The organism is Hydrogenophaga sp. GW101-3F08, from assembly GCF_059424585.1.
Genome location: NZ_JBWKZP010000010.1, coordinates 1 through 57,671, shown reverse-complemented (window position 1 = coordinate 57,671; position 57,671 = coordinate 1). Strand labels below are relative to the sequence as shown.

General features: G+C 61.5%; 28 protein-coding genes and 1 pseudogene (1 of these 29 running past the window's edge). 7 read left to right on the top strand and 22 right to left on the bottom strand.

Annotated features, from left to right (window positions below; genetic code table 11):
- The 5 genes from AC07YZ_RS21030 to AC07YZ_RS21010 all read right to left on the bottom strand — a co-directional run.
- Positions 1-283 carry the start of a TolC family protein gene (locus AC07YZ_RS21030; RefSeq protein ID WP_494796206.1) on the bottom strand. The gene continues 1,244 nt to the left of window position 1, outside the view, so 283 of the gene's 1,527 nt are visible here — the first part of the coding sequence; the start codon lies at positions 281-283; the stop codon falls past the left edge of the window.
- Complete coding sequence (locus AC07YZ_RS21025; protein WP_494796205.1) at positions 280-1,473, bottom strand: hypothetical protein; 1,194 nt, start codon at positions 1,471-1,473, stop codon at positions 280-282. Before AC07YZ_RS21025 ends, AC07YZ_RS21030 begins: the two co-directional genes overlap by 4 nt.
- A gap of 3 nt (positions 1,474-1,476) precedes the next feature.
- On the bottom strand, positions 1,477-1,806 hold the full coding sequence (locus AC07YZ_RS21020) for a hypothetical protein (RefSeq protein ID WP_494796204.1): 330 nt from the start codon (positions 1,804-1,806) through the stop codon (positions 1,477-1,479).
- A gap of 59 nt (positions 1,807-1,865) precedes the next feature.
- Entirely contained in the window at positions 1,866-3,497 is a 1,632-nt protein-coding gene (locus AC07YZ_RS21015) for a hypothetical protein (RefSeq protein ID WP_494796203.1), read from the bottom strand.
- Between the two features lie 64 nt (positions 3,498-3,561).
- Positions 3,562-41,769: a tandem-95 repeat protein gene (locus AC07YZ_RS21010; RefSeq protein ID WP_494796202.1), complete on the bottom strand. Its 38,208-nt coding sequence runs from the start codon at positions 41,767-41,769 to the stop codon at positions 3,562-3,564.
- A gap of 416 nt (positions 41,770-42,185) precedes the next feature.
- Here AC07YZ_RS21010 and AC07YZ_RS21005 point away from each other — a divergent pair.
- From AC07YZ_RS21005 to AC07YZ_RS20995, 3 genes and pseudogenes are all read left to right on the top strand, one after another.
- Positions 42,186-42,324 (top strand): annotated as a pseudogene (locus tag AC07YZ_RS21005) (IS21 family transposase); the annotation flags it as partial.
- A gap of 91 nt (positions 42,325-42,415) precedes the next feature.
- Positions 42,416-42,565 carry a transposase gene (locus tag AC07YZ_RS21000; protein ID WP_494796201.1) on the top strand — a complete coding sequence of 50 codons (150 nt, stop codon included), beginning with the start codon at positions 42,416-42,418 and terminating at the stop codon, positions 42,563-42,565.
- A gap of 9 nt (positions 42,566-42,574) precedes the next feature.
- Entirely contained in the window at positions 42,575-42,727 is a 153-nt protein-coding gene (locus tag AC07YZ_RS20995; RefSeq protein ID WP_494796200.1) for a hypothetical protein, read from the top strand.
- 493 nt (positions 42,728-43,220) lie between these two features.
- Here the strand turns inward: AC07YZ_RS20995 and AC07YZ_RS20990 are convergent, their stop codons facing one another.
- The 7 genes from AC07YZ_RS20990 to AC07YZ_RS20960 all read right to left on the bottom strand — a co-directional run bounded on the left by AC07YZ_RS20990 (position 43,221) and on the right by AC07YZ_RS20960 (position 47,811).
- A complete protein-coding gene (locus AC07YZ_RS20990) occupies positions 43,221-43,508 on the bottom strand; it encodes a hypothetical protein (RefSeq protein ID WP_494796199.1) in 288 nt (95 codons plus the stop codon).
- 172 nt (positions 43,509-43,680) lie between these two features.
- On the bottom strand, positions 43,681-43,953 hold the full coding sequence (locus AC07YZ_RS20985) for a helix-turn-helix domain-containing protein (protein ID WP_494796198.1): 273 nt from the start codon (positions 43,951-43,953) through the stop codon (positions 43,681-43,683).
- 161 nt (positions 43,954-44,114) lie between these two features.
- Positions 44,115-44,912, bottom strand: a complete 798-nt coding sequence (locus AC07YZ_RS20980) for a metallophosphoesterase (protein ID WP_494796197.1) — start codon at positions 44,910-44,912, stop codon at positions 44,115-44,117.
- Positions 44,909-45,172 (bottom strand): BPSL0761 family protein, encoded by a 264-nt coding sequence (locus tag AC07YZ_RS20975; RefSeq protein ID WP_494796196.1) that lies wholly within the window; start codon positions 45,170-45,172, stop codon positions 44,909-44,911. Before AC07YZ_RS20975 ends, AC07YZ_RS20980 begins: the two co-directional genes overlap by 4 nt.
- Positions 45,169-45,966 carry a metallophosphoesterase family protein gene (locus tag AC07YZ_RS20970; RefSeq protein WP_494796195.1) on the bottom strand — a complete coding sequence of 266 codons (798 nt, stop codon included), beginning with the start codon at positions 45,964-45,966 and terminating at the stop codon, positions 45,169-45,171. The genes AC07YZ_RS20975 and AC07YZ_RS20970 overlap by 4 nt, the downstream gene beginning before the upstream one ends.
- Positions 45,963-46,439 carry an HAD domain-containing protein gene (locus tag AC07YZ_RS20965; protein WP_494796194.1) on the bottom strand — a complete coding sequence of 159 codons (477 nt, stop codon included), beginning with the start codon at positions 46,437-46,439 and terminating at the stop codon, positions 45,963-45,965. The genes AC07YZ_RS20970 and AC07YZ_RS20965 overlap by 4 nt, the downstream gene beginning before the upstream one ends.
- A 13-nt stretch (positions 46,440-46,452) precedes the next feature.
- Positions 46,453-47,811, bottom strand: a complete 1,359-nt coding sequence (locus AC07YZ_RS20960) for an AAA family ATPase (protein ID WP_494796193.1) — start codon at positions 47,809-47,811, stop codon at positions 46,453-46,455.
- Between the two features lie 321 nt (positions 47,812-48,132).
- On the opposite strand from AC07YZ_RS20960, the gene AC07YZ_RS20955 reads away from it, so the two are divergent.
- Positions 48,133-48,366, top strand: coding sequence for a hypothetical protein (locus AC07YZ_RS20955; RefSeq protein WP_494796192.1), 234 nt, complete (start codon positions 48,133-48,135; stop codon positions 48,364-48,366).
- A gap of 59 nt (positions 48,367-48,425) precedes the next feature.
- Here AC07YZ_RS20955 and AC07YZ_RS20950 read toward each other — a convergent pair whose 3' ends face one another.
- The gene (locus AC07YZ_RS20950) at positions 48,426-48,887 is read right to left on the bottom strand and encodes a hypothetical protein (protein WP_494796191.1); all 462 of its coding nucleotides are present in this window, start codon (positions 48,885-48,887) and stop codon (positions 48,426-48,428) included.
- 6 nt (positions 48,888-48,893) lie between these two features.
- Positions 48,894-49,187 (bottom strand): hypothetical protein, encoded by a 294-nt coding sequence (locus AC07YZ_RS20945; RefSeq protein WP_494796190.1) that lies wholly within the window; start codon positions 49,185-49,187, stop codon positions 48,894-48,896.
- Positions 49,188-49,394: 207 nt separating this feature from the next.
- Here AC07YZ_RS20945 and AC07YZ_RS20940 point away from each other — a divergent pair, with 207 nt between their 5' ends.
- Complete coding sequence (locus AC07YZ_RS20940; protein WP_494796189.1) at positions 49,395-49,715, top strand: helix-turn-helix domain-containing protein; 321 nt, start codon at positions 49,395-49,397, stop codon at positions 49,713-49,715.
- Positions 49,716-49,821: 106 nt separating this feature from the next.
- Here AC07YZ_RS20940 and AC07YZ_RS20935 read toward each other — a convergent pair whose 3' ends face one another.
- On the bottom strand, positions 49,822-50,190 hold the full coding sequence (locus AC07YZ_RS20935; protein ID WP_494796188.1) for a hypothetical protein: 369 nt from the start codon (positions 50,188-50,190) through the stop codon (positions 49,822-49,824).
- A gap of 449 nt (positions 50,191-50,639) precedes the next feature.
- A complete protein-coding gene (locus AC07YZ_RS20930; protein ID WP_494796187.1) occupies positions 50,640-51,227 on the bottom strand; it encodes a thermonuclease family protein in 588 nt (195 codons plus the stop codon).
- A 270-nt stretch (positions 51,228-51,497) separates the two neighbouring features.
- On the opposite strand from AC07YZ_RS20930, the gene AC07YZ_RS20925 reads away from it, so the two are divergent.
- Positions 51,498-52,175, top strand: a complete 678-nt coding sequence (locus tag AC07YZ_RS20925; RefSeq protein WP_494796186.1) for an SOS response-associated peptidase — start codon at positions 51,498-51,500, stop codon at positions 52,173-52,175.
- A gap of 561 nt (positions 52,176-52,736) precedes the next feature.
- Positions 52,737-52,997: an AbrB/MazE/SpoVT family DNA-binding domain-containing protein gene (locus AC07YZ_RS20920; RefSeq protein WP_494796185.1), complete on the top strand. Its 261-nt coding sequence runs from the start codon at positions 52,737-52,739 to the stop codon at positions 52,995-52,997.
- Between the two features lie 373 nt (positions 52,998-53,370).
- On the opposite strand, the gene AC07YZ_RS20915 is transcribed toward AC07YZ_RS20920, so the two are convergent.
- The 6 genes from AC07YZ_RS20915 to AC07YZ_RS20890 form a co-directional block, all read right to left on the bottom strand.
- On the bottom strand, positions 53,371-53,721 hold the full coding sequence (locus AC07YZ_RS20915) for a hypothetical protein (protein WP_494796184.1): 351 nt from the start codon (positions 53,719-53,721) through the stop codon (positions 53,371-53,373).
- A gap of 47 nt (positions 53,722-53,768) precedes the next feature.
- Positions 53,769-55,163, bottom strand: a complete 1,395-nt coding sequence (locus AC07YZ_RS20910; protein ID WP_494796183.1) for a ubiquitin-activating E1 family protein — start codon at positions 55,161-55,163, stop codon at positions 53,769-53,771.
- Positions 55,160-55,675, bottom strand: coding sequence for a hypothetical protein (locus AC07YZ_RS20905; protein WP_494796182.1), 516 nt, complete (start codon positions 55,673-55,675; stop codon positions 55,160-55,162). Before AC07YZ_RS20905 ends, AC07YZ_RS20910 begins: the two co-directional genes overlap by 4 nt.
- On the bottom strand, positions 55,632-56,090 hold the full coding sequence (locus AC07YZ_RS20900; RefSeq protein WP_494796181.1) for a DUF7665 family protein: 459 nt from the start codon (positions 56,088-56,090) through the stop codon (positions 55,632-55,634). Before AC07YZ_RS20900 ends, AC07YZ_RS20905 begins: the two co-directional genes overlap by 44 nt.
- Before the next feature lie 11 nt (positions 56,091-56,101).
- A complete protein-coding gene (locus AC07YZ_RS20895) occupies positions 56,102-56,599 on the bottom strand; it encodes a hypothetical protein (protein ID WP_494796180.1) in 498 nt (165 codons plus the stop codon).
- Between the two features lie 102 nt (positions 56,600-56,701).
- The coding region (locus AC07YZ_RS20890) for a hypothetical protein (RefSeq protein ID WP_494796179.1) at positions 56,702-57,671 on the bottom strand (970 nt) is incomplete at its 5' end.

The window sequence follows — 57,671 nt, the reverse complement described above, 5'->3', positions numbered from 1 at the left end:
GCGTGGTGTAGTTGCGTCCGTTGTAGGCAGTATTCGCAGAAGCGCGAATCTGCGGCAGCAAACCGCCTGCGCTCTGGTCATACCGGGCCTCAGCGGCTTGCAGCTCCGCCCTGGCAGACATCAAAGAAGGCTCAGACGCCAGAGCTTGCTCGACCAGATGGACGAGACCGCTTTGACCCTGCCCCAGAACGTGTGCACTGGCCAGGCACAGGCAAAAAAATACCAAAGGTTCACGGACACCGCGTCGCTGCCAGATGCCCAACCGCCCCACTGCACCATTCATGCGGACGTTCCAGTCTCGGATGTGGTCGATGAGTTAAGGGCGGCAACCAGCCGGGTGATTTGATCAAGTTGCCCGTCCAGCTGGCCGGGTTTCGCGCTTTGCTCCAATTGCCTCAAACACCGCAGTGTGAGCAGATCAAATTGTGGGCTGCCTGCGAAATAAGCAGCGGCAATCGCCGGCAACATGGCAAACCGACTCACGTCCCCATGCTCCTTCACCGCGCGCGGGAAACGACCCACGCTCTGCGGGTCGGTGTACAGCTTGCACAAACCCTCTGCGGTTCGCGCCTGCTCCAGCACAGGGAGGACCAGCGCGCCCAGATCGTCAAGCATCCAGTCGAGCCACCCCTGCGTCCAGACCAGATGCACCACATGCCCAGGCAAACGGTCCCAGCCAGGGTGGTTCAGCATGCGAAACGAGACCAGCTGCTCGTTCACGATCAACCTCGTTCCATCCGGGTCGCCCATCGGGTATCCCGCCCTTTGCATGGCCTGGGTAAATCGCCGGCTGCCTTGCTCTATATCGAACTTGCAGGTCAGCGCCGGGTGTTCACCTCCGATGCGAGCCGCAATGCGTTGAAAACCATCGTCGGTCTCACGTTCAAAAACCGCGTCGTACCCTGGCTCCACCCGAAAACCGTAGCCGTGATCCATGAGCAAATGGGTCAGGCGATCAATCAGGACTTGTCTCAACTCCAGTGCGTTGTTCCAGACCTTGAGTGGTGTGGCCCAGCCGCTTTGACGTGCAAACGCCAGCCCTGTTTCCTTGGGCACGGGCAAGGATCGCCACGGCAGAAAGATGCGTTGCAAGTCGTCGTAGACATCCAGGCCCAACTCGCGCGACCAGAACAGCAGATCTGGCATCACTGCGCCCAGGTCGCACACATCCAGGTCCACCACCAGGTGCAGAACAGCCTGATCGGCACCAGGGCCAAAACGCTGCACTGAACCTGCAGCGGCCCGCATCGGCATGCCGTCCACCCGGCCACTGAATGCCACCCCATGGCCCGGGTGAACACGATCCAGCAGGGTCAGCAACCGCTCAAAACGCGGATTGGCGCCCGGTCTGGCGCGCTCCAACAACTTCAACAAAGACTCGGCTTGTTCAACATGTTGGAACTGGCGGGTATCCACACCCTTGCAGGGTGTATCCACCGGATCGAACAGGCTCAGCGTGTAAGCGGTTCCCATGCATCAACCCGACTGCACCATCAACAGCCCCAAGCCGCCGATCACCACCAGCCACACCACCCAGGGCTTGACCGACAGTCCCAGAAACCCCCGTGGCTCATCCTCGTCCCGGTCTTTCTTGCGGTTGAACCATTTGAGCGCCAGGTAGGCGAACAGCATCATGCCGAGCACGCGCCCCACGCCCGACAAGTCCGGCCCGGTGGCAGCAGTGTTGGCCGCCGGCTCTGTGCTCGCCAAGACCGTCCAGGGGGAAATCACTGCTCCAACTGCGACTAAATACCGCAACGCCGCCGCCATGGCGCATGCGCACCGACCCGTGACTTGTTTGTTCATATCTATGTCCTCCCCGTGCTCAATCCGTTCGATTACACCAGCACATCGTCAACTGCCGCTCACAAGGGTCCATCCAAGGGAGTCTGTTGCAATGCCCGGAAGGCGGCTGCGCACCGCAAACTTTGCGCGAAACCATTTTCTCCTTCCGCGCGCGGTTGAAGCAACCTCTCCCAAGCGAGCAACAGCGGCTCATAGGAACTGTCGGGGAGACATCGCGCCGCGTACATCTCTTCCTTCAATCCAATTGCCCAGGTAGGTTTGGCTTCCAACAAGGCGAATGCCCGCTGTATGTCGGCAAATCCCGGGAATGACGTTTCCATCCGCGCAGGCCGGCACCGCCAGCTCCACAGTTCCTGTGCCGTGTGCAGAGCATCAAGTTGGGGCAAGATCAAACGCAGGATGTCTTCAATGGCCCACCTTACATGCTCCGGCGAGGCCACCCCCCCCCCCTGTCCTGGGTAGCTGCCCCAATCGGAGTTGTCGCGCTGGCGCTCCTCGGACAGGGACATGACGGCAACACCCGAATTGCGCATCGCACTGGGAAAATTCAGCGATCGCTTAATGGCCTGATAGCGTTCACTTTGAACCTCGGCTTTCAGCTCACTGCCATTACCATAGCTGATCACCTGCCGCCCCCCGCCCAGACGCAAGGGGCGCCAGAAGGCAAACGCATAAGCACCCTTCTCATCCAAGAGCGTAAAGCCATGCGGCTGCAGCACAGCGGACAACTCTTTTTGGAACAGTGCGGTCACTGTATCGTCTGGCATGCGGTGATCGCTCCAGTCGGGGTCCAGCGCTTTGAGCACCTCCATGGGCTGTGCCTTGAAGTTGTCGGGGTCGCCTGTGCGGTCCACATACAGGTTCAGGCGTGGTGCGGCCACCGCGAGGAACAGCTCCCGAGCCAGCGGCAACAGCCGCCGAAGCACGGCCTCCAACTGGTCTGGGGATACGCGGATCAGGCGCACCCCGTCGCTGCGAAACACCGGCTCACGCAGTGGATGACGGCCACACCAGATGGTTGATCCATGGGCTTCAAAGGGAAACGCCTGGAGCAACCGCGTCACCAGCCGCGTCAGGCTCCAGGCATACCTCTGCTCGCGATCCACGTCTTTCAGGAACATCCGCACCGCCTCGTGCATGCCCACGCCAGCTTGGCGCTGCATGACTTCACCCACAGAGCTGAAGTTATCGCCCCGGAACGCTTGAGGCTCCAGGATCAGGATGTCTCCCGGACCCGGTAGGCCATCTGCGAAATCGGTGCTCGCTTCGGCTACCCCGACCAAGGCGGCAGCGCTCTCGTGACTTTGCTGCGCAAACGCCTCCTGAGCTGCGTCGTGCACCCGCAAGCCAAGGGCTCGGGCCCAGGCCACCAGCTTGGGCACCGAGTTCTGCAACGCCTCGAAATCCTCGTCCACCGGCAGGATCAGCGTCCACAGCACGCAGGTGGCGCCTTCGCCTTGCACGCGCGGCGGATCGCCCGCCACCCACTCCACCGGCTGCTGATCCTTCCCGTCCACCACGTTGACCGTGATCCCCGCGGGCTGCTGGCGAATGCGCGTCAGCAGCGCCAGCAGGCGTGGGCTGGGCTCGGCCAGCCGCAGGCCCCGCGCCTGCTCGGCCGCGTCGCGGTCCGACAGACCGCCGGGCAGGCCCGCCGGGTCGAACACATCCAGAAAATGCACATAGCTCATGCGGTCTTCTTCCTCAATAGGCGATTTTGATCTTCAGTCCAGGGGCTGATTGTCCCATCAAGCCTCATTGCGACAACTTGAACACCAGCCCCGTCACCTCTGCCAAGCTCGGCTCCTCACTGGCACTGCCCAGGCTGTGTTGCACCAACCAACCATTGGGCACCGGGGTCCCCAAATCGGGCACGGTTTGCACCCAGTCGATCTTGACCGGTGGAGTGGTCACGCGCGGTTTGCCCTGGTTGATGACCTCCCAGGCATTGCCGTCCCAAACCCGCAGCGGGCCGCCCAAGTTCTGCGGCGAAGACGCCGTCATCACCGTGGCCGCACCACCATTGCACACCACCCACAGGCTCACCTGCGCGCAGACCGTCTGCTGCCCGTCGCTCACGCTGTAGGTGAACCTGTCCATGCCGACAAAGCCCGCGCGCGGGGTGTAGGTGTAGCTGCCATTGGCAGCGCGGACCAGGCTGCCGTAACGCGGCTGACCCAGGCTCAGGTTCAAGGCGTCGCCATCCACGTCCGAGACCAGCTTCGCAAAGTCGATCACGGCCGAGCCATTGCGGGCCAGTTGCACGCACAGGTTCGACGCAACGGGTGCGTCGTTCACCGGCAGCACCGCCACACTCAAGTCCATGACCGAAGCCACCGATGCACCGTTGGCCTTCTCAGTAACGATGGACTGCACCTGCAGGTTCAGCGTGCCGTTGAAGTCCTTGGGCGGTGTCAGGCTCAGCTGTGCCAGGTTCCAGCCGGTGATGGTGGCTACCGACTGCGCATCGGTCGCCACGAAGCTGCGCCAACCATCGCTCAGACGCGCCCCGGCTGGCAGACCGGCCAGGCGCAGCTGCAGCGTTTCCGACCCATCGGCATCCTTGAGCGCGACGCTGATGGCCGACAGGCGGATCGCCGTGTCTTCCTGACCGGTGTTGGCTGGCAGGCCCTCGGAGAGCACGATGTCGTCGATCATCATGCCGCGGCCGGCTTCGTGAAACTGTGTTGCCTCGGTCACGATGCGCACCGTCTGCGCCTGTCCGTTGCCGGTGAAGCTGAAGCTGCGTGTGGCCCAGTTCAAGCTTGTCGCGCCGCTGGTGCTTTCGTCGCCACCGATGCGCATACCGTCCACATACACGCCAAAGCGGGTGTACCCACTGGCAAAGCCCATGCGCCCGGCCACATCCATGCTCAGCGTGTAGCTGGCGCCCGCGACAGTTTGCACGCTGCGCTCGATGCCCAGGGTCTGCGCAATGGGCACGCTGGCGTTGTTGAGTTCCAGCCAGTTGTTGCCGTTGCCCGCCATGGCCCGCACCGTCACGTTCGCTCCCGCGGCGTTCTGCATCCGGTCATAGCTGCTCCAGACTTCAAAGCCGTTGATGCCTCCAGGGTGGTCGTCGCCTGCGGTAACGAGCGTCCAGCCTTCGAGCTGTTGCTGCTGCGCCAGCGTGGACTGGTAGTCCACGTCGCGCACCGTCTCCCAACCCGTGCGGAACAGTTCGCGGCCGGGCACATGCTGGTCGGTGACCAGCAGCGTGGGCGCGTCGGCCACCGGGTTGATGCTCAGGCGCACGGTGGCGACCCGGGAGTCGACCTGGCCGTCATGGAGCACATAGCTGAAGCTGTCTTCGCCGCTCCAGTTGGCCTTGGGTGTGTAGACCCAGCGACCGTCTTCGGTAGCGCGCAGCACGCCGTTGGCGGGTCGCTTGACCACACGCAGGCTGAGCACATCACCGTCCGCATCCACCCGCGCAGGCGCCAGCACCACGCTCTGGTCTTCGTCCAGCGTGAACTGCTGGTCTTGCAGGTTGATCACGTCATTGACCGACAAGACCTTGACGGTGATGCTTGCTGTGGAGCTGGACTGGTTTCCGTTGCCCGACTCGGTGGCGGTCGCCCGCACTTCCAGCGCCAGCGTGCCGTGGAAGTCCTGCGGCGGCGTCAACACCAGTTGGCCCATCGTCCAGCCCGAGATGTCCGCTGGCGTTGCAGCGTCGGTCACCGTGTGGGTTCTGGTTCCGTCGCTCAGCACCGCACCCTGCGGCAAGCCCAGCAGATGAACGCTCAGCGTCTCGGACCCGTCGGTGTCCTTGAGCGCAGCGCTGATGGCCGACAAGCGGATCGCCGTGTCCTCCAGCCCGGTGTTGGCCGGCAGGCGCTCGCTCAGCGCGACGTCGTCGAGCATCATGCCGCGGCCGTTGGCGTCGAACCGGGTCGCTTCGGTGGCGATGCGGATGGTCTGCAACTGGCCATTGCCCACAAACTCAAAGCTCCGGGTGTTCCAGTTGAGTGCTGTTGCACCACTGGTGCCGGCATCACCGCCAATGCGCGCGCCGTCCACATAGATGCCGATGCGGGTGTGGTCCGCTGCGAAACCCAAGCGACCCGCCAAGTCCATGCTCAGGGTATAGGTCGCGCCTGCGGTGGTCTGCACCTGGCGCTCGATACCCAAGGTCTGCGCGATCGGGTTGCCGGAGTTGTTGAGTTCCAGCCAGTTGCGACCGTTGCCGGTCATCGCCTGCACGGTCACCTGCGCATGCTGGGCATTCTGCATGCGGTCACCGGCGCTCCAGATCTCGAAGCCGTTGCTGCCGCCGGAGCGGGTATCGGGTGTCGTGATCAGCGTCCAGCCTTCCAGCTCCTTGCACTGCACCAGGGTCGAGGTGGTGTTGCGGTTGGCCACGCTTTCCCAGTCTGTGCGGAACAGCTCGCGGGTGCCCGCGCTGAGGTCGGTGACCACCAGCGTGGGTGCATCGGCCACCGGGTTGACCACGATGCGCACCGTCGCGGTGGCTGAGTCCAACCAACCATCGTTCAGGACGTAGCTGAAGCTGTCTTCACCACTCCAGTGGGCCGCGGGGGTGTAGCTGAAGCTGTTGTCTTCATGGCGCACCAGCGTGCCATGCGCCGGTTGCGACAGCAGGCGCAGTTGCAGCACATCGCCGTCCACATCACGGTCGTTGGCCATCGGGTAAAGGCGGATGGTGTTGTCCTCATCCGTGACCAGCCGGTCATCCACGGCTACCGGCACGTCGTTGACCGACTCGACTACCAGGGCCAGCGTGGCGGGCACGTTCACCGTGCCGTCGCTAACGGTGAAGCTGATCGCATCATTGCCGTGATAGTTCGCACTCGGGCGGTAGACGTAACCGCCGTCGGCCAGTTGCTCCAGCGTGCCGTGCTGCGGGCCGTTGACGATGGTCACCGTCAAGACGTCGCCGTCCACATCGCTCACACCGGCCAGGAAGTCGATAACTTGCTCACCATCTTCCAGCAGCGTCAGCGTGCGGGCTGGCACCACTGGCGCGTCGTTGACCGACTGCACCACCAAGGCCAGCGTGGCGAGTACGTCCACCGTGCCATCACTGACTGTGAAGCTGATCGCGTCATTGCCGTGGTAGTTGGCTGAGGGGCGATACACATAGGTGCCGTCGGCTTGCTGGGTCAGCATGCCGTGCTGCGGGCCACTGACGATACTCACCGTCAGGGCGTCACCGTCCACGTCGTTGACACCGGCCAGGAAGTCGATGACCTGCCCACCGTCTTCCAGCAGCGTCAGCGTGCGAGCTGGCACCACCGGCGCGTCGTTGACCGACTGCACCACCAGCGCCAGCGTCGCTGCTGTCGCGGTGATGCCGTCGCCGACGGTGAAGCTGATCGCATCGTTGCCGTGGTAGTTCGCCGCCGGGCGGTAGATGTAGCTGCCGTTGGCCTGCTGGGTCAGCGTGCCGTGCTGCGGGCCATTGACGATGCTCACCGTCAGGGCGTCGCCGTCCACGTCGTTCACACCCGCCAGGAAGTCGATGACTTGTTCACCGTCTTCCTGCAGCGTCAAGGTGCGCGGTGCGATTATCGGAGCGTCGTTGACCGATTGCACCACCAGCGCCAGCGTCGCTGCTGTCGCGGTGATGCCGTCGTTGACCGTGAAGCTGATTGCGTCGTTGCCGTGGTAGTTCGCTGCCGGGCGGTAGATGTAGCTGCCGTTGGCTTGCTGGGTCAGCGTGCCGTGCTGGGGGCCAGTGACGATGCTCACCGTCAGGGCGTCGCCGTCCACGTCGCTCACACCGGCCAGGAAGTCGATGACTTGCTCACCGTCTTCGCTCAGCGTCAGCGTGCGTGGCGCAATGGTCGGTGCGTCATTGACCGACTCGATCAACAGCGCCAGCGTGGCTGCCGTCTCGGTGGTACCGTCGTTGACCGTGAAACTGATCGCGTCGTTGCCGTGGTAGTTCGCCGCAGAACGGTAGATGTAGCTGCCATCGGCCTGCTGCTCCAGCGTGCCGTGTTGCGGGCCGCTGTTGATGGTCACCGTCAAGGCGTCACCGTCCACATCGGTCACTCCTGCGAGGAAGTCGATGACTTGCTCACCGTCTTCCTGCAGCGTCAGCGTGCGCGGTGCGATGGTCGGTGCGTCGTTGACCGACTCGACCACCAAGGCCAGCGTGGCGGATACGTCCACCGCGCCGTCGTTGACCGTGAAGCTGATTGCGTCGTTGCCGTGGTAGTTGGCTGCCGGGCGGTAGATGTAACTGCCGTCGGCCTGCTGCTCCAGCGTGCCGTGTTGCGGGCCGTTGACGATGGTCACCGTCAAGGCGTCACCGTCCACATCGGTCACACCAGCCAGGAAGTCGACGACCTGCTCACCGTCTTCCAGAAGCGTCAGCGTGCGGGCTGGCACCACCGGGGCGTCGTTGACCGACTGCACCACCAAGGCCAGCGTCGCTGCTGTCTCGGTGATGCCGTCGTTGACCGTGAAACTGATCGCGTCGTTGCCGTGGTAGTTCGCGGCCGGACGGTACGCGTATGTGCCGTCGGCTTGCTGGGTCAGCGTGCCGTGTTGCGGGCCACTGGTGATCGTGACCGTCAGGGCGTCGCCGTCCACATCGCTCACACCGGCCAGAAAGTCGACAACTTGTTCACCGTCTTCGAGCAGCGTCAGCGTGCGCGGCTCGATCACCGGCGTGTCGTTGACCGATGTCACCGTCACCACCACCGTGGCCAGCTCGGATTCGATGCTGCCGTCGCTCAAGCGGTAAGTGAACTGGTCCTCGCCGTGCCAGTTGGCATCCGGCTTGTAGCGCAGATGGCCGTTGGCCAGGCGCTGCACCGTGCCATGAGCAGACACCCCAACCAAGACAACTTCCACACCCGCGCGGTCGGCGCCTTCGTCGTTGCCGATCACGTCGATATCGACCTCATCATCTTCGTCGACACGCACGGTGTCGTCGGTGGCCACGAGTTGGATGCCAGTGCCCAGACGCAGATCGCTCACCGTCACGCGGCTGCTGGCCGCCGCCTCGCCCCGACCAAAGCCGATCAGGTCGAAGGACAGGTTGGCCACCGTGCCGGTCGCCACGCCAGCCAAGTCGACCACCACCAGGATGCTGCCGTCGGCCAGGCGCTGGGTGCTCACCTGCGCCGCCTTGTGCTCGGCGCCGTTGGCCTGCAGGTTGAAGAAGGCGTCGTTGCGGGTCAGACCCGTGCCGCCCAACAGCGATGCGCCGGTGTTGGCGTTGATCAGCGCCACCTCAAAAGCATCGTCGGGCGCGCTTTCCACGTCGTCCAGCGTGAGGTTGCTCAGGCGGAACGAGAGCACGCGGTCGGTGTCGTTGACCACGAAGACCTGGTTGAGGCGGGTCTGAGAAGCAGCGGACTCGCGCAGGAGGGCAGCGCCATCGGCATACCCGACCTCACCAGTGGCATTCCAACCTTGACCCTGGTCGTCGTCGAACGCAGGATTGGTAAACGCTGGATTCGCACCAGTGAGGTAGCGCAACGGTACTGAGGGAAACAAGGCCGCCCAGCCAACCGGACTCAGATACAGGGGCGCCCTGAGAACCTGAACGTCGCTGGAGGCAGCCTGTGGCGCAGTGGACTCTTGTCCCAATGTCACCAAGTTCAGGCTCTCTCGCACCGTCTCGACATCCACCAGGGAAGGAAGAGCGCGGACGCCCGAGGTGAGGTTGGCGTTCATCACCGAATACGGTGCGTCCATCAGATCGTCCAGACCCAGCACGTGCCCCAGTTCATGAACCATCACGGTCAACAGATCCACACGCCCGGCGGCCTCTGAACCAACGAGCGCCGCCATGAGCACACCGTCGCTCGCCTGCGCTTCCGTCGTGAACTCTTCATTTACAAGCGGCGTGTCATCGACGAACCAGCCCCATCCCGCAGCATCGCTGTCAAGGGCGACCAACGCACCATACTGTTGCCCCAGGATGCCCTGCTCAAGCGACTCGACAACGAAGCGAATGCCCTGCAGCCAATCAGATGGCACGCCCGCCGCCTGCCAGACCGCCTTGGCCGCGTCGGCCAAGGCTTCGAGGTCGGCATCGGCAAGGAGCAACAAGTCGCCGCTGCCTGGCTCACTGGCCAGTAGTGTGTTGCCATTGAGGCTTCGGTTGACCTGAACCCAACGCGAGTCGAAGTCCTCTGCTTTGAGCGCACGGACATCTGTGGCAAACAGGGTCTTGTTCTTCGCGACGGTGTCTGCCCCCTCCACCGAGACCTTGCTTGTTTCATACCGGATGGCTCGGGTGATGTACTCCGCTTTGATCACGCCATTGGCGTCAAAGGCGTCGGTTACGTTCGCCGCTTCAAACATCCGCTGCAGTTTCTCCACCGTGCCTGGATTCGTGATCCTGATTTCCAGGTCTTTGTAGGCGTCTGCGGCATTGCCCACACGCTGGTGGACATAGCGCTGATTGTCGGTTGCGTGGGTGAGCAATTGCGCGTCGCTGATGCCATCCACATCTCGGGCGTAGCTGTACTTGGCTTCCACGATGACCAGCTTACGAGTGATGGGGTCAACGTAGAACGCGTCTGCCTTGGACACGACCGAGGGCGCGCCTACGATGTGAAAGGATGTGTCAGCGCCAGCGACGTTCGGCAGCTCTCTGTTTGTTTGGACAATCACTTCCACGTCGTCACCGAGTTCGGTCTTCAGCTTGTGATACACCTTGGCTTCATGGATTTCGCTGAGCGTCTTGAGTTTCGGCCCTAGAACGGCCCAAAAGCTGGAGTCCAACGCCTTGTCAAACGCTTCGGCTTCGGCTGGGCTCAGGTCTTCCCGAATGCGCGCCAGTTCCTCGCCCGCCAATGCATCGGCGTAATCGGTGGCTGAGTTGGTATGAATCTCGTCGATGTACCAGTTGACCTGGTCCCGGGACAGCTTCTGTTCTGGCGCGTCTTCCAGGCGCTGGAGCAACTGGGCGTATTCCTTGGCCTCGTGCTTTAAGGTCACCATCAGATGTATGCGGTCCTTAAACATGCGCGAGTCCACATGAATCACCAAAGGCGTCTCCTTCACTTTGTCCAAAGTGAGTTCAGGCGTCTTGTTGGCTGACAGATAGTTGGCCAGCTCGTATCCGGCCATGACCTCATTTCCGTTGCCGCCGCCAAAGTCCTTTTGCACCGCAGTACTCGGGCGTTCCAGCACGTAAATGCGCTGACCGTCAACCGTTTCGAACATGAAACCATCAAGATCAGGATCCTTCAATCGGCTTGAAAGTACTTGATAGTCTGGTGTTTCCTTGATGTCGATCAGGCTCCCTGGCTTGGCACGGAAATCTTCGATGGCACCCAGTTGCTCGGCTCGGCGACCCAGCACCACCGAACTGCCGGGCAAATCGTCGAGGTATCTGGCAATACGATCAATGCGCGAGGAGACCTTTGAGAACTGCTGCTCGGTGAGGATGGCGGTGCCGCGCACCGCCTTCACGGCGCCTGAGACGATGTTGCCGTGAACGTCGCGGAGTTTTTCCACCCCCTCATTCATGACGTTCTTGACGCTCTTGATGACCTTGGATCCCGCAGCCGTGGCGGCCTCCTGGGAAATCAGCAAAAGGTTCTTGGAGGCAGCAGCGCTTTCCTTGATGACCGCGTTCACATTGCCTTTGGCGGCTTTCAGATGAGGAACGACCTGCGTGGCCAAGGCTCGGTTGCCGGTGCGCGCGGCATTGAGCATTGCTTTCTGCACCTCCAACAATTCGGCCGCGGCCTTGGGCGACTTGATTGCCACCACCGCTGCAGCCAGCGTGGCAAAGGTCAGGCTGGCACCTTCGCTGTCACTGATCAGCTTGGAGATTTCATACGCTCCAACGCCCACGCCACCGACGACCGTGACGGAGGCGACGTTGGTGACGACCTCCTTCATCATCTCGCCAAAGGTGGCGCCTTCGTAAGCCATCTGCCCGAGCATGCTGAGCGGAACCAGCTCAGGCGGCACCACGATCACGTCGTCTTTGACCAAGCCAACCGACTGACCCAGTTTGGTCAGTGCCAGCTGTTGAACATGGGTGGCAAAAGCCGCAGCGTGGGTGATGAGGTCCACAGCCTCCAGGCCCACTTCTCCGATGCCACCGATCACTCCGTCGAGCAGCGTCATGAACGGGGTCATAAAGCCGCCCGCGTCTGATGCACTCGCGTAGGTGACCTTGTTGAGGGTGGCTCTGGCCTCTTTGGCGGCAGCCACGGCTGCGGTGTTGTCGGCACCCAGAATGGCGTACAAGGAAGCCTTGATACCCTGCAGCAAGTAGGTAGTGCCGGCGCCAGCGCGCACCAAGGCCGTTTCCCACCATGTGTTCAGCTTTGGTGAATTGTTCTCTGGATCGGCCGTTGCGGAAGCCGGAGGGGGTGGATTCCACTCCTGATCCGGAGGCAGAACCACCGGGCGTAAATCAACAATATCCAGCCCACTGCCATTGAAGCTGCCCGACCCATACATCCATGCCAACCGCTGTCCTGGGGCAAGCTCGTCATATCGTGCAGGAGCCACGATCTGGGGTTGGCCGACGCCGTCCCGGTCAATCGGTGTCGAGGCCGGTTTGCCCGAGTCCTTGCGCCGGATGGCTGCTTCAATAAGTTCGGCAGCGTTCCATACAAACATCGATTTGAACGATGACGAAGTGATCCAGGAGCCGTTGCGCGGCTCCTCGATCATTGCGTTGACGTAGAGCAGCCCGTCTTGGGCAATGCTCATGTCAAAGAAGGTGCCGCCAATGACCGGTGTGGTCGCCCCAAGGTATACCGGTCCGCCCTCGTAGCCAAACGGATCCTCAATAATGCCGATCTTGGCGCCGGTTTGGCGCGCTGGGTTCCTCTGGTAATCCAGCGAGGTCGAGTCGTAGAACCACACGTGTTCGTCGGCCACGAGCGCATACACCTTGCCGTTGTAGGACACAACCACGTTACCTGCGGCACGTTGGATGTTTTGCTGGAAGCGACGCTGCAACCAAGACGAGTCTGTCGCTGCGGGTGAGAGCACAGTCGTTCGGATGGTCGGCGAGCCACTGAGGTTGCCTTTTTCGTCAAGGCCCATCTGGATACTGGCAAACCCGGTGCTGTGGTTCTTCGCACTGCTGAGCACGAACTCTCCGGGAAGAAGGCCGGCACTGATGTACTCGGGACCTCGACCGCCATTGCCAAATTCGGAAGCTCCCAGCACCTTGTATGAACGCGGCGACGCTGATTGCCGGTCAATGTCAAGCAGATCAATGATGATGACATTGCCCGGCTCGGCGCGTGGCCCAAAGCGCAAGATCGACAAGGCATTTTGGGTGGTTTGTGCTGTGACTGCGAGGTAACGGTCAAAGCTGACGGCCATGTCACCAAAACCAAACGGGGCGACCCCGGCCGGCAGATTGATGGTCTGCACTTCCGATAGGAAACGTTCGGAGGTTGCATCGGCATTGATCCGCAAAAGTTGCCCCGAACTGGCGTATTTGCCCCCGGTGGTGACGTAGATCCAACCGTCGTTGTAGGTCACGGCAGTCGGGTACGAAGATCCGATGATCGGTACCGTTCGAACCACCTTCTGAAGCAGGTTGTCAACAACGTAGATACCGTTTCGACCGGTCACAAACGCCAGTGAACCGTCGTCGTTGAACGACACCGCTTCTGCGAAGTAGCCGTAGGTCTGGAGACGGTTGCCTTTCTCGTCGGTGCTCAGGGTCTTGACCAGCCCGACCGAACTCGCAGTGCCGCCATCGCTCATGATGTTGATGCCGTTGGCATCAAGCACCAGGGTCTTGTCGTAGCTGCTCGCCTTCCACAGCGGCACGACTTTGCTGAACAGCGACTGGCTGGTTTCAATGCCATTGGGTGTCGCAATCTTCGCCACGCGCTCGACATACACAAAGTGCTGGGACAGCAGGATGTTGGTTGGCAAATCCAGTTCCATCTGGCCGCCATTGACACTGGATGGGGCGAACCCTTGCCACACCATGCCATTGACCGGGGCCGCACCCGTGTTTTGGGTGGCTCCAATCTGATCGCCCATGGGCATCAGCCAGACCTTGTACTCAAAGTTGCTCGCGTAGGAGCCATTGGGCACAAAGTCCACACCGGACAGGGTCAACTTGTTGGTCGCCGTATCGAACGCGATTTGACCGATCTGGGGTCGACTTTCTGCTCCGGACGGCGCAACCGGGAAATTGTTGATGTAGGTCTGGAAGTCGTTGCCAACAGGCGCTGGCACCGCCATGCGATAGGAGCCGTCCATCCGGTACTTGACCAGGTTGAGCGGCATGGCCATGGTCGCAAAGATGCCAATTGCATTCACCGCCACCATTGCACCAGCGAGGCTGGTTGAAATATTGGCGACAGACATCACGTCCCAGGAGACGGTCCGGGCACTGATCTCCATCTCTCCAGTACTCTGGTCGACGATTTTGGCCTTGGTGACGGTGTAGCTGCCACCACCAGTCACACCACCGTACGGCGGGCTGGAGGTCCGGGCCACAAACGAGCCATCGGGTTGTTCAATCACACGCCCGTTTTCGACCAGCCACCAAGTGTCCTTCTCGACCCCAAATTCATCCAGGATCGTTCCCTTGCGCCAGAACATGACCTCGTCGCCGGCGTGGAGGTCGCCCACTCCGTTTTGCACTGCGTCGTTCAGCCGAATAGACAACTGAACCGGCACTCGCGCTGGGTCATCACCAATGTCGATCTTGAATGCCGCAAGCGTCGTCAGGACCTCAGGAACTGGCGGAGCCATTCCGACTTCGCCAATGTTCACCGCTTCGATGCTGACCTGGGTTCCCGCAGCCAAGACACCCGGAGGCACCATGAGCATGTTGCCATCAGCGTCTTGAACCAGGGCGCCGCGTTGCGCGGAAACTGTCGCTTCGCCTACTACCGGTGCCATCACCTGCAGCAGGATGTCGCGCTGATAGCCATCGCGCACGATCGAGATTCGAGTCACGCCCGGCGCCAAGGTGCTGATCAGGCCATCGGCCGATATGGTGGCCACCGAGGGGTCACCAACGTAATAGCGTGTCCCTGTCGAGGTGGCGCTGAAATTTTCCCGGTTGTCGCCAGTCACCTTCAGCTGACGGACGTCAAGCGCTGCCAGAGTGATGGCGCCGGGATACACGTCCAGCTCGAACCCCTGCTCATTGAGCAAGGGGCTGTAGGGATCCACGCCAACCGTGAACGCATTGACGCCTTCGATTCCCCGCGCAGACACACGCACGACCGCAGAGCCCTCACCAAGAGCACGGACGACCCCGCGCTCGTCCACAGCGAGCAGATCGGCGCGGGTTGACGCGAATGTCAGGTAGTCGGCCGACAGCAGCACGCCGGACTCGTCTTCAAAGTCACCGGTCACAACCATCTGTCGCGATCGACCGATCTGCAAGGTAGCCATCCGGGCTACGTTGATCATCATGAGCTTGGCATCGCTCACATTGACGCTCAGCTCGATCGGCGCGCCCATGGCATAACCGTCATCGGCCTGCACCGTGATGCTCGCACTGCCGCTGTAACCAGCATCCGGTTTGAAGCTCAGCGTCTTGCCGTCGGCGTTGATCCACGCCTGGCCATGCGTGCTGCCCAGCACACGCCAGAAGATGCGTTCGCCTTCGAGGTCGATGGCCACGCTGTCGAGCGCGGCTTGCGCGCGCAAGTCCACGTGAGTCTTGACCGTTGGAAGCAGTGCGGCCGCGACCGGCGCCTGGTTGGCGGCAAAGCCCGTGTTCGCAAACAGGACCTGCCGGTCCAGCGCGTTGACTGCCCCGTCACCGTTGAGGTCGGCCGAAGCGTCTGCCGTGGTCTGGGCTTGCTGCCAGGCCGATGAATCCTGACCATTGATGCGGCCATCGCGATTCAGATCGCCGGCCACGCTCAATTGCAGCTGGGCGGCGCCTTCGCCCGCCAGGCGGATGACCTTGATGCCGGACTCGGTGATGCGAACCAGATGCGTGGTCTTGCCACCGACGATGGCGGTGGCAATCACCTGTCCGCCTGAAACTTCCAGCGAGGCGCCAGCCGGCAGCTCGGCCTGGATCGCCACGATCAGCGCCCCGGCTTGACCGGGGGTGTGGATCGTGGACGCAATTTCGCTATCGCGCACGACGAACGACAAGGCCGTCGAATCACCGGACTGCAGAGCACCTTGCCACAGGCCGCCCTGGCTCCAACCGGCCAGAGCACCCAGGTTCGCATCCATGCTTTCCTGCAATGGGCGTCCGTTGGCGTCATAGGTCACGGGCGTGCCCAGGCTGTCGGTGCCCAAGGCACGGACGAGCTGCAAGCGCCCGTCACCGCCGTACAGGTAGGCGTATGAGCGGGTCACTGCGTCGTCGCTACGCACCGTCAACAGGCTGATGCGGCCCTGATCGTCGCGGGTGAAGCTGACCGCCGATTCAGACCCAACCACCTGGACACCGGCGTCGGACACGAGCCAGCGTGTACCGTTCGCATGTCGCACTTGCTCGATCTGGCCTTGTTGGTCCAGTACGTACTTGGTGCCATCGGCACGGGTCAGCACAAAGTGAGTGGGAACCCATGGCATGCCTGTGCGCTGGCTGTAGAGGCGCTCGCCCTGGCGGATGAGCACCTCCCGCACGGCCATGCCGTTGGGTGCCATGCCTTCGTCGGACACCGCTTCCAGCGTCCAGCCTTGGTCACTGCCGAACTCGGCAGACCAGACCACCGGCGCCATCGGCAGGCTACCCAGGCGGTGCTCCACCACACTGAGGTCAAAGCTGAGGTTGACCATCGGCGCGGCCGGGTTGGCCAGATCAGCCGGAACGCTGACCCACACGCGGGCGCCTTCCGACCAAGGCGCCGTGGCGCCCGAAGGCAAGCGGGTCGGTTGATCGCTGCTGAGGTTGCCGGAGAACAACGACAGGTTCCAGTTGGCATGCGACGAGTCCGAAGGCAGGAGCACGTCGCTCCACTGGCGCACCAGCGCCAATGCCTGGCCGCCCAGTGTTGCCGTCACATCGGCCTGCGCGACGACTTCAAAGGTCTTTTGTGCGCTGTCGATCAGCAGGCTGCTGTAGATCTCGGTGGTCTTGCCGCGCAGATCCCAGGCCGTCGCGCGCAACTGGTACACGCCGTTGGGCCACAACGCAGGGTCGAGCGACAGCAGGGTTTTCTCGCCAGTGAAACCGATGGCTTCGAGCTGCTCGGAAGCCAGGGTGTGCCACTGGTTCGAACCGGCGGCGGCCAGTTCGATGGTCCAGCCCATCAGCTGCAGTTCCTGCACAGCAAAACGAACGGTCTGCGCCTCGCTCAGGACGACGGGCGCGGTGGACGCACTGCTCCCCGCGAACACCCCGGACCACGCCATCAGTGGCGCAGAAACGTCGGCGGGGTCTTTGACCTTGATGGTGTGCACCACGGTGGATTCAAAACCGTCGACATCCCGCGCCGTCACGCGCAGTTCGATCAGCCCAGGTTCCTGCGGAACGATCCTGAGGCGGCCTGCGGCATCCAGCGTCACCGGTGTCCAGGTGTCGCTGCCGCTGTGGCGCATGGACGCCTGGATGCGATCAATGGCGCTCCAGGCGTCGGCGCGCACGGTGACCACCACCTCTTGCTCCGGCAGAGCGGGGACGGTGGGCAACGTGGTCACGGAGATCTTCGGAGCGTTGTCCTGCTCCTGCGCCACGACGCGCAGCACCATCACCTCAGAGACGCTGTTGCGTCCGTCAGAGACCGTGACGGTCACGCTGGCATCGCCGATCTGGCCCGGGCCGGGTGTCCAGCTCAAGCGCCCGGTGGCGGCGTCATAGCTGGCACCTTCGGGCAGGTTGGTGAACGACACGGTGAGGCCCGCGGTCTGCGATGCCCCGTCTGCGTCAACAACGCGAATGCCGCGTTGGGCGAGGTCGCCCTTGATGACCGGAACGGTGAGCGAATCGCCCACCAGCACCGCATAGTTGCTGGTTTCTATGGTGGGCAGACGGTTGATGTCGAACACCCGAACCTGCACCGTGCGCTCAGTGACGGCCTGGCCGTCGGTGGCGCGGAAGGTAAAGGTGAAGGCCTTGTCTCCTGCCAGGGCGTTGTCAACCACGCCCTGGTTCGGCGTCCACTCGAAGTAACCGGACTGGGCATCGAAGAAAACGCCTTGTGGCTGGTCTTCGCTGTAGACGAGGCTCATCTGCACAGCGTCGTTGTCACCGTCTTGCGCCAGCACGGTGAAAGCCAGCGTTTCATTTTCGTAGGCGAGCTGTTTGGGCATCGGCAGGATGACCGGCGTCTGGTTGACGTTGGTCACGCGCAGTTCGATCGTCCGCGTGAACGATGCGACACCATCGCTGGCTGTCACCTGGATCTGCCAGAGACCGGGCGTGCCCGTGTTGCTGTCTTGCGCGGCAAAGCGCGACGGGATCCAGGCCAAATCAATGCTGCGGCCATCTTCCGAAGGCACCAGGTTGGCGCCAGAGGGAAGGCCCGTAACACGCCAGCTGAGTCGGTCCGCATCCGGGTCGGCCCCAAAGAGACGCAGCTCCAGCGGCACGCCTTCGGTGGCGGCCACCGGCAGGGTGGTCTGCCCGGCAACCAGGTCAACGGCCTGGCCGTTGACCTGCACGCCCAGCAGGTCGGGTGCCTGGTTGTCCGCCCTGACCACGATGCGAAGGTTGTGACCCGTCACATTGGGCACGGGATTCTCCGGCGTTGCGTAGCCGGCATCGGCGGGCGGAAGACCGCTGTCTTGAACCGCCAGCAGCACGTCGTACACACCCACAGCGGCGGCACCCGGTGTCCAGACCACGCGGGCCTGGCCATACTGAGGATCCAGCACCAGTTGTGCGCCGGCAGGCAGACCCTGGGTCGACCAGGTCAGTGCATCCTGGTCAAGGTCGCTGACCAACACACTGACCGAGAGGGGTTGTCCGGCCACGGCAACCACCTGCTTTGGAGCGGCAATCACCGGCGCTTCGCTGACACTGCGCACCGTGAGCACAAAGGACTTAGATTCGCTCAGGTACTCGGTGACATCCCCGTCCCCGTTGTCGGTGGCGGTGACGGTGACGGTGTAGTCACCGCGGGTGTTTTCACCGGGTGCGAATCGCAGCACGGCGGTCGCGGTGCCAGCGGCATCGGCTGCGCCCAGGACCACGGAGGCAAACGGCGGCAGACCGTGGAAGGTCAGCTGCAGCGGATTGCCATCGGCATCCAGCGCCTGCACCGGGACTTCAACCACGCTGTTTTTGTCGACGAACACGTTGGCGATGTCACCCACGGCCGGCGCCCGGTTGGCGTTGGACACAACGATGGGCACAACGAGTTGGCTGACGGCGGGCGTACCTGTGCCGTCGCCATCATCGGTGGCGGTCACGGTGACCGAATAGACACCCGCCTGGGCATAGCCTGGCGTCCAGACGATCTCCATCGTCTGGTTGTCGAACACGGCACCTTCAGGGAGGCCTGCCACCTGGTAGGTCACTGAGGGTGTACCGGTGGTCGGCTCGTCGGTGGTCCCAGCCACGGCAAAGGGTGACTTGGGTTCGAACCCTGGGTTGTCGGGGTCGAACGCAAAAACGCTGACGCGAAGCGCCTGCCCCTCGAACACCTGCCAGGTTTCCGAAGGCAGGAACCGTGGCGTTCCGTTGGCGTTGAGAACGTCGAATACCACCTTTTGTTTGGCAATCGTGAGTTCTTCAGACCCGTCAGGCAAAGTCCACCGGGCGTTGAGGATGAACTCCACAGTGGTTTCACCGGCTGCGGTGAAGTCGGGGGTCCATTCGAGCCATCCAGTTTCAGGGTTGAGCGTTGCTCCGACAGGCAGATAAGGCGCCAGATATTCCAGCTCCGCCTTGGTGCCGTCGGCCTGCTCCACACCGCCAGCCAGTTCACCGTGGAGTTGCAAGGCAAACCGCTCGCCTTCACGCAGCACCTGTTTGGCCACCGGACGGAGTTGCGGCGCCGGGTAGGCCTGGGTCACGGTCACGTTGAATGTCTTGCGATCGGTACGCAGACCGTCGGTCACTTCCACCACGATGTTGTCGTGTGTTCCGGCCTGGTCGTAGGTGGGTGTCCAGGTCAACATGCCGGTGGCGGCGTCGAACACCGCGCCGGCTGGCAGGTTCCGGATGAACAGCGTGATGGGGTCGCCGTCGGCATCGGCCGCCGAGACCGGCACCACCAGGGTTTCACCTTCTTCGATGGTGTAGTCACTGATCTGGGCCAGTGTGGGCGCGCGGTTGGCGCCCTCCACCGCCAAGGTGTACCAACGGTAGGCGTAGCCGCCACGCCCGTCCTGCACGCGCACCAGCACCTCGGTGTTGGCGTCGTCCTGCGCGGTGGGCGCCCAGTTCAGCGTAGCGCGGTTGCGGTACCCCTCTGCGCTGGACATCACCTCGTCGGAGGTGGTCAAGGTCATGCCCTCTGGGGCCTGAACCAGTTGCCAGTAGAACCGGATGCCGTCTCCATCGAGGGCCTCTATGTCAGCGGACCAGGCTTGTCCGGCCTGCGCGGCGGGCAAGGTGAAGGCTTCGTCGCTGCTGGAGTCGACCACGTCCGGCAGACCCAGCTGGGGCGGTGTGTTGTCCTGCGGATAGGCGTACACGCCGTGACCCAGGTTGGCCTTGACCAGATCGGCCATGCCGGCCCGTGTGGCAAACACTGAGGTCGGCACCACGGAGACGGTTTGCGGCGCCAGCGTCGCGCCCACCTGCAGGCGGCCTCCATTGGCGACCAGGGCTTCCGTCAGGTTCAGCATCCACAAGGCGGACTGGTCCGCCGTGCCCTGAGCACCACCGGTGATTGACCCAGCGAAGTAGCGGCCCGGATCGAGCAGCAGCGTCATCGGGCCCTTGATGTCGTCTTCACCGATGTTGGTGATGATGACGTCGTAGCTGACCGCACCGGTCGCGCGGTCAGCGCGGGTGCCGGCAAACTCCAGACGGAGTTGTGCCGTCATGTCGTTGAGGGCGGTGAAGGTGCTGATGTAGCTGCTCTCCAGCGCCAGTTCGGCATCGCTCTGCAGGCGCGACTTGATCTCCAGCTGGTATTGGCCCGGATCGATCTGGCCGACATCGAGCCAGGCAGTGTTCGTCGCGGCATCCCAGATCACCGATTCAGGCAACAGCACGGCGCCAGCGTTTTCACCCACAGCCGTGAGGCTGTAGTTGGCGACGTTGAGCACGCTGCCCGCGTCTGCGTCGCTGCCCAGCCACATGGCCTGGTCGAACACCACGCCGATGCGCTGCATGGGCAGCGGCACCAGCGAACCATCTGGCACGGACACCGCCTGCACCAGCGGCGCCTGGGCCGGTGCGATCTCGTCCACCTGGTTCGTCTGCGCGACCAGGATGCGACCGTCGCTCGTGGTCACCACGGACTCACCGCGCGAACCACCCTTGGCCAGTTGCAGCACGCGGCGGCTGTCGAGTTCGATCATCCACAGCTTGGCATCGCGCCGTTCTGCGGCATCACCACCGACCGTTTGCTGGGTGGTGTTGCTGGAGGCGAACAACAAGCCTTCCAGCGGCGTACCCGCCTGACCGAAAGCGATGCTGTCGATCACACCGGCGAGGCGGAACTCCAGTTCGCCGCGCCCTTGCGTGCGGCCGATCATCGGGAAGCTCACGATGTCCGTGGTCGGGAAGCTGGACGCGGCCGTGATTTCGGTGCCGGACCAGCGCACACCCCAAAGGCGCCCATCAGGACCAAACGCCAGATCGCCCACGCGCATCTTGCTGAACGTGCGCCAGGCGACTTCAGCGGTTGTGGCTGTTGGGTCAAAGACCTTGATGCCGTCTCCGAAGGACACGTAGATGAGGCCTGTTTCAGGCTGAATGGCCAGGGCGTGCGTCATCGGCGCCTCTGCCGGTCCTTGAACGCGCCGCACCACCACGCCCGAAGCGGCGTCGACTTGCAGCAACTCGTTGCCGGTCATCACCCACAGCTGACCGAACGCATCCACCGCCATGTCGACGATGGGTTCGCTCAGTTCAAACAGCGGTGTGGTGTTGCGCCCGCCTTTTTCGGCGAACGCAAAGACTTCGTTGCGCAGGGTCCCCCCGCTCACCAGGAAGCTGCCGTCCGGCAGCTCCACCATGGCCTGGGCTCCAATGCCGCCTTCGCTGGAGGCGAAGCCGCTTGCAAACGACTTCGCGGCGAAGGGCGCGAGCACGCCCGTGAAATCACCCACCTGCTGCTGGGCCACATGTCCAGGCAACAGGTCAGAAGCCTCCTCGAAGAGGTCGTTGGCCGGGTAGTCACGATCCTCGGGCGCCAGCGGAACCTCTGTTGTCTGGTCGAGGTTGTCGACAGCGCCCAGATTGTCAAGCACCTCCTGCCGGGCACCGTCGTCGGGCAACACGGCATTGGCCACAGACGCTGCTTCTCGGTTCCCCGCGTTGTCCGTGGCCACGGCCAGGAATTCGTAGGACTTGCCGGTTTCCCCGACGAAGATGGCTTGGGTGGTGGAAGGCGCCACCAGGCGTTGCCATATCCGGAAATCACCGCCGTTTTCGGCCACATAGAGGGTCACACCCTTGACACCACTGGCATCGTCGGTGGACGTCCAGTGGAGATCGAACACCGGCAGACCCGACTCGTTGTTGCCCAGGGCCGTGACCGCCAGCGCGGTGGATGGCGCCGATGCGTCCAGCGTGACCGAGACGGTCTCGCTGTCGAAGGGAGGTGCCTCATTCAGGAACACACGGGCCGACGCATCCAGCGTCGCACGCGTGGCCGCCGTCGCCAGCGCGCGCACGGTGTAGCTGACCGATCCCCGCTTTTGGGTCTCCCGGTCCGATTCGGATGCCCCGACCGAAGCGACCAGCAGGCCGCGGGTGGCGTCCTGCAGCACCTCCCCGGTGTTGGGGTCAATGGCCTGGATCAACCAGGTCAACACCCGTTCTGCGGCATCGATCCCCGCGCTGACGCGAAGGATGAACCCCTTGCTGCCAGAGAAATCGAAGTCACGCTGGAAGTTCGCGCTGTCGGCAGGAACGTGAACGTTGATGTCACCGATCTTCAGGTCACCGATGCGCACCGATCGGGGGTCCAGATCGGCATCAATCTGTTGCACGATCCGGATCTGTCCGGTGGGTGTCTCGGACGCGCTGCCAAACTGGACCGTGTACGGCAAAGCGGTGTCGTTGGGCACGTAGCTGTTGCCATCGGCACCTTGTATGCCTTGTGGTCCGCGCACCGACACCTCGTCCAGGGCGGTTTGCGCTGTGCTCCCGGTGAGTTCGAGGTACCTGGCCAGATTCAGTGCCTGGCCTTCGACGGGGCGGAAGTCTTCGTCCAGTACGCCGATGTGGCGCAGGTACTCCAGCTCGGAGGTCCCGCCCGCGTACACCATGAAATTGATGAAGTGGGTGTCTTGCGATGCTTGCTGGTCGTAGTCCGCAGGATTGGCCATCACGGGGACCGGGCTGGTCACCACACCGTTGTCGACCTTGCGGACTTCGTAGTACTCAAAGTCGACGACCTTGGCATTCGGGTCACCAGCGTACTTGGCGGTATCGCCGTACCAGGCCTGGATCTGGCCGAAGAACGCCACCAGATCGGCCTGCGTTCTGTAGGTTTCCCCCGCCTTGCTCAGCAAGATGCCGGAGGCCAAGGTGGCATTGAGGCTGACCACCTTGGTGAACTCGCGAATCGGAGGCGCCTCGTCAACCGGGCGCAGTATTCCAGCAGACTCCAGCGCGGCCAGCCAGCCCTGAACCCACTGCACGTCGTCGGTGGCCAGGTTGACCAGTTCCAGCGGCGCAGCCGTATCGGCCAGGATCACCGCGCGCAACGCACTGGCGTGGCTGATCTGCTCGGCGATGAATTCATCGCGCGTCAGCGGCGTGGCAGCCGCCACCATGTTGAAGCGGAACGGCAGCGAGGCTGCCTCCATCAATGTGAGGTGCTCCTCCGGAATGGTGGACAGGAACTTCTTGGTCAGCCCACCCGAAATCTTGTTCAGGTCACCAGGCCCGTTGTCAAGCAGCCCTTGTGCCTTCCATTCGGGATGCAGGGCATACAGCTTGTCCCGCAGACCCGGGAAGTCGTAGTTCATCCACTCCGTGTACCCGGGGTAGGTCAGGACGTTGAAGCTCATGCCGGCAAAACCACCGGCCGGCACGTCGAATGCGTAGCCAGGAACCAAGTTGAAGCCGTTGGTGTTGCTCACGCCATCCAGGCTGGCCCAAGGAATGTCCTGGCGTGCCGTGCCGTCGGTGGGCGTTGTCCCATAGGTCTGGGTATTGCCCGCGGTGTCCAGCGTTGCTCCATCGGGCCGGCCTGCCACATTGGTGCCAAACACCATGAACGGTAGGCGAAGCCCTTCCAACAGGGATTCGCTGTACCCCATCTCAGTCGCGCCAAAGTCAAAGCGAACGTAGGGCGTGTCGACGTTGGTGAGGCTCTGCAATGACACACTGAACACCGATCCAGCGCCAGGCTCGATGGTCCTGTCGCCGCCCAGGCCGATGGTGACGTCGGCCTCGATTCCACGCTCGACCAGCAAACGCTGTGCTTCGGTGATCCGTTGACCGTCCGGGTTGATGACGGTGACGTCGTACAGACCTTTGGGGAAAGTGCGCGTGTCAAAAATCGCCCGGATATGCGTGCTGTCGATGACCTGCCAACGCGTGGGCTCGACTTCAAAGACACCGGGACGGGACAGGCGGACCAATGCCCCTGCCTTGAACTGGGCACCTTCGATGTCCACCGTGACCCATCGTTGCTCGTCGTTACCAATACCCAGGTGATCAGGTGACACCTTGGTGATCGACAGTGGCAACAGATCCGCACGTAGCACAGCCTGCGTCGCGCCGGTCTTGAGCCCGGACATCACCAGCACGTAGTAGCTGCCTGCCTTGGTTCCGGGAATCAGCACATTCTGATCCGGAGCCATGGGGTTGCCGTATGAAGCGTCGAACGTGTACGACGTGGGCACGTCCCCATGACGCACGTAGACGCGGGTATCCCCGTTCTCGGCCAGCGAATCCAGGCTGATGCGCAGAGTCTGTCCCTGAGCCACGTCCACGCGGTACAGCAGTGATCCGCTGTGGTCAAACGCAACATCCAGCGGATGGGCAATCGCCAGCGCCGGCACCTCAACCTGGATGGCCGATGCAGAAGCGGTCTTGTTGTTGGCCTCGCCCGGTGCCAAGAACAGACCGGTATCGGTGTAACGAATGACGCCTTCGTGGACCTCGTTGTAGATGTCCGGACGGACGATCAGGCGCCAATTGCCATCCCTCAACGGTGGCAGCTTGGCCGTCAGGGTTCCGTCGTAGCTGGCACCTCCCACCAGATCGCCGCTGTGGGCGACCCGTCCAACGAGGACGTCGTCAAGCCCCCATTCGTTGTCGCTCGACAGATAGAGGGAGTCGGTCCAACTACCGTAGGCGGTGTTGATCGAGTCGTTGATGATCGTGTAGGTGATCTCGATGTCACCCCCCACCTCGGCCCTGGCCGGGATGGACGTCGTCGTGACCTTCAGATCGGCCGGCGGTGGAATTTCCACCAACACCGGCTGCACCGCAGCAAGGTGGTTGTTCTGGTCGAAACCAAACTCTCTGACCTGACCGAACTCCCCACCGCCCCATCGGAAGGCAGGGTCGGTCTGCACGAAGACGTAGTAGGGCCCCTCAAGGTGGCGCGGGACTGTGACGTTCAGGGTGCGGCGGTAACTATCGCCAGCATCCAATCCACCGGCATGTCCGACACTCCCCACATAGAGGTCCTTGGCTGTATCCAGGAACCGGTCTTTTGACAGGAAGACCATGTCGGACCAGTTGGTCTGGTCTGAGGGCGTACGCCCACCGAGATTGCTGACCTCGTAGCTCACGGAGAACGACTGCCCAGCGTAGACGTGCTCCACGGCCTGCACATCAGTCACCTGCAAGTCCGGCGGAGACACCAACGTGATTGTCAGGGGCTTGGAAAGGACGTTGTTGCCTTCATCGGCAAACTCAAGAACCGATCCATTGGGAGCCCATTCCCCGACGTGAGCCAACCCAGAGCGGATCGAACTGGTGTAGCCATATTCCCCAGGGGCGGACACCCCTGTATCCGCCTTCACGATCACATGGAAGTCGCCACTGATCGACTCCGGCAGGCGGAAGGTGGTGCTGATGGTGTAGCTCTCGCCCGGATCCAGGTAGTCTGGGACCTGCTTGTCGTCGACCAGCTTGAACCAAGGGCCTACCAGCTTCACCTTGAACTTCCACTCGACCTCAAGCACACGGTCTACCAGTGGGTAGTCGGTGAAATCCAGATCATCATCGCGAGACAGGTAAACCCCATCCAACCATGCATTGGACCGGGTGGCTCGGGTACCTTCGTTCTTGACGGTCCAGGTAACCGTCATCAGCTCCCCGGACAGAGCATTGGGTGTCGACAGTTGAATGTCCTGAATCACCAGATCGGGTTCACGATAGGCGATGCTCAACTGTCCGTGACCGATGTTGTTGTCGTTGCGAAGGCCTTCGTAGACGCTGCCTGGGTAGCGGTCCCCATTGGGGCTACGGCCAGAGTAGTGGATGGCCGACTGCAAAGCATCGCTGCCATGACCATCGGCAGCCGTCCGGCCGCCGTGCGAGATGGGCAACATCTCCCTGGCGCCCGTTATGGGATTGGTCCCGACTGCAGGCCCGTCGGTCACCACATAGATGTAATACTGCCCCTCTGCGCCCACGGGCAGCTTGAAACGGCCAGAAGCCGTGTAGCTGCCGTTGGCAGCCAGTCCTTCGACATTGGCGTGTTCCACAGCGCCGATCACCGTCGCGCGCGAAAGGCTGAACTCCGGGTATTCGCTGATGTAGACGGTGTCGACCCAGCTCGGAGTGCCCGTCCACACATCGTGACCAAAGTTCGTCACGGTCCAGGTAACCGTGGTTTCCTCGCCGGAGAAGTTCTCCGCGACAGTAGACACGTCTGTCACACGCAGGTCGGACGGCTTGGCGACCACGGAAGTGGCCACGGATTTCCAGTTGTTGGTTTCGTCGGTTTCCTTGACACGAATCCAGCCGTTGTCCGTGTAGACAAACAAATAGGCCCCCAGAACGGACGGCCCTGTCTTGGCGGTGTAGGTGGCCGTGTAGCTCTCACCATTCGCCAGCGTGCGTTCCTGCTCGAAATCACCCAGATGCCAGTCGTAGGTCCGGTTTTCCCAGACAGGCGCGTCAGCGAGGTAGACCGAATCGGTCCACTTTCCGGACACTTCATCACCCCGATTGATCACCGTGTAGGTGAAGGTGTAGTCATTGCCCGCATCAACCTGCGCGGGTGCAACCACACTGATCACAGAGAGATCTGGAGGTGTGATTCCCAACACTGAGATGGGCCGCGCCTTGTAGTTGTTGTTGTCGATCTGGGCGGGGTCGTCAACGTTGATGTTGGTCGCCAACGTGTCTTCGAGAATGACGTTGTAGGCGTCGGTCCAGACGGTGATGAAATACTCACCGGAGAGCACTTTTTCGGGCAGGGTCACGTTGACCGTGCCGAGGTAATCCTCACCAGGCTGCAGTTTGCCCACATGCGTGAAGCTGCCCAGTAGCACGTCACCTTTGTGAGCGCCCGGACGGGTCCTGTCCTTAGCCAGCCAGACCGCGTCGGTCCAGCTGTTGAGCGTCGCCGAATCGCCTCGGGTCGTTTCGCTGCCGAGGTTGCTGACGCGGTAGGTAACCTCGATTTGTGACCCATACACACCTTGGGACGGTGCAACCACATCACTGGTCACCAGATCGCCAAACGGCACGGGCTCCACGAAGAACTTCGCCGCCCGTACGTTGTTGGCTTCGTTCGGGTACTCATCGATGTTGTAGTTGCCGTCGGCCACCACGATGAGGAAGGCATCCCCGCGATAGCGGATTGGAATGTCCACCATCTGCGTTTCGGTGGCGTACGACTCACTGGGCGCCAGTGCGGCGCCGCTCTGGAATGTGCCCACAAGCTGGTCATCGGCGCTCCAGATGCCATCAAGCGACAGAAAAACCTTCTCGGTCCAAACCCCCTTCGTCGACACCGAGCCCATGTTGCTGATGGTGTAACGGATTCCAGCCGCGGAGCCTGCAGTGACGGATTCCGGCACCGTCAGCGATGTCACACGGAGGTCGGGTCGGTCCAGAAGGCTGACCTCCATCAAGTCGTCGCCAGTCAGGACATTGTTGTCCTTTGCCACGCTGTGCTCGTACAGCTTGGACTTGACGTTGGTCTCCACCCGGATCCGGTACAGCCCCTGAATCTTCGATGGCAGTTTGACCAGCTCTGTGCGGTCATAGCGAATGCCGGAAGCGAGATCGCGGTCATAGGTATAGGTACCCAGACTGACCGCTGCCGCACCCGACACCGGTACCAGCCAGATCGTGTCCTGCCAGGGACCAGTGGCGAACCCGTCGCCCTGATTCAGAACCGTCCAGCCGACCTCCACCAGTGCACCCTCCTGGGCAGTCTCAGGGACACGAATGTCCTCAACCACCAGGTCGGGAGAAGCAGTCAGACTGACGGGAACCGCAAGCGAAGTTCCGGTGTTGTTCTGATTGAAGATGAATTCGAAAGGACCACCCGTTCTGACGTTCAGGTAGTAGTCACCCTCGATGCCTTCAGGCAACGTGACAAGCAGCGTATTCTGGTAGGCAGCGCCAACCTCCAGATGACCAATGTGGGCGGAGAGCCCGAGGTTGCCCACGATGCCGGTGCCGTCGGCGTTCTTCGACAGCCAGACGTTGTCACCCCATGAGGAGGTACTGGTCAGACCAATCCCCAGGTTGATGACTTCCCAGCTGACCGTCAACGAACCACCACTGGTGGCATTGCCTTGCACCGCCACCGACCGGACCTGCAAATCGGCATAGGGCGTTGGCATCACGTCGACCACGTGGGTCGACGCCGCCGCGTTATTGGCCTCGCTCTGGTTCTCGAACACCTCAGAACGGGCATCGGAGATCACGAAAACGTTGAATCGCCCTGTCGTGTTCGGGTTCAAGAGAATCCGCTCGGACATCGTGTAGCTGGCCCCTGCGTCCAGCGCCCCGTTGCGCACGAAATTCCCAACCACCCGGTCGTCGCTGTTGCCCAGCATGTTGTCCGTGGACAAGACCACGCGGTCGGTCCAGGTTCCGGAGACGCCTTGTCCTGTGCCCTGGTTGGAAACGGTCCAGCTGACGTCCAGCTTCGGCGCATCGTCAATCACCAGTTCCTGCACACCGACGTTGGACACCGTCAGATCGGCATACGGCGCCAGCCCCACGGTGAGCTGGGCGGATTGCTGGTTGTCGACCCTGTTGGCGTCGTCGATCTTCGACAACGCGTCGACCACCACACGAACCTCGTACTCACCCTGCAATGCCAAGGGCAAGACATAGGAAAGGCTGGCGCTGTAGGACTCACCGGACAACAGCGGGCCCGGATGCTCAACCTCCCCGATGCGAGTGGAAGTGCCTCCCTGTACCAGGTAGACCTGGTCGGTCCACCCGACACTTGTGGAGCTGCCCGCGTTGGAGACGCTCCACTGCACATCGAGTGTCTGCCCGGACTGGATCAGACCCGGACCCGACACATCGGTCAATCGAAGATCGGGGCGACGAACCTGAACAGTGGCGGACGACGTCAGCGCGTTATTGTCTTCAGCGATGCGTTCATACACGGTGTTGTCCGTGTCGGTTTTCACCACCCAGTGGAACGTGCCTTCAGGCAGATTGGTCGGCACCACAAAGGTGATCGTCCGGTCGAGCCGTTCGCCCGCAGCCAGGCTGTTCGTAACCAGCGGAGAGGCCACCTCACGCAATCCGCCAGCGACGCCCAGATCGACGTAGATGCGGTCTCGCCACGCGGTGGCGGCAGCAGCGGTACCCTGGTTGTGCACCTGGTAAGAAAGCGACACTGTGTCGCCAGGCCGGACATGCTCGGGACCGGTCACCTGAGACACAACGAGATCCGGTACACCAGACAAGGTAACCTGCAGCGAGGTCTGTGCGGACGCGGCATTGTTGGCACGCCGGGTGCCTTCGTCCAGGGCGTCGTTGACGTCCGACGTGATCTGAATCTGGAACCTGCCCTGAAGGTCTCGGGGCAAGGTCAGCGTGCCGCGGCCAACGTAGGTGGCACCAGGTGCAAGCAAACCGGCGTGGGTAACAGACGTGCTGAACACCGCATTGCCCACCACACCCTGCTCATCGACCGCAAGCAAAGAGATGCGGTCGGTCCACACCGCCAGATTGGTCGTGGCGTTCCCGTCGTTGCGGACGGCCCAGGTGATCAGCAGACTCTCCCCGCTTTCAGCCACTTCAGGTGCCGTCACGCTCAGTACGCTGAGGTCGGTGATCGGCTCAACCAGCTGAATGCTGTGGGCCGCCGTGACGTTGTCGGCACGGGTGTCGGGCTCCAGAACTTCGGCGTTCACGTCGCTGCGTACCGCAAGGTAGTACACGCCATCGGCGCGCACCGGCAGCTTGACCGTGACCGAGCGCGTGGTCTGCCCGCCGGCGTCCAGGCCACCCAGATGTCTGGATGTCCCGATCACCACATCGTCGGCGTCTCCAATGATCGAGTCCGTGCTGAAGATGATGTGATCGCTCCAGTCGCTGTCGGTACCCACAGCGCCCTGATTGCGAGCATCCCAGGTCAGGGTGATGGCTTCTCCCCCAACGCCCGTCTCTGCGACTTGCAGGTTGTCGACGATCAGGTCGGCATATGACACAGCGCGCGAAGTGAACCCTAGCGCCATGGCGCTGTTGCGCTCGGCATCGCCGGACGCATTGGTCTCGTACAAGCGCCCCAGGCCAGCGGAGTTCTGATCAGCCGTCACGGTCACGCTCAGATCACCGGCGGCGCGCAAGCCGTGGGGAAGCCGTATGGTCAGCTCACGCGAGCGGAACTCTCCCGGCTGAATCCAGCCTAGCAACCCACTGGTCTCCGGCTCGAAACGGGCTGAGGTATCCAGGATCACGGTGCCCGTGGTCACATTCCTGACCACAAGACGGTCATCAAAGCCAATGGTCACCGGGCTGTTGCCCGTGTTCCAGTCTTCCCATCGCAGAGTGACCAGCCCACCGGCCTCCACATCTTGTGTCACCACCTCCAGGTTGCGCACTTGCAGGTCTGGGCCGATCACACGCGCGAGTTCCGCCGTGTTATTGCTCTCCCCGGTCCGCTGCAGGTTGGCCTCCACCACCTGTGACAGGGCATCGGCCGTGACACGCAAGGCGAAGCGACCGGAAGCGGCAGCCCCTGCGGGCCAGGTAAAGCTGACCGAACGCTGGCGCTCTGCCCCTATGTCCAGGCCACCCAGCACGGCGTCATCGAGCACATCGACCATGGCCACGCGCTCATTGGTCGAGAGGTTGAACAGTTCCAGCCGTTCGGTCCAACCGCCGGGCAAGGCGGCCGTACCCGCATTGGCAGCGAGCCAGGTTGCGGTCACGCTCTGTCCGGGCGAATATCCACCTTCCGGACTGAGGGTCAGGCCGCGAATCAACAAGTCTGGCGTTGGAGCAAGCGCCACGGTGAGGTCACGCGTGAAGGTGTTGTTACTCTCGCCCGTACCGCCCGCGTTGCTCTCGCGCTGCTGCCGGTCGGCGTCCACGAGCAAGGTGAAGCTCAAATGGCCAGCGGCCGACGAACCCATCGGAATCGCCCATGTAAGGGAGCGGGTACGGCTTTCGTTGAGGCCAATCACACCGTCAACGGCGGGGTCGTACGGCAGGGTCAGGCTGGCCACCAGCTCGCCGGTGTCCAGGTTGCGCACCAGCACGCGGTCGTTCCAGTTGCCGTCGGTGGGCAGGGTGCCGCGGTTTTCGACGATCCACTGCAGGTTGAGCACATCGCCGGTCTGCACGGCGTTCGTCGGCGTCACCGCCAGATCGTTGGCCACCAGATCGGGCGCAGGTCGCACCAGCAGCGTGTCGAGTACCACGACCGGGTTGTCTGGCACCTTCACGACGTTGAAGGTCAGCTGGGGGGTGACTTCCGTCGTGCTGTTGCGTTGCTCAATGACGAGGGTATACGTACCCGTCAACGCCAACGCAGCTGGCTCACGGTCATAGTCGGACAAAGTCGATGACCAGTAATAGTGGTGCGCCATGTACTCGTTGGAGAACACGGTCTTCCCGTCCGGCCCCAGCAAAGACCACCTGAAGCTTGAATAGTCATACAGATAGTTGGCAAGAGGGAGACTACTGACCACGTCGAAGTAGTAGCGTTCACCCGCCTGCGCCTGGAACGTGTAGAGCGCCGTGCTCCGCAGCGGTGACATCTGTGTGGACAGCGCGGACCCCGGAGCAATGGCGGTCGCCTGGCTGGTGTCCATCACCCTGAAGCTGGCTTGCGCCGATGCCGTCCCGGTGTTGAGCAACACCAGCGAATAGTCTCCCGCCGCCAAGTAGCCGGCATAGTCGTTGGACGACCCAATGTCCTGCTCAAAAACCAGTCCACTGGCACTGCGAAGCTGCCACTTCAGTCCCGTCTGGGCAAGCCCCAGGCTGTCGAAAGCCAGCAGGCTCTCCGAATCCAGATGAATCCGGAATTGCTGAACCTGCCCGACTTCCAGGCTGACTTCCGTCTGGGCATTGAGGGCCAGAGCCCCTTTGTCTTCTGCAAGGCTGCCAACGAAGCTGAAGCTCTGGGCAGTTGAGTATCTGCGGCCGTCAAGTACCAACAGGTATTCGCCAGCACCTGCCAAGAGTTGCGTTTTGGCGCCTGAGCTGCCTGAGCCCGACCCGACCAGTTGCCCCTCGGGGCCAAGGATGCGCCACTCACCCGTGAACGACTGCTTCAGATCCCAAGCGAATACCGCGTTGGCGGCTGCATCAAAGCGGTAGATGGCGGTGGTGTTGCCCGGCGCAAGGTTGACCGTCGTGGTTTCGCCCATGCTCAGCGGCATGGCGGCCTCGGCAGAGAGAACCACAAACTGCGCGCTGATATTGCTGTAGCCGGTGTTCCAGACCTGGATGCGGTAGTCACCGGCCTCAACCCAGACAGATTGTTCACCCGAATATGCGCTCCCGCTTCCCGCCAGGGTGCCGTCCTCCCGCACAACCGACCAGCGCTGGTAGTCATCCTTATAGGAATACGAAGATTTGGAAAAATCGACCTGTATCCACTGCGGCTCATCCACCGTCAGCTGATATGTCGTCTTCGTGTATCCGAAGCTGCCCGATACCGGGTTATCCAAGTCGATGCGATTGCCGTCCACGCGGAACTGGAAAGGTTGAACGCTCTGACCATCACCACCTGGCACGTAGAACACCAGCAGGTACGCACCCGTTTCTGGCAGGTTGTAGGAAGATGAAGCGCTGACATCGACCGAACCGGACTGTCTCAGTACACCCGTGGGTGAGTACAAACGCCACTGGGCGTTGGCGTTTGAGCTGGATTCGCTGACATACTTGAATCCGTCTCCTGCCTGTCCCTGCACCCGATAGACCTGGGCGCCATCAGTCAGGGAGACATTCGTGGCGATCCCTGACGGCAGGCTCGGTACGTTCGAGTCGATGGCCATCCACTTGAAGCGAATCGACTCATCGGCGTTCGCATCACCAGACGCGGTAAAGGTCAACCTGTAGGTACCCGGTTGATCCAGCGTGACAAAGCGCAGGTCTTCGTCCGACCACCCCGAGGCCATGACCTCCCCGTTCGGACCTGTGATGCGCCAGCCGTCTGCGCTGGAGTCCTGGAGATCCAGCAGGTACTTTCCTGGCTCGGAAAGCGCCCACTCGAAGCTCCGCTGCCCGGTCCCACCCAGCGTGGTCGATACCGTCTGACCATTCACCAGCGGCAGGACTGAAGGTTCCGACACCCGCTGCATCAGCAGGTGGTAGGCCTGCACTGCCGATGTGGCATCGGCCGAGTTGTCCAGAATCCAGTAGATCGGCCCGTCCTCAACGAGGGTTTGTGTGAGTCTCGACCCGAGGTCCTCAGTGGTCCATCGCAGCAGGCGACCATTCTGGACCAAGTACTGGTGGGCAAATACCCCATCCGCGGAGTCCTGCAACAGCTGTACGATTTCTCCAGCCTCCGCGTTCACCTCGAACACCAGGGCCTCACCGGGCTCGACGGTACCCGTGGCGGCACCGTCAACCAAAGAGCGAGCTGCGGCGTTGATGTCCAAGAGACGGAAGCGCACCGGATCGCCATCCCAAGGCGTTCCATTCAAGGTCAGGCGGTAAGACCCAGCCTGCACCGCAAAAGCGCGGATATGGCCGGTGCTGGGGGACATTTCCGGGTCAAAGGATGCGCCATCAGGGATCGGAAGCACCTGGACATCGCCATCCGCATGCACCAGGACAACCAACTCCAGCGTATCGGCCAGATCATCCAGAAACAAGAGGCCGTCCTCGCTCACATCGAAGGTGTACGTCACTGAGCCATCGACGGGCATCGTCTCGCTCACCACAACGCCCAAGCCCTCAAGCGGTCGCACCACCGCGTTGTTCAGTGCAACCGAAAACTGGTAGGTTGCAGGCACTCCGCCGCCCGCATCACTCTGGTAACGAGCGTCGAGTTCCCACACCAACCAGTAGCGACCGGATTCGGCAAAGGTGTGAACAACATCAAGCCGCAGATTGTCGGAAATGAAAACTGTCGAACCTTGCGCATCCAGGAGACGCCAGCGACCACCCGGCTGCTGCTCCGCTCCCTCTTGCCCTTCAACCCCAGTCAGCGCGAGCGGAAGCCGATAGACCAGCTTTTGCCCAGCCTCTGCTTCAAGGTTGAACAGAGCGGCTTCGCCGTTGAGCAGCGATACCGTATTGACGGAACTCAAGTTCAAGGACGATGCGCTTGCGACAGCCGAGCGCTTGATCTGATAGCTGGCTGAACCCTTGATGGTCAGGACATAGCTTCCCGTTTCAAGGCTGACGACTGGGTTGCCCGCCTGTTCGTAGCCATAACTCCAGGAGTAATAAGTCAGCAGGTCGCCACCTGCGATCTCTTGACCATCTTTTTCGAGGCTCCACTGCAGCGTGTCGCTCATGTTGGACACGGAGTGGAGGTCAAACAACCATGTCGACGGCTCCGACACATCGAAGGTGAAACGGTCCGTGGTCAGCGCATCAACACTGGAGCTCACCGACACATCCTGCGGAAGAACCTGCGTCCGCACTTGTTCGGTGGCAATCTCAAATGAGAACCCGTTGCTCAGTTCATCGGCATACTGGAGTGCGAGGAAATAGGTGCCACTTTCCGGCAAATCCAGAACACGCACCTCGTTCGCATAGGCATAAACAGTACCAAGGCCCTGCCCCTGGGCAGACAGCAAACGCCACTGGGTGTTGGTCGACGACTTGAGACCGATTGACCCACCTGCTGCTAGATCGAAGGCGTACAGGCGCGTGCCGTCGAAAGCCTGCGGAGCATCCAAGCCCAACACCGGAGCAGAGGCTTGGGACTCCAATCTGAACGTGAGCGAAAGCGCCTCATTGGCGTAGTAGTCTTCTAGGGTCAGCGCGTAGTCGCCTGCCTCCATCCAGACCAAGTGAGGAGAGGGATTCGAACTAGGCCCCCACGAACCAGAGTCCTGAGAGCCACCGATGTTGTGAAGGCTCCAAAAAAACATCCAGCTGTTGCTTTGCGAAGACACAGTGCCTTGAGACAACGAGACCCAGCCAGCCTCAGCGAGATGGAATCGATAGGAATGCCGCCTCGCACCATCCGCAAAAATCAGCGTGGTTTCCGATGGCCCCAAGACAAGGGTTTCTCCTTCGGGGCGACGGTCAAAAGCCCCCGTCTGTAGCAGGGACACCGAGAACGCCACAGGCACCTCGTTCGCCAAGCCACCATCCACCTGCAACCAGTACGTGCCCGACTCCATGGGCTCGAGAATCACCTCTCTCGGATTGGTGCCGGAGTGGCTACGCTGCCCATTCGGTCCAATTACCCGCCAGGTCAAGGCACCGTCAAACAATCCGTTGATCGACAACGTGGACTGCTCGCCAGCCACCAAGTCCAGGCGATAAAGTGCCGCACCTCGATCCAAGGAGCTCTCGACCACAGAGCCGTCTGAAGACAACGTCACCGCCAGAGCGTCTGCGTCGTGAAGCTTGAACGAGAAAGAGCCCACATCGGACGAAGTCCCCAGCCAATATGGCCGCTGAACATGCAAGCGGTAGCTGCCTGCATCCAGGTGAATGAGTCGTGAGGACCACTGATCGGAATCACCGCTCCATTCACTATCACTGATCCAACTACCATCCTCGGTCTCCAGACGCCAGGTCAGGTCGATCATTCCGCCCAGCGCATCGAACAGCACCTGTGCGTCGTCGGCCACCGAAAAGCCATACGTCCGACGTTCAACCCCTGACGACAAAGTGCCCTCGATCAAGGCGTTCAATGCAAGCGGAAGCGGCAACTGGGCCTCCGCGACGATGTCGATGGACCAGGGCTCCGGACTTGCACCGCGCAGTTCTGCCGCCAGGATGTACGACCCGACCGCGAGGTCGATGACACGTTCCCCCACAGCATTGGCCATCACTCGATACGGATATCCATTCGTGTCGAGGCTGTACAGCGACCACACCGCGTCAAGGCCCGCTCCCGGCGTTATGTTCATGCGCCATGGCAATGGCTCATCCACGCTGAAAGACCACAATCCAACACCGGATGCTGCGTCAACAGTGCCTTGGGTTGGAGTCGCCGTCAGTGCCTGTGCGCTTCGGAAGTCGGTCAGGGAGAATTGGTAGGGCTGGGTGCCCCCTGCGGAATCAAAAACCCAGAGCTCATAACTGCCAACCCCCAGGAGCCGTGCACTTCCGCCCACCTCCCAGTACTCCGGCTCTCCGTTGCCCGCAGGCATCAACGCCCAGCGAACGCCATCGGCATTGCTCCCCGCCGACAACAGAAAGGTCGAGGCCTCGGAAACACTCAATCGATACACATGCTTCTCATGCGCACCCGCCAAGACCCCCGTCAAAGTGTCGACCAGATTGGCATCGAAGTACTGGACCGTGGATGAATCAAGGCTCAGCGAGACCTCGACTGTCGGCACTTCGTTTTCGCCAACCGACGCCCGCTCAACGAGCAACAGGTAAGACCAAGCCTGGTCAATCTCTCCCAAACGCACCCACTCGGACGCCTGATCAAGCACCTGTATGAGCTGACCTGTGTCCGACAGAACACTCACCCGCACGCCTGAACTCTCCAGACGCAGCCACTGCAGATCGTCCAGCGACACACGCCGGATTGCGAACTCCTCTCCCTCTGCGAGGGAGAACGTCTTCAGCGCCTCCGCGGTGATCGGCAGAACCGACTCCATCGATCTCACCATGAACCGATAATCCACCGAAGAGCTTGTCTGGCTGTTCAGGACAATCTGGTAGTTCCCTGCGGCAAGTCGCACGGATTCCGTGCTACCCAGACTTCCCGATTGCAGCTGGCGTCCCGACTCCAGGTAGCGCAGGCTCCAGTTAACCGTCGAATCGGCTTGTCCGTGAATGAGCAGGTCCTGAGACTCCTGAAGCATGAAGGTCCAGGTGTCTGTGAGTGAATAGCGCTCCAACGTGCCCCGGACCGCTGTAGACAAAGGCAGTGGCGATACATCGCTGTGCACCGTCCTCAACACAAAGCCAAGATCGATCGAAACCAGTGACGTATCGAATTTGTCCAGCAGCAGGAAGTACCGCCCTGGCGATGTAACGGTGGTGAAGAGGCTGTCGTTGTAGTAGCTGGACGCCAGCAATTGACCGTTCTGGTCGTACAACGCCGCTCTCACACCCCAGGATCTGGTGCCGCTCTCGGGAAGGTATTCGAGCCATTCGTTGACGGAGGCGACATCGATCGCCCAGAGCTGTGTGGGCGTTTCACTGTCAAGTACGACGCTCTGTTGCGCAAGCGAGCTATCAGGAAGCAACGAGAGATCGCGCAGAACCAGCGGCAGGGATGCTGGCGACAGCGCAGACGAACGAATCGTCAGGCTGTAGCTTCCCGGCTGCGACAACCGGATGAGATTTCTCGTACTGGAGGCCGAGCCGTTGACCGCGACGAAGCCAGCTGGACCGCTCAACGTCCATTGCAACGACGAATCGGCCCCGTACCACGGATCCAGGAACACGTTGGTGGGTGACGCAACGCTGAAGGAGTACGACGCCGTTTCAGCCGCGGCCAGCGACACCTCGGTTTCGCTGCCCAGTTGCAGCTCGTGTGAGGTCACCAGCGGAGGGCGCAGTGCAAAGGAGATTGCTACGGGCCCCACCGACGACGTCGTGAACCTGAGGTAATAGGTTCCGGCCGCCAGCGAAAGCAATGCGGAATCCTGGGTACCGCTCCCTGAAGCCTTGACATTACCCTTGCGGTCAAGGAGGGACCAGGAAACGCTGGACGAGCCCACCATTGCATCGAAATGCAAGTTTGTGGCTTCCGCGAGGGTCAGTTGCTGCCAGACATCGCCAATGCCTTTGGACACGTTCAGGGATTGCTCCGAGCCAAGGCTGAGCATCGGTGAGACACTCAAATCTTGCACCTGCACTTGGTATGTGTAAGCAGCCAGTGAATTGGCCACCACATCCAGCGTGTACACCCCGCTGGGCAGATCGAAGAAGCGAAGGCCGTTGAAGCTGTTGCCGCTCGCTTCAGCGCCGCGAGGCCCGTTCAGAGACCAGTAGACATCGCTGCCTCCGGACGTTCGCGCTGTGCTGATGGCGACACGGGCAGGCGCCGTCAGGACGAACTCGTGCCTGGCGCCCTGTCCCGCAGACAACACCGTCGCGGCGGGTTGGCCCATGACCAGATTCTGCTCAACGAGCGCCTCCCGGATCAGCTGGAACCCGCTGTTCCAGCTGGCCGTTGACGTGGTGCTATAAGGGCTTATCTGCAGCAAGTATTCACCGCTGACGGGTGCTGTGAACCTGCGGTCCTGGTAGTTGTAGTAAGAGGCCAGCGATTTGCCATAAGGGTCATAGATCTGAATGAGGCCGCCATTCGACCAACTTGATGCCAGGCCATCCAGCCAGAACGACTCCCCAGCACTCGCATTGAAACGATAGAAGCGAGATTCGCCCGATGGCGTCATCTCGGTCACCGCGTCACCCACTGTATAGGTGGTCGCGGTCGAACGATCTAGCAGGCGAAAAGCGAAGTCGGTCGCAACATCGCTGTTGTTGCTGATCACCAGTCGGTACTGACCCGGCTCGAGGCGAACGAACTCCTCCCGAGACGTCCAGTTATTGGCCGTCACATTCCCCGAGGCGTTGTAGAGGTCCCAGCGCAGGCGGCTGGCGCCTTCAGTCGCCGTGTTCAGGGTGTCCAGCAGTACCGTCGTCGCCTCATCAAGCGAGAAGGTGTATTCGGTAATCGCCTCACGGCCAGCGAGTTGTCCGGCCAGGTTGGTGTTGAATGTGAGTGGCAACGAAGTGCGTTGCTCGACCGAGAGCTTGAGCGTCACATTGCTGACACCCTCTTGCCAGTAATACCCCTCACTCAGCAGGAGGTACGTACCTGTGGACGTGGCCTTGTAACTGGTCTGGAGCGTGTCGCCTGTATAGCTTGTGACATCACGCCCAAACGCGTCGACCACACGCCAAGATCCACCTTGCGTTTCCGTCGTGTTGCGCACCAGAACTTGGCCCGCAGCGGCCTCAAAGCGATAGCCCAGTATTGCGCTGGCCGGGCTCCGAGATGCGGCCACCGCTTCACCAAGCGTCAGAGTCGGCAAAGACTCTGCGTTGATTGCCCGAAAACTGAACGCACCTCCGCTTCCATACCCGCTGGCATACGCACCCCGCAGTGTCAAAGCGTATTCGCCTGCAACCAGTTGCAGTAAAGAGCGACCGTTGTACTGGTCGGTTCCTTGGTAAACGGGGAGATCAAATTCCTGCCCCTTTGGCCCAGTCAACCGCCAGTAGGTGCTTGTGCTGCCCCCCAAGAAGTCCAAAAGCACCCTGGCGTCCTCAGCCAAGGTCAGCCTGTATGTGGTGGTGGCGTCCCACGTGGCGAGCGTGCCCGAGTAGGTTTCACCAAACGACAGCGCGGTCCCCTCTGGCAACGCCGGGATCGCCTCAAAGCCGGCACTGTTGAGCCGGAATTGGATCGTCACATCGGCAGCGTTGCCCGGAGCTCCCTCCACGAGCAAGATGTAGTCGCCGCCAGCCACCAGCTGGAAAGCGGCGCGATTGGCTGTCACGTTCGTTGCAGAGCCGATGACATCACGACCAAAGCGATCCAGCAAGCGCCAATAAGCCGTTCCGCCCGTAACCGTTCCGGCGGGCACCGCGATCTTGTCACCCGCCTGGGCCGAGAAGCGGTAGAGCAGGGTTGAATTGCCAGGCGAAAGGGCGGCCGTCACCGGCGTATCAATCTCAAGGGTTTGGGCGTGTGACGCGGCGTCCAGCAAACGGAAGCTGTAGTCCCCTTTTGCGCCACCTACCGCGTTGACGCGCAATTGATAAGAACCCGCTACCAGGTGCATCGCACTGAGGGCGGACTGGGCATCGCTGGCGTTGAACCGGCGCGCAGATACCTCTGTTCCTCGCGGTCCCACCAGCGTCCATTCAATGTCACTGCGGTTGCTGAGTGCATCAAAAACCCACAGTCCAGGTGCGACAACGCTGAAGTCGTAAACGCTGGTTTGACCCGCCAGGGTGATGGCTCCGGACACCACGGCGTTGGTGTCCAGCGTCAGCAGGAGATCAGGTACCTTGTTGACGGAGAACGCGTAGGCGACGGTGGCAGAGCTGCTATTGCCAACATTGCCGGAAACTGCCAGCATGTAACGACCCGAACGCTTGACAGCGAAGGTGCTGCTGGCATTCATCAGCGCGCTGTTGGAGGCAAAAACTTTGCCGTCCGGATCAGTGAGGTGCCAGTCCATGCTGCCACCAGTCAGGCTTCGACCTTCGAAGTAAATCAGATCGCCTTCTTCAAAATCGATCTGGTAGTAACGAAGCTCGGCCGGGTGTTCAAGCTGACCCGCAACCACCTGATTGGCTTCAAACGTCACGGCACTGCGTGTCGACACCAGTTCAAAGGCATGGGTACCCATGGCCGCTCCGCTGGCATCAACGGACAACACATAGTCCCCTGCCGGGAGGAGCCGCCAACCCAGGCCATCTGTATGGCTGGTGTAGCCGTATTGGGCGTAAGTTCGGGCAACCACTTGGCCCTGTGGCCCTTTGAGTGCCCAGTAGTATTCGGTGTTGCTCAGCGGGTTGAACAGGACCTCGGTGGGTTCCGCCAGCGAAAAGCTGTAATGGGTTGTCGCTCCCGGCTGGTTGATTTCGGCACTGATCTTCGTGTCCAGCCCAAGGGCGGCGTATGTGTCGGTGACCGTGCGCAGGTTGAAGCGGAAGTCCACTGGCGCTGTGTTGCTGATGGCGCCCTCCACCAACAGCAGGTATTCGCCTGTTCGCAATAGCGCGAAGGTGTCCCTGTCGTTGTTAGTGCCATAGGAAATACCGCCCTCAGCACGGCCGAAGGGATCGATCAGGCGCCAGGACACATTGCCAGAGCTTTGTTGCTGTCCGTCGAAGAACAGCGCCTGGCCCGCTTCGCCCTCGAAACGGTACACGGCGGTCTCATTGCCTTGCTCAAGACGACCCGAAACCTCCGTATCCAGAGTCATGTCGGTGGCGGCGTCGGCGTCGATGAGCCTCAGCCGATAGTCGCCCTTAGCGTCCTCAACGCCGTCGACGGTTAGGTTGTAGGTACCGGCCTCCAGCGTCAACACCGGCGACGCTGCGTCGTAGTCCGTGCTGGCAAATCCCCGTTCGCTGACCGTGCCATCCGCCCCTTCGAGTTTCCAGTTCAGATCGGAACGGTTGGTCTGGCTGTCCACAACAACCAAGCGGGGTTCTTCAAGGGTGAACTCAATCTTGTCCTTTTCACCCTGGACATCGACAGAGCCACTGATCGCCACCGCCTCAGGGTTTACATCGGCAGACAAGAGCACGCGAGGCTCAAGCGGCTCGAAACGGATGCTGGAGATGCGGGAGTTTTTCCTGTCAACCTGACTGCGCTTGGAGGCCGAAGCTGAGGTCCGTTTCGCCTTGGCTAAGGCTGACCGCAAAGCCGACACAAGGGGAGACAACACGAAATCACTGGCCTCCAATTGCGGAATATTCTTGCTTTTCTTGCCACTGTTCGAGACACGGGTATCCATTCAAACTCCTCCTTGTGTGGGCAGACGGCATAGAAGCACCTGGAAAGTGCCATGCTTTTGAATTACAACTTGCTGATGTTACGAGGACGTTGTTGACAAAAAGACACATCTTTGTCACAAGCATTAAACACATCGACTGAGGTGCAACCGCGATAGTTAAATTTGACGCATCAGCTTGCTTCGAGCCAAGCTCAAACCTTTGAGTGTGTACAAACGTTACAAAAGTAACAGGCCAACCCCTGTCAGATTTGACAGGGGTCAGGCTGGCATGCCGACAACTGTTGGCGCTGACCGAAAACTGAGCTTGGTGAACAAACTGCTCTGCTTTTTTGTGCAGCAGAGAACGAGTAGTGATCACCATGGGCATGATTGGCAGAATCCGGCACTTGCATGCCCGGAAGAACTAGTCGGAGTGCGTGATTGCGCGCATGACAGGGCTTTCGCACAACACGGTTGCGAAGCGGCTGCACGGGTGACGTGGACGGCCCACCAAAGTACCGGCGCAGTGGACAGCCCAACAAGCTCACGGCGTTCCACGACGCGCACAGGCAAGCGTAGAAGTGGCCCCGCAAATCTGAACAGGTGAGATAGAGCAGGCTCCGCCCATTGAGCTGGCCCAAGGCGGGTTGGCGAGAAGGAGTTTGCGATGAACAAGAAAGCATCCGAGGGGCGCACGCGCCGCTCCCACAGTGCAGCATTCAAGGCAAAGGTGGTGCTTGTGGGACTCCGCGAGTACAAGACCATGGCCGAGCTCTGCAAGGAGTTCGAACTGCATCCGACGCAGATCAACAAATAGAAGTGCCCGTTGCGCGAGCGCGCGGCCGACGTCTTTGGCGCCGGCTCGGCCCCCGAGCCAGTCGATCTGGCCCCGCTGCAGGCCAAGACCGGGAAAATGGCGCTGAAGAATGATTTTTTGGAAAGCGCACTCACCAAGGCGGGATTGCCGAGCGCAAAGTGATGGTTGACCGTGCTCCCTTTGAGCGTGGTACGTCAGGCCCGTTTGCTGGAGATCAGCCGCAGTTCCGTGTACTACCAGCACCGCCCCACCAGGTAGGCTTGCTTCGCACAGGCGCCTACCGCCCGCAATCGCTCTTGAGCTGAGGGAACGCTTGCGCAAGAGACTGCTGCTTTGGGTCGGGAGTACCAGTTCAAGGGATAGAGCAGCGGTCGGTGATATGGACCCAGCCGGATCGCGGAAGCTCTATGTCCTTTGAAGACCACACTCATCAAAGATCGCCCACCCGACAAGGGAAGAGCAGAGCTCATGTGAACAACTCGCGGTCCAGAATGGCCTGCTTGGAACTCAGCGTCGTAACTGCACGCAGCCATCTAACGGAGCGAGCTCGATCAACTGGCCAGCCAGCTGGCGGACATCCTGGTGACGAATGATGCTCTCTCGTATGCGTACGGCAAACCATGTAGTGCCACTATCATCGGCTTCACACCTCGGATCAGCTGAAATTGAAATGCAGGCTCGCACAAGCAGAGATATTGCCTGTCGATTGGTTCACCTCAATGTGATCAAGGGCCGCTGGCGCCCAGAGGGCTTCAGTAACACCGTTTCTCACCAACCCCTGACCCACGTCAAAACCTCTCTCGAGGTATTCACCGAGCGCCTCTCGAACACGTGCTCGAAAGTCTGCCTCAGACTGGGCCGTTGCGATCATTGAGCAAAGGGTCCGCCCCTCGCCAGTGGCTGAAATATCGGCCCAACCTGTCCAGATCTTCATTTCGTCCACTTTGCCGCTCCTTCTATCCGTGGATGGCCATGGTGCGTCCCACATACCTGTGGAAGCGCTGTGCACCAACAACTATTGAAACAAGAGGGCAAGGCGTTGACCTTCATTCGGAAAACTCCGCGAGGTCCGATGACAAATCAGCGCCACTCGAGCCTCCAGCGACGATCACGATCTACACATCGTGCCTAAACCTGGCCATCAACTCCTGCAGCTGGGCTTCGCTAACGCCGCGGAACTGACCCCGTGTGATGCGGGACACCATAGATTGATCAATGCCCAGAAGAACGGCAGCACCTTCCTGCGTCAGGCGGCGAGCCTTGATCGCACGAGCGATCTCTCCTGCGAGCTGGGACTTGCGCTGCATTTGCGCGGCGTTGGTGTAGCCCAGGTCGGCATAGACATTCGTGCCGCCGTCTTCGATGGTGATTTCGTTCTGCCCATTCATTCGCGTACTCCTTGCTGCTGCGCTTGCCACGCTTCGAAAGCCTGCTTCGCGGCTTTCAGGCGGACATGGGTCAAGTCAATGTCCTGCTTTGGCGCAGCGATGCCGGCCAGGGACTTTTCCCGCAAGCAGCCCCGAGCGCCGAGCCTCGTGGCTCAACGGCCTCAATCCCCAACTTCAAAGATCGCAGACCGGTTGAAGCGGTCGTTTTCCGGAACCCCACGCCGCAAGTACCCCCGCGGGTTGCAAACGATGCGGGTCCCACAGACTTCATAGTCCATGCAGTCGTGCATGTGACCGTGGACCCACCACCGTGATCGCCCCATCAGTCGGGTCAAATCCGAAACAAATGCCCCACTGAGGATGTTCTGCCTGTACCGCTCCGGAATCGAGTTCGGATGCGGAGCGTGGTGGGTCACAACCACGGAATTGCCAACCGAACCTTCGCCAAGCGCCTGCTCCAGCCAGTAGACACTGTCGAGGTGAATCTGGCGCGTCTGATCGGGTTGCAGCTTGGATTGTTTGACCATTGGGCCTTCACCCCGCCATCGCCGGATGAGGCGGTAGTCGTTCATGGCTACGCCGGCACGTTCCATCAGTTCCTGGCGCCGGTGCGCTCCCATCAGTTCGAAGTCGGTCCACAAGGTGCATCCGAGGAAACGCACCCCTCCGAACTCCACACTGCTGTTCTCCAGCAGATGGATGCCCAACTCGCCCGCGCACTTGACCATGGCCGCCTGTACCTCCTCCATCACGCCCAGGTAGTACTCATGGTTCCCGGCCACATAGATGATCTCGTGCTTTGGGAATGATGTTCGGGCCCAGCGCAGGCCAAACGTTCCCTCATCAATGTCACCGGCCAGGATCACCACATCCGCTTCATCGCCCGGATGCCTGCCAGCTTTGAAAAAAGGCAAAGGATCGGTCTCCAGGTGCAGGTCTGACATGACCAGGATCTTCATGTGCTGCTCCCGGGCGTTGGCCGACCAAGTGTTGTGCGCACCTCGGGTGCGAGCCAGTGCGCGTCCGGATACTCCCGTGGCATCCGATCCACGTCCTGGATCATCTGCAGCAGATCAGCCGGTTCTGGGTAATGGCGCAGCGTCACGCGCGCTTGCTGCTTGAGGTCTTCGGGGACGTCTTGTCGAGATCGCATCTCGCGCAGGATTTCGCCGGCAAAGCGAAGGGCACGGGCCCGCTCATCTGGCATCGTCATGTTCATGCTCCTTTCAGATGGAATCGCTGGTGATCCACGAACTCACCCAGCCCGTTCTTGATGCACCGGAAGTCCACCGCCCGCGCATCAAAGCCCAGCCACTCGCGTTGCGTGGCATAGGCCTCACTCAGGTCGTCGTGTGTGTGACCATGGAAAGTCCGCACCACACCCATGTCCCTGGCCAGCTGATCCAGCGCCCCCCAACCATGAGGGTGACAGGACGGTGCTTCGTGGGTGACCAGAATGTCCGTGCGCTGTTGCCCCAGGGCGTCGACATCGTCGGGATAGATCGCGCCGTTGAACTTCGGACTCGGTCGCTGCCCATCGCGCCAGCCATGCGCACCGCGTTTCATCGCACCGGCCTTGTCCAGAAAGGTCGGCGGTGACGGTGGTGTCCACACCCTGCCCATGAAGTGGCCACCCAGACCCGCGACGCGGATGCCATCCAGGTTCACCACACGACCGTGCAATGCCACGGCATCGCCGCAGTCGTGCAGACACGACCAGTGGGCGCAGGTGTCGGCATCGTGGTTGCCGTGGATGAACGCCACTCGCAGACCTGGTGACGACGCCAGCGCGTGCGCCAGGATCTCTCGCAGCGGTCGCTGGTCGATGTCCAGGTCGCCCAGAAACACCAGCCAGTTTGGCGAGGCTTGCTGTTGACGCGCCAAGAGCAGCGCGGCTTCGATGTGGGCAAAACCACCGTGAACATCGCCAAGAAACCAGAGCCGGCGCAGTGTGACCTCGTGCTGCCGGTCAAAGGCCTGCATGGACCGTCCCGTGGTGGGACATGCGTTCATGAGCACCTCTCCAGAATCATGTGCTCCAGCCTGTCGGCATCAGATTCGGTGAATCCGGTGGTCTGGTCGGTCACCAGCAGGTTCGGGCACTCGGTTTCGAACCACCATGGCCGGTCATCGATGGCGATCCAGGGATGGGTCAAGGTCCTGTTCTGGTGGAGCCAGGTCTCGATCTCTCTCTGCCTTGGCCATTCGCTCAGCGGCACCGGGTACCAGATGCGCTCGTAGAAGTTGATCACCGGCGTGCCCCCGACAACTCGCGATGCGATGTCGCTGGAAAACCGCTCTCGCAGCTCTTCCATCGAATGGATTTCTCGCCAGGACGTGCTGAGGACCACCAGCACGTCCGGGTGAGATCGCAGAACCGCTTCGATCAGGGGCAGTGACTGGAACAGGGAAGCGTCTTCGCACACTTGCGGGTGCGTGACACCATCAAAATCCAGAAACAGGATGGGCGCAGTTTCGGTGTTCATAGAGGTCCCCACCTCAGTGGAGAAACGGCGTGTTGACAAGGTCATCTCCCAGATCCTGCAACACGTCGGCCGGCAGGTCCTGGCACAGCAGGTGTCTGCGCCCGTTGGTCGCGGCCGCGGCAAACGCCTGTTCCAGCGCCTGGATCTGCTCTCTGGGTGTCAGGTGAGCCACCAGCGTGGCCAGGTGCCGCAGCGGCACCTCAAAGGACGGGAACCGCTTGTGCACGGCCTCAACCACAGCCCGTGCCAGATCGAGTGCCTGCCCCGCCTTCGGTGCCTGCAGGTTGAAGATCCGGAACCGAGACCGAATCGGTTCGGGGATGTGTCGCAGTTCGTTTGCGGTGGCGATCCAGAACACATGGCTGGCGTCAAAGCGGATACCGGCCGAGATGTCGACGACATCGCGAGCGGTCAACGGTTCAAGCAGGCTGTGCAATGGCCCCAGTGCATTGCTCCTGCTCACGGCATCGGCCTTGTCCAGCTCGTCGAGCAAGATGATGGGATCGGCACTCTCGCCCAGACAAATGGCGTTGAACACCCGCCCGGTTTTTGTATTGCTCCAATGTCGATCCGAACCCATGAGGGCGCTGCCCGTGTAGTCCGCGTCGAAACTGTGGCGCTCGACGGGGCGCTCCATGGCCTTGGCCAGTGCCAGCGTGAAATGGGTCTTGCCAACCCCTGGTGGCCCGACCAGCAAGATGGGCGGCAGAGCCAGGGGGGTTGCAAGTTCGCGCGCGAGCACGATCCTGGCCTTGACGAAATCGATCACCTCTGCGAAATGTGGCTGCTGCAAGCCCAGCTCGCCAAGGGCATCCAGCGTGGCCGCGTAGGTGTCGTGATGGCGCAGTGTCCGGAAGGCGCCCAGGTCCTTGAGGCGTTCGTACAGGTCTTTATCGCGTGCGGAAAGGTGCCGGTCGGACGTTAACGGAACATCCTGGCCCAGGAGCTTGAGCGGTTCGTCCCATGCATACACCTGAACCTGGGCAACGCCACTTTGTTCAAGCTGCGATAGGCACGAGGAAACATCATCGTATTCCCTCTTGAGCGCCACACGCGCTTCGCGAATGGCAGGACTTGATGAGGTCGTCTGGCTGGAGGTGGACGTTGGGGTTGACCGTGACAAGGCACGGGCCTCGCCCGCCGGCTTCTGGGTCGAGAGACGCTCCTGCTCTGCCAGGACACACTGGGCGGCCTGGGTTTTGACGCGCTCAGCGTGTTGCAGCAACCACTGATCAATGTCGTCGTTGTCGGGCAGGATCAAGCCAATTTTTTTCAGCCTGTCCTTGTCAATCACTTGAATCGGACGAAGGGTGTAACCACAGGGGATATCTGTGTCAACAAAGCCTGGACTTGTAGGAAGGAGAAATGCCATTGAGGGCTCCGGTGCGGAGCCTGGGCGGTGGTGTGCCTTGACCTGGCTCCTTGTTGATTCACGGGGTGAAACGACAAGGGTGGGCCGAAGGTGAGACCGCTATCGACGCAGTCGCACGTGCGCAGCCCACCCGGTGCCTATGCATCGGATGGAGCCGGTGGAGATCGGTGAACGGCGCTGCGACATGGACGGAATCATGGAACAGAAGGGCCTTTGCCGCAAGCGCTTGATCGTCTGGGTGTTGTGTAGAAAATAAACGATATCGGCAATTCGCAAAGGGTGTTTCGAGGCACCCGGACCCGCCGCAAGAGCCACATACAGATGAATTCTCAGAAGCCCCGTGACCGCAGCAGGATCGAGCCGTCTCGCGCTCGGCCGAGCGAGGCCATGGGAGAGCAGCGGTACCAGGAACTCATGCGCGGCCTGAATCACTTGTTCCTGGAATCCGAACACGATACGCAGGCCCAAACGGCTGCCCAACGTCAGCGGGTGATCGAGGAGATCAAAGCCTTGATGGATCACCATGGCCTGACGGTTGAGGACATCGGCGGGTGAGCTCGTGATCGCCTTGTTGATCAGAACAGTGTCGGCCGAGTACCGCGTACCGAGTCGAGTCAGTACTCCATCAGTGCAACTTTGATCAAGAAGGTGAAATCGGCGCGCTCGAGGGCCACTAGCAAAGGATGTCCTGGCACCTTCTCGCGTAGCTTCTCGATCATTCTTGATTGGTGAACTGCATCCACCGAACTTGTGGGACGCCCAGGTATGTCAAAACTGCGCCCAACCTGTCGAGCTGCATCGAAATTCTTGCCCTCAAGGAAGAAGGCTCGTTCTGCAGCCTCAATCAAGCGGTTTCGAAGCGGTTCATCAACCAGCAACGGATTCTTTGGGTCGACCCTTCGGAGCTGTTCTATCAGCGCGTACCGAATCCCAAGGTTTGCGGCGATTGACCCAACGCTGTCTTCCAGTTGGCGCTCCAGTTCCCGCGCATAGGCCTCCCACTCCTGGGCGTTGCGATTCGCCAGATGGACCTGATGGTCCATCAACATGCCTTCAAACTGAAGCATTGCAGACAAGGTGTCTCACCCTTTCAAGCGATCGAGCTTTCTCGCCTCGGTAGCGTCATCGATCGCCGCAGCCTGCGCCTGATCAATCCGCTGGCCAACAACCGAAAGTCCCCAGGCCGTGAACAGGAACGCCAACGCCCACTTGGCGGCCATGAACTCCCCGAGAACTGGCGCCAACACCGCGACGTTGAGCACGAAGTAGATGACCGCGACGGTCAGCGCAAGCGGGAACGCCCGCCAATTTCTCATGGTCAGGAACGCCCGCAACCAGGCAATGCCGATGAAGGCACCAAAGAGCAGACCAAGCACTGGAATACAGGCAACCCCCAAACCACGGTCAGGTCGCGAAAACTGAACATGTGTTTTCCTCCATGGGACGTCATCAGTTGGACCAGCGCACCCTCATCCGCATATGAGGTTTCAGCTGCCGACTTGTTGAATCCGAGCTTTTAGTATGCCATCAAATGAATCCTATAGGTTGTAGCTTTATAGGACTCCAAATTACCCAATCGAGGCATGTCCAAAAGGCCTCGATCGGAGCACCGTTTTGCGCTTGCGCTCAGACAAGCGCGCGCGCTGACCGGGCACAGCCAGGAAGACTTCGATGACTGCTCCAGCAGGACATACATCAGCGCGCTGGAACGGGGTTTGAAGGTCCCAACCTTGAGCAAGGTTGATCAGTTGGCTCAAGTGATGGAGCTGCATCCATTGGTCATCCTGGCCATGGCGTACGCCGATGTGCCCACCCCGGAAGCCGTTCAGGCCGCCCTGCAACATGCGGCCCAGCAGGCGCATGAGCTCATGGGCCAGGCCACGAAAGCTGGCGTCAAACCCTAGCGTTTGACGCTATCTATCAAACGCCAGACCACTGGTCTGCGGTCATGAAACCGGGACGTTCTTGCACCGCTCTACCCGCTGCGCCAACTGTTTGGAGCATCGCCAATCACCCCTGCAGGGCCTCAACGGGGACACGGCGGCGACGCCGGACGCTCACCACAGGCGCGGTGACAGGACGTTCGATCTGGTGTTCGGCATCAAGCGCCTGAGGCGGGGCACCCACCACTGGCGCAGCGACGGGCAGCGATGGGTTACGACTCCAGTTTTTGCGGGGGAACTCTTGCCTCAGCGCACGGAGCACCTTGAACGTATTCAGTGGCTGAACCACTGCACCGTTGACCTGCACATATCGCCCCTCGGGCGTCTGAGCCAATGCCCCAATTTGGGTTCCGTTCTGGATGACCGCCAGATAGCGAAACCCAACGTGCTCGACGAGCACAAATGGGCGGATGTTGACTGTGGATTTGATGATCATGGATGCTGAAGTCGGGTGCCGTCAGGAGCGTGATGAGGCGCTCCCGGCACATGGCCTTGTTTGCTGAGAATTGGTCGTCAACAAGAATCTGGCACGTCCTCATAACCGGGAACTTCTGCACCATTCCCTGGGCACGATCTCTGACCGGGTTGCTGCTAGATTGTTGATTTTAAAAGCGGCACATCGAAGAAACCTGGACTTTTCGCACCATTTGTCGTGATACCCACGATCCATCGAGTGCACAAGGCCTATCCATCCTGGGCCAGCTCTACAAGGAGCTGGAACCGAGACGCCCACGTACAATGAAATGGGGTCGGTTCTCAGCGACCGATCCCCCTCCCCACGACGCCGCGTGACAGCGGTGTCGGTTGCCCGGCCCCCGTGCCGGGTTCTTTTTTTGAGTGGAGCGCCAGGTGGCCCGGCGTCAGCTCACCACTGGTGGCCGCGATTCAACGCTCGCTGTTTGCTGCGGCCGATTCGTACGGCTTCGCGCCGTTCAAAAGCTTCTCTTCTCGACTGGCCTTGCGCCAATCCCAGGGGGCCATCGGATCCGTGTCCCGCCACAGGCCTCGTCTTGCCTGCCGGGCGTCTTCTTCGGCGCGGCTGTAGAGGAGTCGATCTGACGCCGACTGCTCGCTCCCGTATTGCTTGTAGTGCCAGGCGAACCCTGCAACCACCATGGCCAGGTTGACATCCTGGCCGTCCACCATCACCTTGCCGACGGTGCGCCCGTATCGGTCCTTCTTCTCGGCATCCACGTCCACACGGCGGCTGAAGACGAGTGCGGCAATGTGTTCCTTGGCCCGTTGGCCAAAGGCCTGTTTCTTCTCCGGGGCGTCGATGCCGGCAAGCCGGATTTTGTGTTGAACCCGTTGTGCGTCGAGCACGGTGATGGTGTCTCCGTCCGCGATCGCGACGACCTTGCCGTGGATGGTTTCGCTCCAGGCACTGGAGACAAAGAGGACACCGCTGGCCAGGCCCGTGCAAAGGACGCGTCGCATGGCCTGCATGGTCACGCTCCTGCTCAGTGCTTTCATGTTTGCCATATCTCCCTGTCCCATCCCTTGTTTGTTCGCGGCCGAAAGCATAGCAAAGCTCGCAGGTCACGAACCACTAGGCGATTCTGATCTCGTTGCTCGGATCGGGGCGGTTGCAGTCCCTCCCATTTGGAGCAACCACGGCCGCGGTTGGTGAGGTAGGGGTGTGTGGCTTCCCGTGTCCGAAAAAACACACAGAACGATCCTTCGGTCGCCTTCATTGGGTACTTGTCAAACAGCGAACCTGGGTTTTGCAGCTAGGATGGATTGATGGGAGTTCACTACGAAGGGGTCACCGACCCCGAGACCTTGAGGGAGGTCTTTCAAGCAGCGCCGCCGCCTCAGCCGGGCAAGGTGGATCTCTGGCCGGGCAGTTCTGGCCTGATGATTCGGCGCCCCGTTCAACAGCTTCGCGGTCCAGGCTTGGCCACCGAGCGTGAGGCCGTTGTCGGTCTGTTCGGACTGGTGCCCCACTGGGCCGCCGATCTGACCATCAGCCGCAATACCTATCTCGCGCGCGCAGAGACCGTGGCGACCAAGCCTGGTTTTCGGGACGCCTGGAAAAACGCTCAGCACTGCATCCTCCCTGCCCGGGCGATCTACGAACCCGACTGGCGCAGTGGTAGGAAGACCTTCGCGCGGATCGAGAGGGTTGACGCAAGACCGATGGGCCTGGCTGGCTTGTGGTCCACATGGAAGTCACCCAAAGGAGAGTCGGTCCACAGCTACGCCATATTGACCGTCAATGCGGACTCCCATCCGTTCATGAATCAGTTCCACAAAGCGGCGGATGAAAAACGCATGCTGGTCATCCTGCCTGACGCGGAGCATGATGCTTGGCTGACGGCGTCGGCTGACAAGAGCCATGAGTTCCTGGTGCCATTCCCCGCAGAGGGCATGCGCGAAGTCGGTGAACACCCCGAACCTCAGGTGAGATCCACGCCATAAACGCAGCACGGCCGCGGTGTATCCCGCGTTGAAAAATCGAAGAGGCGGCACGCAATGAAGCACGCATGGTTGGCCGTACTGGTGATTGGAATGGACATTGCGGCAGCGGAGGTTCCTCCCCTCTTGATGGAGGCGTGCAGCATGCTCGAACCAGCCTCCAAACGCATTGAGTGCCTGCGGGTTGCCGATCAACGTCCCTCTGATCGTTCAGGCTCAGAGCGAGCCGTTCCAGCTCCTGCACCTTCATTTCTTGCTTCACCGGTGACAGCGGCGCCCGCGGCACCAACGAGAAGCAATGGGTACAACCCTGCCGGCGGTCCCACGTGCCATGTTGGACCTCGTGGAGGTACCTATACGATCACCAAGAGTGGAAAAAAGAACTACGGCGGTTGTTGAGTCGCAAGCCTTTGACCGCCCCAAAGGGGTATGCGGGATTCGGTCAAGCACTTTTGGACCATGGCATAGCTGGCTTCAATTCACGTGCCATGCACACTCGTCATGATTTCGGTACACCCCGGTGCGGGTGTGTTCACATACTCATGCCAACAGAAAGGGGTTTTCATGAGGACTACCGTCAGCCATATCAGTGCCTGGGGCGACGGCTTGGCGATCCGGCTCACTATGCCCCAGGCAAAGACCGCAGGTGTCGCCGAAGGATCCCCGATTCGTATCTCCGTCAAACCCGGCTGCATCGTGATTGAGGCGGAAGCCGAGCCGACTCTGGAACAGATGCTGCAGGCCTTCGATCCGAGGAAGCATGGTGGTGAGGAGATGACTGGCGATGCCATGGGCGTGGAGGCGTTCGCCAAGGGCAATTCGTAAGGCAGCTTTTTTTTGGGTGCCGGGCCGAACATTTTCAGTTCGAGCCTGCCCGCCCAGCGTACCAGGATGAGCGCGCCCACCAGGTTGCACGCCTGGAGTCGGAACTGCGTGACACATGCGCAACGCGGGCATTCAAGCCGCTTACACCCAAGCCCTCAAGGGTGGGATGGCCGCGCGTACCTTCGAAGGTCCCAAGGCTGATCTGAGTCATTCGCGTGCGGATGCCTGAGCGGCAGAATTCACCAAAACCGGTCATTAAACGCTGCAGGCGCCAGGCTGCACTGGCGAGCACGTGCCCAGCATGCAAGTGGAAAAATACGGCGCATGGAGCCGCAATGAACACAGCCGAATCCGTTATCGGGCCCTGACCCGTTCAATGTCCAATCAAGCGGCTGACAAGCTTCGACGCAGCGCTGATGAAGGTCACGTCGGCGCTATCGAGGTCGCCCCGGTCAAGATGCTTCCAGATGGCGATGGCCACGCACACCAGCAGGATGGCGACGCCGGCCCACTGGCACGGGGAGATGAAGCGTTGCCAGAGGACTTGCTCCAGTACGCTCGCGAGCGCCGCAGCGGTTGGGCCCTTGAGGCTGGCCTTGCGCTCCGCGGTCCACGCTAACATGCAAGCGGGGAGCGCTGCATAGAAGACGGCGAAGCCAGTCGCGCCGGTCCATAGGGCTCCAACGGGGCCGAACTTCGCGGCAATGTGCGCCGCGTCGTCCACGGTCGAAGAGAGCCCGCCTCGCCGACCTCGGCGGTAGCGGCGCCTGCTCATGCGCCCACCCCCGCTTGGCCGGCCGGCCGCTTGTCGGCTTGAACGAAAGCAGTCTGCAGCCCTTGGTACGCCATGGGTGCTGCGCCCGTGAGGTGACGGAGACTCTTCATCTGCACGTCCAGGGTGGCATGGACCAGGCCACCGTGTAGCGGGCGTATCACCTCGGCCAAGGCCAGGATGGCCGCCAACGCACCGACGAACGGCGTGGCGACCGCGCGCGAGGCCAGCAGCGTCATTCCACAGATGTCCTTGCGCTCTTCGGCCAGCTTCTTGTATGCGTCGTTCAGCTCTGCCGCCGGCTGCGCGGCGGATTCCGCGGTCCAGATTTCCGACGGCCGGCGCGGGCCGGGGAACGTGTGCAGGCGGATGTTCCGGAAATCTCGGTAGCCGCTGCCCAGCCCGGTCTCGACGACCATCGAGAATTCGGCGGTGTCGAGGTCGCGGCGCGCGGCCACGTTGTCGACGCCGAAGAGGGCCGTGGTTGGCTCGTCGGCCATGGCGCGATGCCCGGCGCCGAAGCGGCGCTCGACCAGCGCGGTGGTGAAGCCCGCGGCCTCCAGCCGCGTCGCCACGGTCCTGACTTTGTACTTCTTCAGGTCTGCGGCCGACATCAGCAAACAGGTACTGAGGTTGGATTCAGCGCCCCTGTCGAAGTCCTGGAGCACCAGATACGGTCGACCCTCGACCGGATAGGGCAGCATCCCCAGCGTCCATGCGTAGGCCTGGCCCAGGTGGCCCAGGCCGACAAGCCACAAGGACTTCGGCAGGTAGGCGAGCGATGGGCCCTTATGTGTGTCGGCGCGCCAGTCTGCGACAGCCAGCGGGTTCCACAGGGACATTCCGACGCTGCGGTGGCCGGCCTCAGCAAGGTCGCCCCGCACATGCATGAAGGCCTCGTTGACACCCAACGCTGCGGCGCCGATGCCGGCCAGGGGGTTGTCGTCGTTGCACGCCGGGTTGGCCTTGCCGGCAGGCGCAATTTCGAAACGCCAGTGGTCCCAGCTGAGCTGAACGCAAAACTCGGGCGACGGGCCCTCGGGGGCGGTGCCCAACACGAGGGTCGGTAGCTCGCTGGCGGCGTTGTTGGCCACCGCTGCGCCGAGCTCCTGCGCGACTTCACGGGCGCTGCGTCCTTGGTACAGCGGGACGTCCAGGGCAACAGCCAGGTCGCCGTACACCTCGACGCCGCCCAGGAAGGCCCGCACGGCGGTGTTCAGCGCGGTCAGGAAGCAGGCCTGGCCGGCCAGCGTGCTGGCCCAGCCGTGGCCGACGTGGATGCGCAGCCGGTAGCGCGAGAACAGGGCCACGGCCTCCTCGGGGGAGGCGACCTCGCCAGCGTCCAGGGCCATCTTGGCCAGCCGGTGCATGGTGTCAGCGGTGAATCCGGTCATTGAACAACTCCAACATCTGTAAGTCGCAGGAGGCGGTCGACATCGGAACCCGAGTGCGACGCCCACTGATGGTTGCCTTGGTAGACGTAAAGGCCGAGGTCGCGCGGGCGCGGGTTGCCCTTGGCGAAGCGCGGTACGATTAGCGCGATGTGCCCCTTCAAGGCGACCATAGGGTTGGTGCGGTCAGAGCGGCTCTGGCCCGGGCCGAAGGGGTGCGTGTGCACGTCGGCCACGACGGTCATGCCGGCGGTCCGACAGACTTCCCAGAGCTTGGAAAAGCTGTCGGCCCTCAAAGACACGTAGTCGTGGCTGAAGGCGTCGGCTTGCAGCTGCTCGTAGGGCACGAACCGCAACACGACGCAGCCGGCGTCGGTCTTGTTCCCGAGTAGGAAGGCGCCGCTTTCTCGAACGCCAGCGCCTTGCGCGCGCAGGTGTGCCGTCAGCTCCACCCAGAGCGTAGCCGGCACCTCAAGCAGGGGCGCAGGCGTAGTCGCGACTTTGAAGAAGGTCATGAACCACCTCCAGATAGTGGGTGATGCCCTTGGCGGGCTTCCAGATGAGCTGGGGGTACTGGGCGAGCCAGCAGTCGTGGCCGGCGATGCTTTCGCGGTCGCAGGGGATGTAGAGCGCATCGCCGTTCTTCCAGCCGGGCTTGAAGGCCAGCTGCAGGCGTTCGCCGCCTTGCGGCCACTTGTCAAACGTCAGCTTGCTGTTCGTCGACAGGTCCCAAAACGTGCCTGTGGGCGGCGTCGTCGGGAAGCACCTGCAGTCCAGGCGCAGCGTGTATTCGCGCCGGTCGCGGGCGATGACGTTGATGTAGACGAAGGGCCACTCCAGCTTCTTGAACTGCCAGCGGTTGCGGTCCTCGCCCGAGAGAAAGCGTGCCGACACGAGGTCGGCACGGAGCGATTGCTCGTCCGGTGCCATACCTCGACCCCTTAGCCGTTGATGCGGTGCGCGGGCACTAGGTCGAAAGTGACCTCGCACTGCGGGCACTTCGTCAGAGTGCCAATGTGGACGTCGACGTCGGGCTGCTCGGTGGTGCCAGCAATCTGTAGGACGTGCTCGGCGATGTCGCCGGGCGCCATGCCCAGCTTCTCACCGGCCCACAGGCGCACGCGGCCGACGGTGGTCGCCGGGCGGAACTTGCGGTGCACGACCTCGGCGCCGAAACCCACCTTCACTTCCACCTGCTTGCAGCGGTGCAGGTGGACGCGCACGCCGTGCTCCTTCTTAAGGTGCTTGACGTGGGTGGCATTGCCGTGGACGTCGTCGTCATCGTCCTCGACCGAGAGTGTCAGGTCGGACGCGTCGGTGCCGGGCGGGAGCAGCGCCAGGGCGGCGTGCTTCAGCTCGGCGACGGTGGCCTCGTCGTTGACTTCGACGAACTTGATGTCAGAGAAGAACTCCGACTGGATGTAAATGCGGGTGGGCATTTCTGCTTCCTTTTCCAGCTAGGCGAGCTGCGCGGGATGCGCTGCTCATGCTGGGTAAGTCGCAGGAAGTCCTTGAAATCGGAAGTGCGCGACGAGGCTGGGTTAGGCCGGGCAATGCAAGAAATGCCTGCATTTTGGGCACTCCCAAGGATTGGACTTGGCTTCAAAGTTGCCGGCCAGCAGGCCCTCGGCCGCCGCCATGGCGAACTTGTTGTTCCATGTGGGACTGTCCGGCCCGAGGGTTTCTACCTCTCCGGTGCTGAGGACGTGGATGCGCGCCAAGAACGAGAGGTTCTTGTTCTCTGCGGCTAGGTACTTCAGCATCCAACGGATTGAAGACCTTTGCCGGCCGAGCTTGCCCGCCGGCTTCGTGCGCACGAAGTCAATCGTGTACGTGTCGCCGGAACTCGAGATCTTGTGCGCCGTCACGTTGATTAGCAGCCCCGCGCACGTGACCTGGAAGGGCTTGGCCATGGGAGCGCGCTGCCCGCGTATCAGGCTGCGGCCTGCAGATAGAAGACCGTCTGCATAGGTCCGCAGGTGAGGTAGTGAGTCCTTGAAGGCGTTCCCAAGCGATGCCAACGTGATGGCGACATCATTTGCAACGACTGACGGGTCGGCGCCGTAGGGAACAAAGAGCTCGCGCATCACCGCGCCCTCAATCAAAGCCGCAGGGTGGAGGCCCGATGCTGGCTTGAGGTTCTTGACGAAGTCGTAGTAGTAGCGCCTTGGGCAGACCATGTAGGTCATGAAACCGGGGAACTCGCACCGACCGGCCGCATGGCCTGGCGTGCCCTTGGCTTGGGGTTTTGCCGCTTTGGGCACCGTCACGAAGCCTTGAACAGGCTGAAGCAGATGGGCGGCGTGGGTAATCGCGTTCACGCATTGCGCCTTGTACGCCCCCTGGCTCTCGTACAAGACAAGGTGCTCGCGTGCCCTGGAAAGCGCGACGTACAGCTTGTTCGAGGCTTCAGTCTCTTCCTCGAAGTTCTCACTGATCTTGCCCCCGTATTCCCGGACCCGTCCTATTCGCAACGTAACGCCGTGCCCTTGATGGGCGATTGGCGCGCCT

Bases quoted from the DNA above. Each gene is read 5' to 3' on its own strand.
- AC07YZ_RS20905 (WP_494796182.1), bottom strand. From the start codon at position 55,675: ATGACCTTCTTCAAAGTCGCGACTACGCCTGCGCCCCTGCTTGAGGTG.
- AC07YZ_RS20960 (WP_494796193.1), bottom strand. From the start codon at position 47,811: ATGGCATTTCTCCTTCCTACAAGTCCAGGCTTTGTTGACACAGATATC.
- AC07YZ_RS20920 (WP_494796185.1), top strand. From the start codon at position 52,737: ATGAGGACTACCGTCAGCCATATCAGTGCCTGGGGCGACGGCTTGGCG.
- AC07YZ_RS20955 (WP_494796192.1), top strand. From the start codon at position 48,133: ATGAATTCTCAGAAGCCCCGTGACCGCAGCAGGATCGAGCCGTCTCGC.
- AC07YZ_RS21025 (WP_494796205.1), bottom strand. From the start codon at position 1,473: ATGGGAACCGCTTACACGCTGAGCCTGTTCGATCCGGTGGATACACCC.
- AC07YZ_RS20935 (WP_494796188.1), bottom strand. From the start codon at position 50,190: ATGATCATCAAATCCACAGTCAACATCCGCCCATTTGTGCTCGTCGAG.
- AC07YZ_RS20985 (WP_494796198.1), bottom strand. From the start codon at position 43,953: ATGAATGGGCAGAACGAAATCACCATCGAAGACGGCGGCACGAATGTC.
- AC07YZ_RS20940 (WP_494796189.1), top strand. From the start codon at position 49,395: ATGTCCAAAAGGCCTCGATCGGAGCACCGTTTTGCGCTTGCGCTCAGA.
- AC07YZ_RS20895 (WP_494796180.1), bottom strand. From the start codon at position 56,599: ATGCCCACCCGCATTTACATCCAGTCGGAGTTCTTCTCTGACATCAAG.
- AC07YZ_RS21010 (WP_494796202.1), bottom strand. From the start codon at position 41,769: ATGGATACCCGTGTCTCGAACAGTGGCAAGAAAAGCAAGAATATTCCG.
- AC07YZ_RS20900 (WP_494796181.1), bottom strand. From the start codon at position 56,090: ATGGCACCGGACGAGCAATCGCTCCGTGCCGACCTCGTGTCGGCACGC.
- AC07YZ_RS20970 (WP_494796195.1), bottom strand. From the start codon at position 45,966: ATGAACGCATGTCCCACCACGGGACGGTCCATGCAGGCCTTTGACCGG.
- AC07YZ_RS20965 (WP_494796194.1), bottom strand. From the start codon at position 46,439: ATGAACACCGAAACTGCGCCCATCCTGTTTCTGGATTTTGATGGTGTC.
- AC07YZ_RS21020 (WP_494796204.1), bottom strand. From the start codon at position 1,806: ATGAACAAACAAGTCACGGGTCGGTGCGCATGCGCCATGGCGGCGGCG.
- AC07YZ_RS21015 (WP_494796203.1), bottom strand. From the start codon at position 3,497: ATGAGCTATGTGCATTTTCTGGATGTGTTCGACCCGGCGGGCCTGCCC.
- AC07YZ_RS21000 (WP_494796201.1), top strand. From the start codon at position 42,416: ATGAACAAGAAAGCATCCGAGGGGCGCACGCGCCGCTCCCACAGTGCA.
- AC07YZ_RS20975 (WP_494796196.1), bottom strand. From the start codon at position 45,172: ATGAACATGACGATGCCAGATGAGCGGGCCCGTGCCCTTCGCTTTGCC.
- AC07YZ_RS20930 (WP_494796187.1), bottom strand. From the start codon at position 51,227: ATGAAAGCACTGAGCAGGAGCGTGACCATGCAGGCCATGCGACGCGTC.
- AC07YZ_RS20925 (WP_494796186.1), top strand. From the start codon at position 51,498: ATGGGAGTTCACTACGAAGGGGTCACCGACCCCGAGACCTTGAGGGAG.
- AC07YZ_RS20980 (WP_494796197.1), bottom strand. From the start codon at position 44,912: ATGAAGATCCTGGTCATGTCAGACCTGCACCTGGAGACCGATCCTTTG.
- AC07YZ_RS20910 (WP_494796183.1), bottom strand. From the start codon at position 55,163: ATGACCGGATTCACCGCTGACACCATGCACCGGCTGGCCAAGATGGCC.